Raw genomic sequence first — 57671 nt, forward strand, 5'->3', positions numbered from 1 at the left:
CCTTCCGCCCGGCGCGCGCGTCGTCTCCTCGGCCCTGGGCGAGGGCCGCTTCGCCCTGACGCTGGAGCAGGACGGCCAGCTCACCATCATCCTCTTCGATGTCGCCACGCTGAAGGAAGTGGGTCGCACCACCCTGTCGCCGCCCCCGCCCGGGCCGCCGAGGCCCTGACGGCCATGGCCCCCGCCGCCCTGCCCGCGCTGGCCGAAATCCTGGCCCTCGAGCTTCGCCTGCAGGACCCGGCCGTGCGCGCGGACGCCGCCGCGGTCGGCGCGCTGCTGATGCCCGATTTCTTCGAGATCGGCAGTTCGGGCACGCTCGAGGACCGCGCCGCGATCGTCGGCCGCCTCCAGGACGAGGCCCGCGCCGGCGGCTTCGTCCCGCCCACGGTCACCGACGCGACGCTGCGCCCCCTGCCCGGCGGCCTCGTCGCCCTGACCTACACCACCTCCCGCCCCACGCCCGACGGCCCCCCGCGCCGCGTGCTGCGCACCTCGGTTTGGGCCAACGACGGCGGCAAATGGCGCATGGCCTTCCACCAGGGCACCGTCGCCGCCACCGGCTGACGCCCTCCCGCACCGCGACCGTAAATTGTCGCCGGCAAGGGCTGGACGAGCCCGCCCGACGCCGCTATACGAACGCCAGCGCCCGCCCAGCGGGCCTCCGCTCCCATCGTCTAGCGGTCCAGGACGTCGCCCTCTCACGGCGAAAACTGGGGTTCGATTCCCCATGGGAGCGCCAACGATTTCAAGGACTTAGTCCGGCGGTCGTTGCGCCTTTCAAATATCAGTCAAATATACACCGCTGTACAAGGCCGGGCGGGATTGCTCATCCCGCCTCTGTGCGGCGACTTCCGAGCTTGCGCTTCTGGTTGGTGTCCCCGCCGGTCGTGCCGGCGGGGCGAGGTTCTCAGCGCGGGCGGCGAAAGCCCACCTGGAAGAGCGCGTGCTGCGCCTTTACGTGCCGCTCGGCAATGACGGCCTTCTTCCCGGAGTAGCCCGGGAACACCGGGTACTCGTTGACCGTCAGGATCTCATCGATCTTGCGGTTGAGCTGCGCCATCGTCATCGGACGGTTCCGGTGCTGCATCGCCTCGACGTAGAGCACGAACTGCTCACACAGGATGTTGAGCAACCTGAGCTCGTCGGCGCTCAGGTAGTTCTTGGCGACGCTCGCTTCCGCGAGCGTGGGCACCCTCCCCTCGAACGTGACCACGCCCATGTTGGGCTTCTTGTAGTCGGCCCGGACCAGCTTGATTTCCGCCGCCGGCATCATGGTGATCGCGTACTCGAACTTGTCCTGCAGGAGGGTGAAGAACCGCCTGGCTTCGGAGCTCTTCGGGTCGTAGTCGATCGCCGTCGCGAAGGCGTCCCGGATCACCCGGAACTTGTTCTTCTCGGTGTGCCGCAGCTCTCGCAGCCGCTCGGCGACGGCGGCGGCCGCGGCCGCGTCGTTGCCGAGCCTGTCGGTATTGAGGGCGGCGCCCTTGACGAGGTATTCGGTCAGGACGCGTGTGGCCCATTTCCGGAACTGTGTCGCGCGAGGTGACTTCACCCGGTAACCCACGGCGAGGATCGCATCGAGGTTGAAATGCGCGACCTCGTAGCTCTTGCCGTCGGAACCAGTATGCCGGAATTTCCGGCATACTGCGTCGTGGTCCAGTTCTCCCTCGTCGACGGCGTTCTTGAAGTGCTCGGCAATTGTGCGCCGGTCCTTGCCGTAGAGGTCGGCCATCTGCTGCTGGGTCGCCCAGACTGTCTCGGCCGTGACGTCGATGTTGAAGTCCAGGGACGTGTCGCCTGACGTGAACTGGACGACGGCCGTCTCAAGATGATTGGCGGCGGCGTGGGTGGCAGCGGCGCTGCCCTTCTTCGTATTGCGCTTCACGGACTCTACCTCGTCGGTATGAGGATGAGAGGGCCGGCGAAGCGGTAGACACGTTCGCCCATTTGTGTTTTTTGGGCGTTGCACAACGGGTGTCCGCTTCGACGGATGCTCCGACTTCCGGGGGCGGCGCAGGTCATGCGCTCGCCCTCGTTTCGTATGCACCCTTCGAGACATGACCGAAATGGGACACTTCCGCAAGCGCGGCGCGGCATCTGTTCACCTTTCGTTAACGGCGCTTCGCGGGAAACGACGGGATTCAAGCCCCTTCGGAGGGATTATCCCCGATATTCACAGGAATAGACGGGGCTGGACACGGGCTTAGGACGGCAGCGATCCCGCCGGCAGCGATGGAATCAGCCCAACACTGGACGACGAGATTTGTGTGCGATCTCGTGGCCAGCGGAAACCCGCACAACCGCGCCATAGCCACCGTCCTTTCTGACTACTGGTTCTGGTAGGCCGGGAAGGCGGCCGCGGCGCGCCGGGTGCGCCGCATGACCGTGTCCATCTGGTTGCGGAGGTCGGCCACCTGCTTCTCGCGGTCGGCGATCGTCACGGTCCGGTTGCGCCGGATCTCGTTGATCCGCTCGCGGATCGCCTTCACTTCCTTGTCCGCCGCGTCATAGGCCCCGAGGAGGCTATGCTTGCGGTCGAACCTGCCGTTGGAGAACCGCAGGCCGAGGTCGCGGGCACCTTCCTGGAAGTCGCGCTTCACGATCTCGTCCGTGGAGCCCGCCTGCAGGGCGTTCTTGGCCGCGTTCACGCGGTTGAAGCGCTCGGCCGCCTCCGTGCGGTTCTTGTAGTAGAGGTCCTGCTCGGCGGCCGTGTCCACCGCGCCGGTGAACTGCCGGAGGATCGGCATGCGCTCCATGGGCGTCGGGACGCCTGCCAGCGCGTTCTGGGCAGCATCCCACGTGCCCTTGTAGAAGCGCCCCGCGCCGCCGGTGAGCCACCCGACCATGTACTGGATGTGGCCCGGGTAGAGGTCCACGTTGCCGCCGCTCTTGTCGCGCAGCCACTTCGCGGTGTCGATCGCCGCGGCGCTGTTGGTCGAGAACGACTGCTCGGCGTGCGGCATGCCCCGGTTCCACGGCTCCGTCGGCGGCACGATGGGCCGGCCCGTCCAGTCGCGGTTGAGGGTCATGTCGATGCCCGGCGTCATGAGCGTGGGCGCGATCTGGTTGAGCCAGAAGCCCGCCTCGAGCGGGTTCTGGGAGCCCAGCGGGTTCATGACGCCCAAGATCGAGCGCATCGTGGCGCCGGCAGCGCCGCCGATCGTCTGCTGGCCCTGCGACAGCAGCACCATCTGCTCGCCCAGCGTGATCGGGACGCCGAGGCCGAAGGCCTTCGGGATCTTCACGTAGAGCGGCAGCCGCTTCCCGTTCACGACGTGGGTGCCGTAGATCAGGACGATGTTCTGGTCGCGGACATAGTCCGGAATCGACATGTAGAGGCTGCGCCTCTTGCCGGGCCGCTTCTCATCCTCGTCGTCGCCGCCGGCAGCGAGGTTCCACATCGCGATCATCGAGCCCAGCGGGACCAGGGAGCCGTAGAGGATCCGGGCCCGGCGGGTGCGCGCCTTCTGCTCGTCCGTGGCATTGCGCTCGCCGGCCAGCATCTGCAGCGTCTTCACGTTCCCCTGCACGTTGGGGTTGAAGAACATCTTGAAGGCCGAGATCGTGGTGGTCCACTGCCCGCGGCGGGTGAAGTTGACCGTGGCCTCGCGCGACAGGCGCGCGGCCCGCGCCGGCGAGTAGCCGTTCTTGCGCGCCGCCATGTAGACGGCCAGGCGCGTCGAGTTCTCGAAGCCCTCGTTGATGGCCGCGACCCAGCGCAAGAACAGGTTGTAGAGGGTGCGCCCCACGGCGCGCGCCGCGAGCCCGGGCAGGCGCGCGAGCGTCACGCTGTCGGTGTCGCCGAGCTCGCGCCGCATCTCCTCGGAGATCGTATTCACGTCGCGATAGGCCGTGAAGGTGATCTGGCCGCCGTTGCGGCGCCACTCGTCGAAGATTGCCCGGTCGCCGGCAGGCATCCGGCTCCCGAGCCACTTCGATTCCTGCCCCAGCGCGACCCGGATGGCCTTGGGGAAGGAGGTCACGAAGGACGGCACCAGCCGCGGGTTCTCATGGAAGAGGGTGTAGACGGCTTCCTGCAGGTCGCGCGGGACGTTGCGGACGAAGAAGTCGAGGTTCTTGCCCGTCTGCAGCTGTGCGTACCCGCGGGTCAGCTGGCCGATCCCGCGGACCACCGCGTTGCGGGAGGCGTCGTTGGGCAGCTGGCGGAAGGCCTCGGCCAGCTGCATGTCCTTCAAGGTGATGTAGGTCACCTTGCCGCCCACCTTCACGCCGAGCACGTTGGGCTCGGAGCGCAGCGAATGGTCCTGGACGACGACGGTCTTGCCCTGGTCGTTGAGCGCCTTCTTGTAGCGGCGCTCGTTCACCCGCCACAGGTCTGGGTTCGGGTTCGCCTGCACCAGCTTGAGGAGCGCGCGATCGACGCGGTTCTTCTCCGCCCGGATGATGCCGGCCTGCGCCTGCGCGATGACGTTGTCGAGCGGGTTGTTCGGGATCGTGTAGCGGCCGAAGGCGATCTGCGACTCCCGGCCGCGCACGTCGAAGCCCCAGCCCGTCTTGAAGCCGTCGGCCTCCGCCTCGTCCTCGGCGTTGGTGCCCTGCAGGGGGACGTAGCTCTGGAAGCGGTTCTTCCAGTCCTGGTAGGTGTTCTGGTCGATCAGGCCGGCCGCCAGGCGGACGCGACGGTCCGCCTCGATCATGGCGTCCACCTGCGCGAACAGGGGCTGCAGCCGCGCCCAGAGCCCTGACGCCTGCATGTCGGCGATGATGGCGCGCGCCGCGTCATCGGCCAGGCCGGAGCCCGCGGTGATCGACGGGTCGCGGGCCTTGATGAAGGCGTTGCGCTCGACGGCGTGGCGGGCCAGCAGCCCGGTACCAAGCTCCTCGCGGCCGACGTCGGCGGCCACCATGGCCTTGATGAGCGGCTCGACGTGGTCGGTCTTGAAGTCCTCGAGTCGGGCCGGGACGCGGCCAGCGAACAGCGTGGCCGCGTTGTAGGCGTCCTGCCCCTCGGGGATCGGGCCGATCTGGGACGTGATGTCCTGCTGGTACCGGCGCAGGTCGACGAAGTCGTCCTGCACCTTGCGCAGCCCCTTCTCGATCGCGGAGGCCTTCGATTCCTGGAAGGACTTCGGGCGGGCCGCTGCCGGCGCCGGCGGCGTGTAGCCGGCGTTCCGGTTGTAGGCTTCGAGGTCGCGCTGCGTGGCTTCCTTGAAGGTGGAGTAGGCCACGCCGCGCATCGGGCTGGCTGCGCGGCGCTCCACCTGCGCGTCCGTGCCGATCCGCGCGCCGGTCTCGCCGGTGAAGGCCGCGGCGAAGACGTCGTCGGCGCTCCGGTAGCCCAGCCCCCGGAGCTTGTTGCCGATGCGGGCGATGATGTCGAGGAGCTTCTCGAAGATCCGCCGGACACCGATGTGCAGGCCGGGAGGCGTCGGGAGGTTCGCGCGGCGCGCGCTGGCGTAGAGCTCGAAGGCGTAGGCCTCCACCTCGGAGCCGGTCATGGTGGTCGTGCTGCGCCCGGTCCGCTGGATGGCAATCAGCATGCGGTCATGCTCGCGCCGGAGGATCTCGCGCTCCTCGTTCGTGATCGCCTGGTAGCCCTGCAGGACGTGGAACGCCTCATGGAAGGCGGTATCGACGGCGGCGTCGCGGCCCTGCGCCAGCGCGACGGTGAGAACCGGCTTGGCCGAGATGAAGTGCTGGACGCTGCCGGAGATCTCCATGCCGACGCCGCCCGAGCCGCCGGAGCGGGCCGTGGCCTCGGCGTCCTCCGAGAACGCGCGCTCGGGCGTCTGCAGGCGCACGTTCTGGGTGCCGACCACCTGCGCGACGATGTCCCGCACGATCTGCTGCACCTGCTCGCCGGCGGCCGTCAGCGGCGCCGGCGCGGGCTCGATGACGCGCTGGGACGTGCCGGCCGGCTTCGGCTTCTTCGCTGGCGGCGCCTCGAAGCGGGCGCCAGCCTTGATGAGGGCGTCGATGACGGCGGGGGCGCGCACCGCGGCGACCTCCACCTTCATGTAGGGCCCGGCCTTCACGAAGTCGCGGCCGGTGGCCTGCAGGACGTCGGGGTTCAGGTAGAACTTACCGCCCTTGCCCTTCGCGCCCTGTGCCTTGAACGAGAAGCCCCACTGGTCGCCGCTGATCTCGAGGTTGCGGCCGGCGTCGAAGATCGGGCCGCCGCCCTTGCTGGCGAGGAACTCCAAGACCTCCGGCGCCGTCGTCAGCGGGCGGCCGATCGTGTCGGTGATGTCGGTCAGCTTCTTGAGCTTCGCCGGCATCATGATGCCCGGCTGCTTGCGGCCCTGGTTGTCCGTGAAGCTGATGATCTGGCCCTTGCCCTTCAACGCGGAGAAGGCGGCCAGGATGTTGCCGGTGGCGATGATGCGCTTCTCGCGCGCGCCGCCGGCGGCCAGCTGGTCGAACAGGTCGAGGGTCGTCTCGAGCGGCTCGAAGGTGGCGTCCTCGAGCTTGATCTTCCCGTCCTCGTCGCCGCTCTGCAGGCTGGCGAGGCTGATCGGCACCATGGGGTTATTCAGCGGGACCGCGACGGTCGCGCGCCAGGTGCCGAGCGCCAGCGGGTTCTTGGCCTTCCCGCCGTGATCCACCTTCATGACGATGCCGGTGTAGACCTCGCCGTCGGGCAGCGTCAGGCGCACCTTGTGGCCGGGGTCCAGCTGGCGCATCAGCAGGTCGAAGCGGTTCAGGTTCTCGGTGAGCTTCTGGCGCACCGCCTCCTTCTTCTCGTCCGTCTCCTCGGCGTTCACCATCTCGGTGATGTAGGCCCGGCCAGCCTTGAGGGCGTCTTCCATCTGGGCGATGGAGGCCTTGCGGATCCGATTGTTGATGGCGTCGATCGCCTGCGCCACCTTGCGCCGGTCGGTGCCGGCGCTGAGCACCAGCGAACCGTAGTAGTCAGCGTTGGCCTTGTCGGCCGACGAGGCGGCGCGCGCCAGCGCGGCCAGCACCTCGGCGCCGGTGACGGGCTTGCCCTGCCTCTTGATGTCGTAGATCCCGAGGGTGGCCGGGCCGTCGAACGGGCTGTCGCCATGCCCCTCGCGGAGCGTGACCGCCTCCTGCTGCTTCGCGTCCAGGTCGAGTGCCTTGGCCTCGAGCGCGTTCAGGCCGGTGGCCTCGAGCTGCTCGATGAGGTCGGCGTAGCGCTGCTCGAGATCCTCGTAGACGGCCTCCTGCAACGCGAGATCCAGGAGGGGGATGCGGCCGGTGAGCTTGCGCATCGCCCCGTCTTCGGTCGGGTCGGCCTCCTTCTTCTGCTCGCCCAGATCGAGGTCGCCCAGCAGGCGCGAGATGTCCGAATTCTCGTCGAGCCACTGCTTGGCGATGATATCGCCGTACTGGTTGATGAAGTCGGGGACGTCCTTGCCGGTGAGCGCGCCCTCGCGCGACGCCGTCGTGGAGGCGTTCAGCGAGGCCATCTTCTTCTGCAGGACCGCCGCCGGTCGCTTCTCGGCCGGCACGTTGGCGATCAGCTGCTCATAGCGGGGCAAGACCACCTGCCCGGTGCGATGCACGCGGCCGAGCATCTGCATGTGCGTGTCGATGTTCGCCTCGGCCTGGACGATAATCATCACGCGCTTCTGGCGGTTCTGATAGTCGCTCTTGGCGTGCAGCGAGAGGCCGGTGGAGCCAGCCTGGTTCAGGATGATCGAGGAGACGCCGCGGCGCGCTTCGCGTTCCACGCCGTCGGCGACGATCTCGACGTCCACCTTCTCGTTGTTGAAGCGCTCGATGTTGACCTTGCGCCCGCTGGCCTTCACTTCGCTCGCGGGCCGCGCCTTGAGCACGCCGCGGCCAGTGGCGTTGTACTGGATGGTCATGCCGCGGCCGGTGATCTCGGCCGTGGTGTATCCGGCCTTGCGAAGCCGGTGGTGGATCCAGTCGATCGGAGACACGGGCAGGTCGCCGAAATCCAGATCGGCGATGAACTGCTTGGCGTTGTGGTAGGCGTCGAGGCCCGCCGGGCCGAGCTCCTCGTCGGTGAGGTAGTGCTTGGTCTTGTTCCCGTAGGCGTCCTTGATCGTGATCTGGCGGGTGCGCTCAAGGTAACGCTGCAGCAATTGCGCAAAGTCGATCGCGATGGGGGATCCGGCCTTGAGGTCGTTGTCGGCAGCGAACTCGGACAGGAAGGACTCGAGGGTGCTCGCCACCGTCAGCACCGGCTTCTCGCCGTTCTTGAGAGCGGCTATCGCCCGGTCGGCCGCAATGTCGGCCTTGGCCGCCAGCAGGTACTGGCCGATCAGGTTGTGCATGACCGAGGTGAAGTTCAGAGACTCGGCGCCAGCCTCGCCCGTCGAGTCGTCGCCCACGACGCTTTCAGCCTCGGCCTTGATCGTCTCCGCGATCTCCGCGGTTGCGCCGCGGACGTAGTTCGAGAAGCCCAGGATCTCCTGCAGCGCGCCGGCGAACTCGTCGTACTTCTCCCGGTCGACGTCCACGACGGGCGTGTCGTAGACCACGCCGTCGAAGGACCGCTCGCGGCGGATGTACTGGCCGGCCTCGGCGAGCATGGTGGAGACCACCTGCTGCATCGGCACGCCGCCGTCCTTGATAGCCTGCGCCAGCTTCTCGATGTCGTCCACCGCCAGACGCATGTCCGTCTTGGAGTAGAGGTCCATGACCGACGGGCGCTTGGCGAAGGTGGCCGAGGAGTAGAAGACGGCACGGGCCGCGTTGACGAGGTCGCGCGCCGTCTGCGCGCGCGGGATCGGCGGGGGCTGGCCCTTTTTCACGCGCGGCTTGCCCTCCTGGCCGCCGGCGTTGTGGCTCTCGTCGAAGATGAGGACCGCGTTCGGCGCGATCGCCTTGAGGAACTTCGTGCGCTCCGTCTCGGCGCCCTTCACCGTCTGCATCTGGTTGTAGGTGGTGAACACGACGTCGTGGTCGCCCGGCTTGCCGGCGGCCGTGAACTGCTCGAGGAGCTTCTCCTTGGCCTTGCTGGTGCCGCCCTCGAGGAAGTTGCCGGTCTTCGGCAGCAGGGGCTGGCCCAACTGGCGGGCCGTGTCGCGGTCGGCGAGGTTGTCGAGCGCCTCCTTGTCCAGGGGCACGCTCTCGTTCACGTTGGTCATGAACAGGCGCGGCTCGCGGCCAAGGAAGTTCTGGATCTTGATGTCCGAGAGGTCCCGGTACATGTCGCCGTAGAGGTTCGGCTTCTCGGTGACGAAGATCGGGGTGAGGCCGTTCTTGATCGCCCAGCGGATGACGCCGGCGTTGACGCGGCCCTTCCCGATGCCGGTCTGGTCGCCGATAATGAAGCCCGCGCCCTTCTTGAAGTTCGCCAGCGCCAACGCCAGCGCGTCGATCTGCTCGGCGGCGAACGAGTCGAGGAATTCCTTGCTGCCGGGCTGGTAGCCGAGCTCGTCGGCCACAAACTTGTCGATGTCGCCGTGCTCCGCCTCGACCTTGTCGAGGGCGGTCTGCATGGCGGTCTGCATGTTGATCGGCATGAGCGTGCCGAGCGCCGGGTGCTTCGACCGGGCGGTGTAGGTGACCTGCTTGTCGGTCTCCTTCTCCGCTGGGGCAGACTTGCGCTCCTTGGGGGCCTCCTCCTGCTCCTGCGGCGCCTGGGGCTTTTCCTGCTGCTGCGGCCGGGCGGTGAGGTCGATCTTGCCGTCCTTCACGTCCCCGACGAAGCGGACGATGTAGGGGCGCATCCGCTGGACGGTGTCGCGCGCCGCGTCGCCGAACTTGTCCACCATGGCCTGCATGATGGCCTTGGCCAGCGCGACGAGATCCTTGGCCGCGTTCTTGAGATGCTGGGCCGCGGCGACGAAGAACGGCTTCGCCTTCGCGTAGGTCTCCTCGTCGAAGACCGGGCCGGAGCCGACCGTCTTGCCGCCGCCGAACAGCTGGTAGAGGCCGGACAGGGCGTCATCGAGGCCCATGGCCGTCTCGGTGGCCGCCGACTTGACGATCTGGCCGGGGGTGCGCGTGTCAGCGCGCGGGCCTGCCGGCGCCGCCGGCGCGGCGGCCTGAGGGGCCGCGGCCGGCTTCTCGCCGAACAGCTGGTCGAACGCTGCGTCGAACGCCTCGTCGGCGTTCTCTACGCGAGATGGCCGTCGCTTGGCAGGAGCCCGAGCATCAGGTCCATTGGATCCGCCGGGCCTATCCTGTCCGGGTCCATTCTGTTCGCCAGCCGCGCCACCTTCGGGTTGCGATCCCTGCTGAACAGCTGGCTCGCGAACTCCCTCGGCGTTCGCCGGCTCGGATAGCTGTCCAGAAGCTCCTCCCGATCCAGCAGGTCCAGAATCGACTGGTACTGGTACTGCTGTTCCTGCGGGTCCAGCGGCTGCAACGTCTGCCGGAGCCTTTCCGCTGCCTTCTCGTACTGATCCATCCAGCTTCTCCTTCACCTGATCCCACGACGTGAGGACCGGGGGCGGGGTCACCGCGGGCAGCGGGCGCTCGGTTTTGCCGCGCCCGTCGATCACGATGACGTCCACCGGCCACGACGTGCCCTGGCGGCTGTAGAGGTTGCCGCCCACGGTGAAGTGGTCGGCGACATTGTAATAGTCCCAGAGGAATTTGAAAAACGCTCGCTTGCGCTCGCCGTGATAGGAGTCGGCGGCATTGGCCGTCTTGGCCGGGGCGCCGATGATGAACACGGCGCGGCCGTTGGTTTTCAGCAGGCCCAGCGTGCGCACGACGATGGCGTGGTCGATCTGGGTGGTCTGGTAGCCGGCGCGCGAGGCGTTGAGATCGAACACCTTCGGGTGCCCATTTTCCTGGACAGTTCCGAACGGCGGATTGCCGATCACGACGTCGAAGGGGCCGCCGTTCAGCGCGTCGATCTTCGTGCGGGTCGTCTCCGCGGACGCGTCATAGTCGGTGACGGCGTAGCCCTGCGCCTCGAGGTTGTCCCCGCGGCTCTTGTTGAGCTCGTTCGCCACCACGCGGTCGGGATCGGCCGTGAACAGCAGCGCGCCGTTGCCGGCGGTCGGCTCGTAGACGAAGTCCGCCTTGCCGATGCGGGCTAGCTTCTGGGCCACGTAGGCCAGCGGGATCGGGGTGGAGTAGGCCTGGTCGCGGACGCTGGTCGAGGTCCGGGTGTTCAGGTTCGGCTGGCGGCCGTAGAGGTCCACCAGCGCGTCGAAGGCCTGCGCCTCGCTCTTGCCGTAGGTGACGACCTTGGCGGCCGAGACGACGGCGAGCTCCATCGCCTCCTCGACCTTCTTCACGTCCTCCTCGGCCTGCTCCTTGGCCATCTTGCGGGCCTGCAGGATGTTGGGGAACGATCCGCCGTCGACGAGGTGGTCGAAGAACGCGCCTGAGACCTTGTCCTTGGGGCGGAACTGGTCGTGCAGCTTGCGCACGTTCTCGTCGCGCTGAGTTTCCCGGGCATCGACGACCGGCAGTTTGCCTTCGCGGATGGCGGCCTGCCCCTTGGGCGGCTCGGCGGCTGGGGTAGGAGCGCGCGCCGCGGGATTGTTTTTCCCCGCCGCCTTGGCCCGGCCCTCCGGCGTGAACGGCTTGCCGGTGCGGCCTGGCGCATCCAACCAGCTGCGCAGGTAACCGGTGGAGACCTCACGGATGCCGCCATTGCGCGCTGGGCCGCTACCGTCGGAGAAGCCACCCTCGTAGATCGCGCGAGCGCCAGCCTCGTTGGCCACGCCCATGACGACCTTAACTTCGTCGAACTTGCCCGTGTTCGGGTCGAACTGGTCGATCACCCATGCGCGGCCGTTCGGAGGATGGTCGCCGATGTAGACGTCCACCTGGTCGCCGTCGGCGCCCTTGGTGCCCTTGATCCGCCCGTAGTGGGCCGGCATCTGGGTTTCCCATGCGGCGCCGTCCGCGTCCGTGCCGCGGCGCGTCGAGCCCTTGGCGTTCTCGATCGCGATGTCGAAGCCGTCGAACTTGAGGTGGCCGTGGGCATAGTTCCCAGCCTCGGCCTGCGCGGGCGTCGGCTCGGGATTCGCGACGGCCGCTGCGGCGGCCACATCCTCAGGCTTCTCGGCGACGACCGGCGCGGAGCGGGTGCCGGGCACAGGCAGGACGTCGCGCTTGCCGGAATGGCTGGCCGGGCCGACGACGCCCTCCTTCTCCATGCGGTCCATGAGCGCCGCAGCATCCTCGTACCGCAGCTGCAGCTTGCGCTGGATGTAGGAGGTGGAGGCCTTGCCATCGCCCCGGACGATGTCGACGGCCTGCTGGTAGGTGTCGGCCGTGACCGGCTTGGCGAGCGCCGCGTCCGGGTCCGCAGCCTTTGGGGGCGGTGCGCTGGGGGCCTCGGGAACCGCGACCGGGGACGGACTGGGAGAAAGTGCAGCGTCAGGCTGCAACTCGGGCGGCAGCGTCTCGGCCGGCTTGGTACCGGCCTCGCGCTCATCGGCCGTGGCCTGCTCGATCTCCTCGCGGTTCATCTCCGCGATCTGCTCCGGCGTGTAGCCGGCGCCGAGCAGCAGCTTCGCCTCGTCGGGGGCGGCCTGCGACTTCGGCGCGGGCTGAGCCAGGGGCTCCTCGGCGGGAGACGATGGGGCGGCCGGAGAGGGGACGGCTCCCTCCCTTGCCACGGGCGCCGCTTCTGCCGGGAGACGGACGGCAGGCGCGGCGTTGTCCGCCGGAGCAGCGGGGACGCTGTCGGCGGGCAGGGGGGCAGCAGTCGCCGCCGGCTGCTGGCCGGCGGGCGCAAGCTCAGGGGGAAGCTCTGGCGGGGGCTCGGGGGCCGGAGCGAGGTTCGGCACGGGGCGGTTGTCCGCGCCCCGCTGCAGGCTCTTGGCGATCGCCGCGCCGCCGCCGCCCATGAGCGCGCCAGACGCGGCGGCCGTGAGGAACGAGTTCGCCACGTCCTCGGTGATCGGCGTCCGAGGGTCGAGAAGGCCACGCGACGTGGCGTTCTGGATAACCTGCTGCAGCGCCTCCTGCAGGCCTTCCTCGCCGCCCTGGGCGGCGGCAACGCCGAGGATCCGCGTGAGGCCGCCGTTGCCAAGCCTCTCGAGCCTCTGGAAGAGGTGCCCGATTGGAAGTGCTTCGGTTGTGCCGGACACAAATCCTGTTGCGAAGGCCGCCCAGCGCTTCCAGTCCTGGGCCTGCTCGGGGTGGATCTTGTAGTAGTCGTCCACCATGCGCCAGTGCTGCTCGGCCTGCGGCAAGGCGCCGGCCAGCGCCGTAGCGAGCGTGGGGCTGACCTTGAAGACCTTCCCCGCCACGCCGCCGGTGAGCATGAAGCCCGCGGTCGAGGCGATGCCATCCACGACCTGCTGGCCGAAGTTGCTGGCGAGCGCGGGGTCCGTGTTGAAGGCGCCATCGACGGCGCGCCGGCGGCGCTCCCAGTAGGCCTCGCGCTTCTTGTCGTTCGCCGCGGTGTCCACGCCGAGGAGCCGGTCCACCGGCTCGAACACCTTGTCGACGACTCGAGTCGCCGCGGAGCCGGTGTCCGCCAGCTGGTTCCCGATCGTGCGCGGCACCGACTCGACGGCGTTGCGCAGCGGGTTGACGATGGCCGGCGAGCGCTGGTCCTCCTTCAACTTCGCGTCGCGGGCCTTGTCCAGCGCGTACTGGGCATCCTCGGTGACGGTAGGCTGCGCGCCCTTGTGGCTGCGCAGCACGGCCAGCTGGTCCTGGGCGAAGGTGTTGCCCTCGGCGGCGGCGCGCTCGAGCCGCCGGATCTTCTCATCTTCCAGCCTGGATTCGCGCTCGAGATCCGACTGCGCGCCCTCATAGGCCTGCGCCGCTTCCTCGCGCTTCTGCACCTGCTTGTCGTAGGCCGCGTCCGTGTTCATCGTCGAACGCGGGTCCACGCCGAGGCGGCGGTAGATGTCGTTCAGGACGTTGTTCTTGCCGCCGGGCGCCTGCGGGATCGCCTGCGGGTCGAGGGAGGTCGCGATCGGGATGCCGTTCGCGTCCACGTCCTCCGGGCGCAGGTTGCCCTCGATGTCGCGCGGCGTGACGGCCGGAGCCTCGCCGGCGAGAGGCTGCACAGGCGGGAACTCCTGGGCGCCGATGCCGAGATCCTTGGGCCGCGCCGGCGGCAGCGGGACGTCGGCCGGCCGCGGCGGCATCGGCGGACCTTGCTCCTCGTCGAACTGGGCGAAGAAGTTCGCGCGAGGCGGCGGCAGCGGCACGTTCGCGGGCTGAGGAGCCTCGTCTGAGGCCTCGTCGAATTGTGCGAAGAAATTCGAGCGCGACGGGGGAGCTACTGCGACTCGATCCGGCATCAGCGAACCTCCAGGGGCAGATGTTGCCCTCCGAATGTTCTATTCTCTTGCCCACCTCTATTCGATCCAAAATCTGTTCTATACGCAAAAATACGCAGTTTTACTATGGTTGTTTACTCAGTTAAACTGTGTCTTGCGGTCGCTTTTGGTGTCCTGTACATTCTACCGGACTTCTTTTTCGTCTGGCGTTGATCTGGTTTGTCTTTTTGCTATGTACGGCGCCCCGCCGCGATGGAGCTCAGAGATGGGTCGACCCGCAGAACTGCTAGCACCCGGCCCTATGCGCGGTGACGGTTTCGGCCCGATCGAAACCGGGAGCGGTGCTGAGATCTTCCCTGAAGAACACCTTACGACTTGGCTGGAGTGCCGTCGGCGTCGATGGTCTGAACTCAAGACGGTTCTACGCTCAATTGACTGGGACGCTATCGGCAAGGCTGCTGGCGTGCCCATCAGGGGTCGTTTCAAGATTGCTGTCAGCAGGGCAATCGCCCGCTTTGCAGATCAACGGTTGTATGAGGCCCATCAAATTGAAGTGGCAAAAGTCCGCGATTTTGAAACGGAAATAACAGCTGCTGCACGTAGGATCGTCGAAGCCCTGAAAAAAATCGCACCTGTCGAATTTGATCCCAAACGAGGGGCCCTACTACACCATACAGCTGAGCGGATACTCAAGTCGAGTAGCGGATACAACTTTCCATCGCCTGCGTTGAAGCTCGGGACTTTCGTCAGAACTGCGACAGAGATAACGCAATCTACAGCAGAACCGGTTGTGCACATCGACCGGCAGAGGGCTTGGTCGAACTTTATCGCGGACTTGGCAAAAGCCTGGAGAACACGGCTCGGACTGGTTCCGACGGCACGGAAAGATACGGCGCTCTGCCAGTCCAGCCCTTTCGTCGAGGCCGTGAAAATCATCAACCGCGGCTTGCCTGCCCAATGGCGCGAACGCCTGCCAAGCGATGGAGGGCTGGCAACACAAATTGCTGCGGTCCTGCGATCAACGACAGGCCCAGCCAAAGGAGCGTCAGGTGGTGCGCCACCACGGAGTGCCCTTAACACGCTGGGCCAGACGCAGAGCAACGAGCCGCTACCTTGGTATCGCACCGGGCGAGTTTCGGGAAAATCGTAGGCCTAATTTGTCCGAGATCCGAGTGTCTCGGCTCGCTTATTTCGTCGAGCCAACACCAACAAGCCTTTGCGCTTAGCTGATTCGTTCTTCAGCGAAGTGCAGGCTCGATCTCGGAGCTACCGCAATGGATAACGTCTTCAACAAGCAGTTTTTTTCGATTGCAGAAACGTTCGGTCAGCCGGGCAAGCCGGGCCTGATTCCAGTCAGCCGAGCGACCGGGCACGCGGGCATCAAGTCCGGCGTATTCCCCAGCCCCGTCAAGATTGGCGGCCGCCGGTTCTTCACCGCCACGCAGCTGCGAGAGATCGTTGCCAAGATCGAACGCGGCGAGCTCGCCCAGCCGCTGCAGCCCCGCCGCAAGCACGCCGCCTGAGCAAAAACCCCGCGCGGTGGCGCGGGGTTCGTTGTGTGACTGTGTGCTGTGGCAAGCATCTAGCTAGCACAACCGAATTCACGTCGCCACCGCGGCCCCACTTGGGAGCCGCAAATGCCAATCACGAAGTCTTCAGGCCACCGGCCATTGCGCGCGCAGGACGCCGGCCTGGCGCCCCACCCTGCCCCTGACGATCCCACCGACAAGTTGACTGCGCACTTGATGCGACGCGGCTTCGCCGCTCCCCTGGCTCGCGCCCTCGCCGAGCTCGCGCGACCGCTGGAGTCGTGGCGTTGAACGCGCGCCAGGTCCTAGGGGCTGCTCACGATGAGGATTTGGGTTCTCTATCCCGGGACCAGTTGCGCGACTGGCTCGAAGGCCTCGGTCGCACCTTCTCGACCATCTATCGCGATGTACCGACCCTACTGTCGGCAGCCGAAATCGAGCAGCGGGCAGCCTTTGACGAATTGGTCGCGGAAGTTGCCCGGCGGCCCCGGCAGTATCGTGTGGTGCAGCCCGGTGTTGTGCCTGAAGGCGTGCTCGATCTGCGCGACCCGGCTACCCGAACGGAACGCCTGGTCGCCTGGCGGACTGCCGTCTTCACAAAGCTGGGTGGGGGCTCACGCGTCGTCCGTATCGCCTGGATCGTCCACGACCTGAACCGCTATGGGCGACCGGCCTACATCAGCGATCGCGCCCTGCAGCTGCAAAGCGGAATGAGCCGCGATGCTGTTGAGCGTGCGCTGCAGTTATTGGCTCTGGCTGGCGCCATCATCCGAGCACACGTCCCAACCAACCGAGGCGGCTTCCGGAGAAACATCTGGCTAGCGGCTCGCATCGCCGAAAGTGACCAACCCGTGGATTTCACGGGTGATGTCGACGCACCGGTACCCGCGAAATCGACGGGTACCCCAACCCGTGGATTCCACCGCGGAGAACCCGCGAAATCGACGGGAGCGGAATACTACAAGAAGGGGCGTGTCTTTGGGGCCGGCACCTCCAAGGTCGCAAATGCTGCTGCTCTCGACGCCAAGCGGCGAGAGCAGTCAAAGCCCGGTCATGCGTTTGATCGAACGTGGCTGGGCATTGCGGGGGACGACGAATGATCCCGGCGACTTCCGTCGCCCCCGCGCGTGTCGGGGCGGGGCCCCCCGAAGGGCCCCGCCCTACCCGATACATCGCCGTTTGGGACAGGCCGATCAGAGCGTACCTCGATGAGGCTGCAGCGCGCGTCGTCGCGAAGTCGACGGCGGGCCGGGACGCAGACCCCAAGCAAGTGACGGTGCGCGATGCGCTGCTCGGTCGCCCGAAGGACTTTCGAGTGGTTCAGTCCGCACTCGAGCACAGCGCGGAGGTCGCGCTCCGCGTCGAGAATGTGCGGGTCAGCCAGGTGCCCGGGCTCTTTGGACCCGGTTCTGTCGACGCCTTGATGGAGGCAATCGGGCCCGCAGGCAGGCCTGTGATAGCAAGGTTTCTGAAGACGCCGGTGTCCGCCATCCGGCCTTCCGGTTCAGGCAATGGCATCTGGCTGTCCGGAGCGCTGGATTGCAGTGGCGACGTTCTGCGTATCCGTCGGCCGGTGATCTGGCCTTTCCCGCCGCCGGCCGTGGTTCCTCTCTACAACCGCGTGAAGGCATCGGACACGCCGCTGATGCATGCAGCGATGGTCACTTTGTTGGCCGCGGTCACGAACGAGGCGGACGACCTCCCCCCCGAGCTCCGGCACGGTTTCCTGCCCCGGATCGAGGCGCTGCGCCGCCTGCACCGGCCACGGTCCCTCGCGGAGGTGGCGGACCCAGCCGCGGTTGAGCGACTGGCGCTGGACGAGCTCGCGGCCCGAATCGTGGCGGCGGGCCCGCGGGTCGTAGCCCGCGGGCGCTCCACCGTCGGCGACGAGCGGGCCGTCATCGCCATCGTACGGACGCTAGGCTTTGAGTTAACAGACCATCAGGTGAATGCGTTCGCTGAAATCCGCGCTGACCTCGCCTCCCCCAACCGCATGAAGCGCCTACTGATCGGCGACGTCGGATCCGGCAAGACGGTGGTCGCCTTGCTCGCCATGGCGACGGTGGCGGAGGCCGGGCGCCAGGCGGCACTGATGGCGCCGACCGAGATTCTGGCCCGCCAGCACTACGAACGCCTCAAGCCGTTCGCGGCGGCTGCGGGCCTTCGTGTCGCCCTGCTCACAGGGCGCGAGAAGGGCGAGGCGCGCGAGAGGTTGCTTTCGGCCCTGGCCGACGGCGCCGTCGACATCGCCATCGGCACGCACACGCTCCTACAAGCCGACGTGACCTTCACCAACCTCGCGCTCGCCGTCGTAGATGAGCAGCACCGCTTCGGCGTGCAAGAGCGCCAAGCTTTGTCGCAGAAGGGCGATGCTGTCGACCTGCTCGGGATGACAGCGACGCCGATTCCGCGCACGCTCGTCATGGCCACGTTCGGAGATGTGGACGTTTCGGCTCTGCGTGGGAAACCGCCCAGCCGGCAACCCGTCGACACGTGCGCCATACCTCTCGACCGCATCGACGAGGTCGTCACCGCCTTGGGCCGGGCCGTTGCCGGCGGCGCCAGGGTGTTCTGGGTGTGCCCGCTGGTGAACGCATCCGGGACGCAGGACGTGGCAGCTGTATCGGACCGGTACGAGGCACTCCGGAAGGTCTTCGGTGAGAAGGTCGGCCTGCTGCACGGCAAGATGTCGGGCCGCGACAAGGACACCGCCATGGCCGCCTTCGCCCGCGGCGACACCGACATACTGGTCACCACCACCGTGATCGAGGTGGGTGTGGACGTGCCCCAGGCGACCGTCATGGTCATCGAGCACGCCGAGCGCTTCGGGCTCGCCCAGCTGCACCAGCTGCGCGGCCGGGTCGGCCGCGGCAGCGGCAAGTCGACGTGCCTGCTGCTGTTCAAGGCAGGGCTCGGCGAGGTGGCCCGCGCCCGCATCGACACCATGCGGCGCACCGAGGACGGTTTCGAGATCGCCGAGGAGGACTTGCGGCTGCGCGGAGAGGGTGACGTGCTGGGCAGCAGCCAGTCTGGCGTCGCTCCCTACGCGTTCTTCGACATCCGGGCGCACGCTTACCTGCTTGAGCCGGCGCGGCTGCTCTCACGCGTCCGCAAACCGTAGGTAACGGACCGCCCGGTTGTAACCCTCGTCAGCGGCTTAGCCCAACAACATGAGCGGTACGCTTGCCGAACCATGAGTGGGTTGAGCGACCGTTGGTTCTGCCTGGTAGGCCATCTCGGTTTCTGCGAGATGCTCGACCTCGTGTCGGTCCTTCGAGCGCACTGACGGCGATCAGAGATCGAGTTCCCGCTCGAGTCCGGGCGGGCGGGCGCCTTCCAGCATCATGTTGATGGCGATCACCGCGGCCGGTGGTGGCGACCTCTTTCCATGCTCCCATCGAGAGGTGGCCGCCTGCGCCCTGGTTGGCGCGTAGCCGAGCACCCGTGAGAACTCCGTGTGCTTCAATGCGCGACCCATACCCCACAGCTTACCCAGGGCGAAGCGGGCCGCCCTCACGTCCTCAGGCGTCATGGTGACCTGGATGTGGGCGGGCTCGGGAGGCGGTGGCTTCACCATCCTGACCATAGCCTACCACCGCTTGCAGAAATGGGACCCAGCGCGCCAGCTGGGGCCCCTGCCAGGCCCGCGCGACTTCGTGTGCACAGCCTGAAAGTGGGCCCCGACTTGCAGATGGGACCCAACGCACGGCCGGATGGGACCCGAGGGAGGGGGTATGTTGATTTATTTCCCGAGGAACGGGACTCCGGCCCGACTTGGATCGGGACCCAAGGGACACAGTACCGCTCGCTGGAGGGTGGTCGGCGCGAGGGGGCCCCGCGCCGCCGCTGCCGCGAGGGTGTGCTCACGGCTTGCGCGTCCGTCGGCTGAGAGCAGCTTCGACGAGTGCTCGGATCGCTTCGGGGCGTGACGGGCGGGGTTCGGGATGTTCGGCGATCCACGCGTCGAGGTCGGCGAGTTGGGGCGGATGGAGGCGGACGAGGACGCCCTCACCTCGGCCCGTTGTTGGGGGACGACCGCGCCCGCGCTTTTTTGGGATATCCTGAATTGACGTGTCCATGAATTCGGGATATCACATAATTGTCGGGCCGCAAAGGCGCTGTCACGCCCTGCGGCCCTGGACGCAACCGAACGGAAGGAGTTCGATCATGTCGTACGCAGAGATTACCACCGCCTCCGCTCCCGCGCAGCTCTCCGACGCCGCCCGGACCGTGCTCACCCAGCTGAGCCCGTTGCCTAGTGAAGTCGAGGCGGAGCTGTCGATGACAGTCCTGCGCGTCTCGCACTCGTCCGGCATAGCCGAGGAGAGCATCGCGCGGCTGATGATCGCCATGGCCCGCAACATCGCGCCCGCCAAGAACTGACCCATCGTCCTCACGCCAACCAAGGATTTCCACCGCGATCGCCGGCAGGGCCGCCCGAGGGTGGCCCTGTTCGTTTGGCCCGCGGTCGCTGCAACAGTTCGGCAACCGTCTCGCGCTACGGTCTCGGATGGATTGAGGCGCTGCGATCATTCCTCGAGCACTTTTCGCTCGAGCCGCAGCGTGATTGGCCTAGCGCCCGCCTGATGTGTTCAGGCGGGCGCTTGTCGTTCCAATCAGCAATTTGCCGTCGCACATCCGATCGAGGCTAGAGGCATGTCGCTTGGGTGCTCTCAACTGCCCCCGCCCAGTCTGGCCCCAACTCGGCGCGCGCAGATAGTGCGTTCGCCCCTGACGGATCGCCGTCCTTGAACATTCGCACCATCAACCCCTGGTTGTGCGAGCCCATGACAATTGGGTCGCCTCCCTGAAAGACCGTCCGCGACTGACCTGTCGCGTAAACCTGGTTGCCAAACGAGGTGGCTGTCGCCGACCCCGTGGACGACGCAACCACAGGGGTCGTTCCCACCACTGACCGGCTCGTTGAGGAGGCTGCGTCGATGATCAGGAACCTGTCGTAGCCCCGCCTGATGGTCTCGACTGCTGCCTGCCGGAAAGCGACCTTCTGTGCGCCTTCGGGACCGCAGGCCAGCGCGGCTCGAGAACGGATTTGGACCGTGTCGGCTGCGATGGGCATGACCGACGTTCGAGCGCATGCGCCAATACCGATTGCGGAGACAAGCGCCGCCGTGAGCTTCAAGTGCAGCATTTTCAGATCCTGTGGGTTTGCCGTCGGGTCCTTGCACGGTGAGCCGGGTGTGCACATCCCGTCGGATTCAGGGTTGGCGGCCAAGGGGCAACCGCGACCTACCTCAAGTCTTCTTGCGCGGCCTGCTGATCGCGGTGACGGAAGCTGGCGACGTTGTGAGGGGGACAACGGCCATCGCGGCGAGCTCGCCGAGAGCGTCTACGATGTACGCCGCGTAGTGCGCCTCGATCATCGCGGATGACGTGTCGTGGAGCGCGGCGACCAGGCGGACCGGAAGGCCGGCGCGCAAGCCGCGTACAATTGACGAGTGGCGTAGCGCATAGGGAACGGTGTCAGTTGGCAGGCCCGCTTTCTTGATGATCTCGGCCCACGGTCTTGTCAGCTCACTCGCGTTGACCCAAGGGCCACGTCGATCGCGCTCCCACGTTGCCCCTTTGACCTGGATGCTCCGCCAACGCTCCAGCAGCGGCGCCGGCCCCTTTCGGCCGGCCGTGGCAGGCCGCAAAGCCTCAATGACATCCTCGCCTACGCGCACCGCGATTGTGCCCGTGCGCTTGGTGCCACGCCCCTTCTTCGATGTGGGCACCATCAACCTTTTCTCGGCCGCCTGCACATCGCTCACGAACATTCCAGCGACCTGCGAGAACCGGGCACCAGTGGCGGCGAGCACGAGCACCAGACGGGCGAGGTCGCCTTCGAAGCCGCGCGCCTCATCGATCTCCCACGCGGCCGTGATGATCCGTCGAACATCGGCGTCCGGCAGGATCTGCTTCCGAGCCTCTGAGCGCGCCGGCGCGTCGGTGGAGAGACCATGTCGGATGACGCCGGCAAGCTCAGGCGGCATCCGTGACCGGTGCGTCCTGGCCGCGGTGTTCAGGGCTGCCTTGAAGTCATTCACCAGACGGCGAACCGACGAGGCCGCCAGCGAGGCAGGGAGCGCATTGCGCCACGCCTGCAGCGCTTCTTCGTCCAGCCTATGCAGGGGAACGTCTGCCAGCACCGTCGAGAGCACGTAGAGGGCAAGCCGCGACCGGGCGTCACGCTTCAATCCCTTCTCGCCTCGCTGCGCCCGTTCTCTGGCCTCCCTGACATCGCAGTAAGCCTCGATGGCCGAACGCACGCTTACGGGCGGTCCTGCCGTTTCCGCACGCACATCTGCACGGACCTGAGATACGTGAGTTCGAGCGGCCGCAGATGCTTGGGCGAAGTCCAATGTCTCGACACCATCGGCGTCGAAGACGTCATCCGCCTTGGCCAGGGTAGCCTGGCGATAGGCTTGGGCACCGACATACCAGCGGACCAACCAGCGCCCGCCACGCGGGGCTTTGCGATAGCCGAGATGGGTGTCAGGGTCGATGGATCGCCAGTGCGTCCCTTCGGACAGCTTGGCGCGAGCGGACCTGGTGGTCAGAGGCGCTTCCTTGAGGACGTTGGCCATGAGCGCCATCCAGCTCGTCAAATATCTATCAAATATACCTCGCTGTACGCCGATGGACAAGGCTAGCTGTGAAACGCTGTAAACCATTGATATTTCGACACTCCGCAGGATGGAATAAGACCGCCTATACCCATATTTTCCGCCCTCTCACGGCGAAAACTGGGGTTCGATTCCCCATGGGAGCGCCATTCCTTGCCCCCGCCTCTCGGCAAGGATCGGTAAACCGCTAGAGTCTTTGATTCTTTCACGAATTCCGGCCCAGAATCCTTACTCCGGTGTGAGACCGGTGTGAGACATCGCGTGAGACCGGGACTCTAAAACTCATGTCTGTCGCCAACCATCTCATCCTTCGCGGTGGGGTATATCATTACCACCGGCGCGTGCCTCTGGATCTCGTAAAGGCGTTCGGGAAGAAACTCGTCCGCCAATCCTTGCAGACCTCCGACAAGCGGACGGCGCGCGAGCTCGCGGTCGCGCTGGACAGGCAGGTCGATTCCGAATTCGAGCGGCTGCGATTGCGGGGAGGTCGGGCGAGCGAGAACGGCAGCGTCGCCTCGGTGCTCACCATCCATTGGACCTGGTCCGATTGGAAAGCGGTCGTCGAGTGGTTCGAACGAACCTTGGCCGAGGAAGATTGGCAGGAGCGCCTCAAGAACCTTCCTGGCTCCGCACTCGGCCCCGAAAGGGATCCTGCACACATTCCTTGGCGCGAAGATGCGGCTGTTCGGAGACACCTCGATCGGGCACGCTTGCTGAACTCCATCACGGTCGAGGGCTACATAGCCACCGAGAGGAACTACGTGCAGGCCTATGTTGGTCGGCTCGGAGTTCAACTGACGAGCGCCACCCCGTCTTTCACACGTTTCATGGCTGAATGCCTCGCCGCAGAGCTCCGGTACCTCAAGCTGTTCAAGGATCGCGAAGGACGGAAGGGCGGTTTCGGAAATCACCACCCGGATGACGTGGACGGTCCTTGGCGGATCGACAGGCCTGCCGCGGCCAGTTCGCCGAGCCTGCCGGCGCCGGTGGGCAGTCCGCTGAACCTCACCTGGGACGATGCAATGCAGGCCTGGACCCAGGAGCGCACGAAGACGAAGCGCGCAATCCATAAGAACTACCTGACGGAGATGCGGGCCGCGATCGCACAGTTCAAGGACCACTCCGGAATTTTAGATCTGGGGCATGTGACGCGCGAGGCGGTCATCGCCTTTCGTGCGCACCTCGATGCGGGTCATCTGCAGCGACCTTCCATCAATAAGAAAATTTTGATCCTCAGCAGTCTGCTCGGGGCGGCGAGCCTCATCAACGCGCGCGTGCCCAACATCGGAGACGGACTTCTCCTGACCGTAGCCACGGCAGAGAGCACGCGACACCCCTACACGCACGAGCACCTCGATCGCATCTTCGCCCACCCGATCTTCACCGAGCGAAAGTTCATCACCTCCGCGAAGGCAGGACAGGAAATCCAGTTCTGGTTTCCTCTCATTGCGTGCTGCCACGGCATGATCCCGACGGAGATCGCGCAGCTTGGACCCGACACGGTGATCCCGCATCCGGAGGACGCCGACATCCTCTGCTTCGAGGTCACGAACGCCAACGGGCGAACGATGAAGACGCTGGCACGCAAGCGTTGGATGCCAATCAGGAAGGACTTGATTGGCCTGGGGCTTCTCGATCTCGTCAGTAAAGCCAAGGCAAAAAGCCGACGGTTCCTTTGGTCCGCCATGGAAAGTGACGCCGATCTGGACCGCGTTTGCGGGAACTTCTCCTCGTTCTGGTCGAGCTTCCAATCGGACGAAATCGGCCTTGAGGACGAAGTGACGTTCTACTCCTTCCGGCACTTCTTCCAGGATCAGATCGGCAGGCTCACGGCATCGCAGGATCTCAAGAAGATGCTCATGGGACACGCTGAGTCCGGAATGACGGGTGTCTACGGAGAGAAGCGCCGTGCACGTGTCGTTCCGATCCGTGAGCTCGACGACATGATCCAGAGGATGGAGTGGCCGTTCCTGTCGCGCTTGGTTTCACGTCCGTGAGGTTCTCAAATGCGCCATGAGCGGACTCCAACCCCTCACCGGAAAGCTGACGTTCGACGGGGTCTCGTCTGCTCCGAGGGTAGGTGGACTGAGGCCCGGCTTAATCTTCGCCACTCTGGTTTCGCCACCTCACAGGGGTCTGCCTTCCGTCTCATGGCAGCGTACCGATGAGCGACTTCGGCTCCAGGTACGCCTCAAGCCCGAACGTGCCGTATTCCCGGCCGAGACCGGATTGCTTGAAGCCGCCGAACGGCGCCTTCGGATCATGGGCAAGCGTGTTGACGAGGACGCGGCCTGCCTCCAGCCGCTCGGCGACACGTTCCCCCCGCGCTTGGTCGCCCGACAAGACATAGGCTTGGAGGCCATAGACCGTGTCGTTGGCGATACGGACGGCGTCGTCCTCGTTCTCGTAAGCGATGAGCGAGAGAACCGGGCCGAAGATCTCCTCCCGCGCGATCGTCATGTCGTTGGTCACTCCGCCGAAGAGCGTGGGACGCACGAACCATCCCGTCAGTCCTTCAGGACGACCCAACCCGCCGGCGAGGAGGCGGGCGCCCTCCTCGATCCCGAGACGGATATAGCGCTGCACGCGCTCCCACTGGCGCTCGCTGACCATCGGGCCGACCGTCGTCTTCGGGTGGCGGGGATCCCCGACCTGCACGGCCGACACGGCTTTGCTAGCCCGCTGCTCGATCTCGGCCAGGCGGCTGCGAGGCGTCAGGAGGCGCGTACCGGCGACGCAGGCCTGGCCGCTGTTCATGAAAGCGGCCTGGACGGCGAGCGGGATCGCCGTCTCCAGGTCGGCATCGTCGAGGATGATTGTCGGCGACTTGCCGCCGAGTTCCAGGGTGACGCGCTTCAGCGTCGCCGCACCGGCCTGCAGGATCGCCTTGCCGACGGCCGTCGATCCCGTGAAGGAGATCTTGGCGACGTCGGGATGCCGGCTAATCTCGGCTCCGACGGTCTCGCCGCGCCCCGTGACGATGTTGACGACGCCCGGGGGAAGTGCGGCGGCGTGGAACGCCTCCATGATCACCTGCGTCTGCGTGGCGCTCATCTCGCTCGGCTTGACCACGACGGTGCAGCTCGCCGCGAGCGCCGTCGCGACCTTGCCGCAGATGAAGCCGGCATTGCTGTTCCATGGCGTGATCAGCCCTGCGACTCCGGACGGGGTCATGACCACCTCGGACGCGCCGACGCGGCGGCGGAACGGGTAGGTCTCCAGGAGATCGATCGCCTCATCGAAGGCGGCGACGGAATGGTCGACCATGAACGCCGCGCGCGAAGCCGGCGCCCCGTATTCCTCGATCACGGCTTCCAGCAAGGCGTCCCGGCGGGCAGCGACCTTGTCCCGCAGGCGGCGGAGCCATGCGATACGCTCGGCCGGGGTAGTGGAGGCGAAGGCGGGTAAGGCGCGGCGAGCCGCGGCGATGGCCTGCCGGGCGTCCTCCTCGTCGGCAAGACGCACATGTCCGATGACCGCTCCCGTCGCGGGATTGTGGAGCGGGAACAGTTCGGTTCCGTGCGGAAGAACGAACTGGCCGTCGATGAAGATCCTTTCGATCGTGTTCACGGGTCGCTCCCTGATGAGTGGCATTGCTCCTCAGATAACCCGCCCCTATAAGTTCGATTAGTCGGACAATCTGGCATGCTCTGGTGAGTGAAACGGGACAATGCAGACCACAGGGCTGACGGAACTCGAAGCCGTGCAGGCGGTGGCGCGACACCGCAACTTCCGCTCCGCGGCGACGCAGATCGGAATCTCCCGGTCCGCTCTCAGCCACATGGTCGCGGTGCTGGAGAGCCGCCTGGGCGCTCGTCTGTTCCACCGCACCACGCGCAGCGTGGCGCTGACTGAGGCCGGCGAGCGGTTCGTCGCCGAGACGGGGCCCGCGCTGCGCGACATCCGCGAAGCCATGGAGCGCCTGGGCGACCACCAGGCCGAGCCGTCGGGGACGCTGAGGATCAATGCCTCGTCGGGCGCGGCGCGGCAGATCATGGCGCCGGTCGTCCTCGAGTATGTCCGGCGCTTTCCCCGGGTGACCATCGACATCGTTACCGAGGGCAAGCTGGTCGATATCGTGCTCGAAGGCTTTGACCTTGGGGTTCGGCTGGCCGAGGCCGTGCCTCGGGACATGATCGCCGTCCCGCTCGGGCCGCAGCAACGCTTCGCTGTCGTCGGCTCGCCAGCCTATTTCGAGCGGCACCCCAGGCCGCTCGCCCCGGGTGACCTCGCCGCCCACGCCTGCATCCGCAGCCGCATGCCTGGGGGCGGGATCTATCGATGGGAGTTCGAGCACCACGGCGAGCAAGTAGAGATCGACGGCACGGGGCCGCTCATCCTCGACGACCCCCTGCTGATGATCGAGGCGGCCCGAGCTGGGATCGGACTCGCCTACCTGACGGAGTGGAACGTCGCGGACGACTTCGCGTCGGGACGGCTCGTGCGTGTGCTCGAAGACTGGACGCCGCCCTTCCCTGGCCTGTGCCTCTACTACCCGGGACGCCGGCACCTCGCCGCCCATCACCGCGCGTTCGTCGACCTCGCCCGTGATGTTGCGCGGAACGCAAATCCGTCGTCGCCCGAAGGCAAGACCTGGCGCGCGCCAGACGCCTAGCCAGCGTCTGCCCGCAGGGCAGCAAGGCTCGATGCCGCTCGACGTTCCCAGCTGCCCGCCCCCTGCCGGCGGGCAAGAGCCAGCGACCGTTGCAACAGGGCCAGCGCCCTGTCCGGAGAAGCCTCGTCGTCTTGCAGCGCGAGCAGGGCACCGACCCGCAAGAGCTCCGGCATTGAGCAGAGATCACCACTCGTCTCGGCGTCCTCCACCGTTCGGTCGAGGAGGTCGCGTGCCTCAGGGCTTCGCTCCGAATGCATCAGCCCCTCAATCAGCGCGAGTGTCAGCGGCGTCGAGAGCAGCTCATAGGGCATCGCGTGCAGCTTCGCGAGGCTCTCCTCGAGGATGGCGACGCCTACGATCGGATTGCCCCGGCGGATGGCCAGGACGCCCCGCCAGCCCCGCCCCACTTCCAGGTAGGGTGCGAAGGCATTTGGGGCCGAGCGCGAGATGAACCGGTCGAGATGCTCTTCGAGCGCGTGGAGGTCACCGACCCAGTCGAAGACGGAAATGCCCCAGCTCAGCGCGATGCAAAGGCTGAGGGCATGGTCCATCGTCGCGGCTTCCGCGATGGTGCGGCGGGCGCGATCGACGGCCTGGTCGGGATGGCCTTGCAGCCATAGCGTCCTCGCCAGGATGGCTCCGGCCAGAACGTGGCCGTCGAGACCGAGGTAGAGCGTTGTCGTCCTCTCCGAGCGCGGGCCGGCGGCCAGCGCCGCCTCCAGCTCCGTCCGGGCGCGGCCGTGTTCGCCGGCGAAGTGGAACGACATTCCCAGGATAGAGCGGGCCATGGCGGCTGCCACGGAATCGGATTGAGAATCAGCCAAGGCGACGCAGCGTTCGGCGTAGCTGAACGCAGACCGGAACTCGCCCGTCCGCAAGTGGAACAACTGCAGCGAGCCGAGGACCTGGACTTGGTCCAGGGGTTCTCCCACCTCGTCGGCGAGGTCGAGACTTCTGACGAGAGCCTCGAGCGCGGCTTGCGTCCCGCCGCGCGTGAACATCAGGGAGACGCCGAGGGCCGATTGCAGGTGCATTTCCTCGTGCGTTCCACGCGACGCCGGCTCGAGGGTGGCGAGCGCCCGCTCCGTCCAGCGGTGACACTCCGACAAGAGCGACATGGCGAGGAAGACGGGGCCGGCCTTGGCCGCGAGCCGTCGGCCGAGGGCGGGGTCGCCATGCTCGCCGAAGCACCAATCGAGCGCCGCGCGCAAGTTGGCGAGCCCCGCAAGGTGACGCGCTCTCTCCGCCACGTTCGACAGGCGCGACCACTCGGCGCCGGTTTCCTCCAGCCAGGCCAGGGAATGCCGGGCGTGCCTTGTCGCCAGAGCGGACCTGTCGGCGTCGGGCGCAGGCGTCTCGTCCATGTAGGCGCGCGTCGTGTCGAGGAGCCGGTAGCGCACCATGGCGCCGACGGGCCGGGCCGCCACCATCGACTTCGCCACGAGGCTGTCGAGCGACTGAAAGAGAGCCTCCGCGTCCAGCTCTTCGTCTGTACACACGGCCAGCGCGGCGTCGATGGTGAAGCTGCCGACAAAGACGGCGAGGCGGCGCAGCACGGTCCTGTCCTGCTCCGAGAGCAGCCCGAAGCTCCAGTCGAGCGTGGCATGCAGGGTGCGCTGGCGTGCCGGCGCATCGCGGGCGCCAGTCCAGGTGAGAGCCAGTCGTTCCCGAAGCAGGGCCGCCGTCGTCTCCAGGCCGAAGGCCTCAACCCGTCTCGCCGCGAGCTCGATCGCGAGCGGCATTCCGTCGAGCCTGCGGCAGATGTCGGCGATCAGGGCCGCCCCAGCGTCGTCTGCTTCGAGCCTGACACCCGATGAGACCGCTCGCTCCGCGAAGAGCCGTGTCGCCGGGGAGCGACAGATGTCATCGCCCGTGAGGGGCGTGTCATCGTCCGGACAGGCGAGCGGCGCCAGCCGATATACCTGCTCACCCTCGACCTGCAGGGCTTCCCGGCTCGTCGCCAGAATGAGCACCTCCGGAACCTCGGTGAACAGCCGCCCGGCCAGCGCGGCGACGGTGTCGATGACGTGCTCGCAGGTATCCAGGATCAGGAGAGACGGCCCGCTCCGGAGCGCCTCGATGACAGCGCCGGCTCTGTCCTCCGCATCGCCTTGCACGCCGAGCATGGACGCCACCGTCACCGTGACCAGATCGGGCGTCCCAAGCATGCTGAGGTCCACGAAGAGGATGGCTCCGTCGAAGGTCGACGCGAGATCGTGGGCCACGTCCAGCGCGAGCGTCGACTTGCCGACACCCCCCGGTCCGACCACGGTCACGAAGCGTCGCGTCGTCAGCATGTGCCGGACGACCCGGCTGTCGTCCTCACGCCCGAGGACCAGCATGGGCCGGTTGGGCATGTTGGTCTGCTGGCGCACAGGTGTGATCGCGTGCCGTGGGGCCTCGGTCTCGCGGACGACACTCGCGACGAAGCAGTAGCCGCGGCCCGGCAACGTCGTGATGTAGCGCGCCCCGTCTCTCCCGTCGCCGAGCGCCTTGCGCAGGTTGGCCATGTGAAAGCGCAGGCTGCCTTCGCCCACCGTCATGTCCGGCCAGACGCGCGCCAGGAGCTCGTTCTTCCCGACGGCTTCGTTCGGGCTGGCCGCCAGAGTGGCGAGGATATCGAAGGCGCGCGCTCCCACGTCGACCGTCTCGGCGCCGCGCAGCAGCAGCCGTTCCCTCGGCTTGAGGGTGAACGGCCCAAAGGAGAGCACATCGGCCTCGGGGGAAGGCAGCTCCGGCATGACCTCGTTCGCTTGTCAGATCCAAGACTATCCATTTGGCGCCGTGCTCGCCACGCGCCACGTGCGGGTTCGCATCGGCTGGTGAGCGCTGACAGCGGCTCACGAACGCTAACGGGCTTGCAGGCATCGCCGCCGGTACGACGACGGGACGTCAGCTTTCGCCCTTCGCTGACCATCGACCAGGAGACACACCCATGACTTCGGACGCCAAGGTGCTCTACACCGGCCAGGTCCACACGACGGGCGGCCGCGACAAGGGATCAGCCCGCAGCTCGGATGGCAGGCTTGACATCGCGCTGTCCGTGCCGGGCGGACCCGGGTTGGGCACTAATCCCGAACAGCTCTTCGCAGCAGGGTGGTCCGCCTGCTTCGAGGGCGCTATCGCCATCGCGGCCCGCCGCATGAAGATCACATCCCCGGCCGATCTCGCCATCGACGCCGAGGTCAGCCTGAACCAGGGCGGCGAGGGGTACTTCCTGTCGGCCCGCCTGACCGTTTCGCTGCCCGGCCTCGATCCCGCAACGGCCCAGGCGCTCGTCGACGCCGCGCACGAGACCTGCCCGTACTCCAAGGCGACCCGCGGCAACATTGATGTCGCAATCGTTCTCGCCGACCGCCGCGCGGTCGGGCGTTGAGACCGTGCAGAGGCCCCTGCCATGAACCGATCCAATGTCCTCTATGCCCTCCTCGCCCTCGCGGCGTCGGCGACGCCTTCCGCGGCCTGGGCCGACCCCGTCCGCAACGTCGTGATTGTCCACGGCGCGTTCGCCGACGGATCGGGCTGGCGCAAGGTCTCCGACCTCCTGACGGCCAAAGGCCTGCATGTCAGTATCGTGCAGCAGCCGCTGACCTCGCTCGACGACGACGTCGCCGCGACACGCAGGATCCTCGCCCTGCAGGACGGCCCCACCATCCTCGTCGGGCACAGCTACGGCGGCATGGTGGTCACCGCCGCGGGCGACGATCCGAAGGTGACGGGCCTCGTCTACGTCGCGGCGTTCCAGCCCGACCGGGGCGAGAGCCTTGCGAATCTTGCCAACAGCAAGCCCGTGACTGGAGCGAAGCCCGATGCGATCGAGGCGACGAACGATGGTTTCCTTTCCCTCGCCCTGGCCGAGTTCCCCGCCGCCTTCGCCGCCGACCTGCCCAAGGCCGAGGCGGCCTTCATGGCGCGCTCGCAGGTGTTCGCCGCGAAGGTCGCCTTCACGCAGGAGGCCGGCGAGCCGGCATGGAAGTCGAAGCCGAGCTGGGCCCTCGTGGCGACCCAGGACCGGTCGATCAATCCGGATTTGGAGCGCGAGATGGCCAAACGCGCCGGCAGCACCGTCCGCGAGGTGAAGGCCAGCCACGCCGTCTACCTGTCCCGCCCGGCCGCCGTGGCGGCTCTGATCATTGAAGCGGCGGCCAAGGTGCCTTCGCGATGACCGCCGGATCCTTTCTCGCCGTCTGCTTCCTTGCCGGCGTGCTCACCATCGCGAGCCCCTGCATCTTGCCGATCGTACCGTTCGTCTTCGCCCGTCCGGGCCAGAGTGTCCTGCGTGGGACGTTGCCGCTCCTCGCCGGACTTGTGGCCGCCTTCGCGTCGGTCGTGGCGCTCGCGGCTGCGGGCGCCGCCTGGGCGGCGCAGGCGCACGACATCGGCCGCGCCGTCGGGCTCGCCGTGCTGGCCATCGTCGCCGCCACGCTCCTGTCGGACCGCCTCGCGGGCCTCGCCGCGCGCCCCTTCACGGACCTGGGCGGCCGGCTCTCGGGACGAGCGGGAACCGGGATCGCGGCGTCCCTGGTGACGGGCGTGGCGGTCGGCCTGCTCTGGGCGCCCTGTGCCGGCCCGGTGCTGGCGCTCGTCCTCACCGGCGGCGCCGCATCGGGTTCGCCTCTGGCGACGGGTCTGGCGGCCGGAGCCTATGCCGCGGGCGCGGCCACGTCGCTGGCCGTTGTCGTGTCGGTCGGCCGACGACTGGCCGCCGCGCTCCGCGCGTCTTCCGCCGTGGCGCACCGACTGAGGCAGGTGGCCGGCGTGGCCGCCTTGGCAGCAGTCCTCGCCATCGCATCCGGCTTCGATGCCACCGTCCTCGCGCAGCTCCCGGCGCCGGCTTCCTCAGGGATCGAGAACGCTCTGCTGCAGAGGCTCCCAGCCAAAGCCAGGGAGGTCGCCATGCCTGCGTCAAGCCAGGTCTTTCGCAGCTCGCTGCCCGTCCTCGGCGACCTGCCCTCGTTCGCCGGCGCCGCCGACTGGCTGAACGGCCCTCCCCTGACGGCCGAGGCGCTGCGCGGCAAGGTGGTTCTCGTCCAGTTCTGGACCTACTCCTGCATCAATTGCATCCGCACGCTGCCCTTCGTCAGGGCCTGGGCGCAGTCCTACGCCGCCGAGGGCCTGGTCGTGATCGGGGTGCACACGCCCGAGTTCGCCTTCGAGCACGATGAGAACAACGTCCGGCGTGCACTCGCCCGCTTCGGGCTGACCTATCCCGTCGCCATCGACAATGGCTTCAAAGTCTGGCGCGCCTTCGGCAACGAGTCCTGGCCGGGCTTTGCCCTGGTCGACGCGCAGGGACGGATCCGCTACCGCACGGCCGGAGAGGGACAGGAGTCCCGCACGGAGCAGGCGATCCGGGACTTGCTGACCGAGGCGGGCGCGGCCCGCGAACCGGTCGCCACGCCGGCTGCGCCGCCGGCGCCGGGCGAACAGGCCGCCGCGGATTGGGATCACCTGCGCTCGGACGAAACCTATCTCGGCTACGCCCAGGCGACCCGCTTCGCCTCGCGGGAGACGGTCGCCGCCGACCGCCCGCAGGTCTATTCGTTCGCAGACCTGCCCGCCAACCGGTGGGGCCTGTCCGGCACCTGGACCATTGCCTCGGACCGGGCCATCGCGGCAGCAGCAGACGGCCGCGTCGCCTATCGCTTCAACGCTCGCGATCTCCATCTCGTCCTCGGCGCCGGACAGTCCGGACATCCGATCCGCTTCCAGGTGACAGTGGACGGCCATGCGCCGGGACCGGACCACGGCTCCGATATCGACGCCGAGGGCTTCGGAACCGTGACGGAGACACGGCTCTACCAGCTCGTGCGGCAGGCCGACGGACCCCGGGCCCGTACGGTCGAGATCCGCTTCCTCAATCCCGGCGTGGAGGCCTACGCCTTCACCTTCGGCTGAGGAGATCGCGCCATGCCGTTCCTCCCTGTCCTGCGCCTGCTTGTGCTTCTGGCGGCCGGCTTCGCGGTCGGCGCTGCTCCCTGTGCCTGGGACACGCCTGCCGCACCTGCGCAAACGTCCGGTCCGACGCTTACTTCCGACCCACCCGTGCCGCTCTCACCCCCGGAGACCCGCCATGACATTCGACCCCATTGATCCCTCACGCCGCACCCTCATCGCCGGCGCCGCCTTGGCGCTCGCCACGGCTCCATTCGTTACGCGCAAGGCTCACGCCCAGGCCGCCGACCCAAAAACGTTCGGCCCGATCCGGCAAGTGCAGGCCGGCGTGCTCGACGTCGGCTATGTCGAGCTCGGACCGGTCGACGGCCCGCCCGTGCTGCTACTGCACGGCTGGCCCTACGACATTCACAGCTACGCCGAGGTGGCCCCCATCCTTGCCGCCGCAGGTCACCGCGTGCTCGTGCCGCACCTGCGCGGCTACGGCACGACGCGCTTCCTGTCGCCCGAGACGATGCGCAATGGCCAGCAGGCAGCGCTCGCCCTCGACATCCTGGCCTTCATGGACGCGCTGAGGATCCCAACGGCCGTCGTCGCCGGCTACGACTGGGGTGCCCGCACCGCCGATATCCTCGCCGCCCTCTGGCCCGAGCGCTGCAAGGGGCTCGTGTCGGTGAGCGGCTACCTCATCGGGAGCCAAGAGGCGAACCGTGCGCCCCTGCCGCCCAAGGCCGAGTTGCAGTGGTGGTACCAGTACTACTTCGCGACGGACCGTGGCGAAGCCGGCTACGCCAAGTACACCAAGGACTTCGCCCGCCTGATCTGGGAGCTCGCCTCGCCACAGTGGCGGTTTGACGACGCAACCTTCGCCCGCTCGGCGGCATCGCTGGAGAATCCGGACCACGTCGCGGTCTCCATCCACAATTACCGCTGGCGGCTCGGTCTGGCGCAGGGAGAGACGCGCTACGACGATGTCGAGCGCAGGCTCGCGAGCTTCCCCGGCATTGGCGTGCCGACGATCACCATGGAAGGCGACGCGAACGGGGCACCGCACCCCGACCCGTCAGCCTACGCCCGGTGCTTCACCGGACGCTACGAGCACCGTCTCGTGAGTGGCGGCATCGGCCACAACCTGCCGCAGGAGGCGCCCCACGAATTCACCCGCGCCGTCCTCGACGTGGCCAAGGCCTGACTCGCCAGCCCGCCCCCTCCCGTTCATTCCCAATCCACGCCGGACGCTCCGGCGAACGGAGACCTGCGACCATGACCTACACCTCAAGCGACGAGCGTCCCGTGGCCCTCATCTTCGGCGGCTCCCGCGGCATTGGCGCCGCCATCGCCATGCGCCTGGCCAAGGATGGCTACCGGGTCGCTCTCACCTTCGTCTCCAGCCCCAGACAAGCCGAGAAGGTCGCGGCAGCCATCCGCGAGCAAGGCGGGACCGCGATGACACTCCAGGCCGATAGTTCCGATCCCATGGCGATCCAGGCCGCCGTGACGGCGGTCACCGAAGCCTTCGGCCCGCTCGACGTCGCGGTCGTCAACGCGGGCGTCCTGCGCCTCGCCGCCTTGAAGGATCTCGCGCTGGCGGACCTCGATATCATGCTGTCCGTCAACATCCGCGGCGTGGTCCTCGCCCTGCAGGCCTCTGCCGCCGCGATGCGCGATGGCGGCCGGCTGATCACCATCGGAAGCAACTCGGCCATCCGGACGGGAACGGCCACCGGGGCCATCTACGCCATGACGAAAGCCGCGGTCGCCGCGCTCGTTCGGGGCGTCGCGCTCGACCTGGCCCCGCGACGCATCACCGTCAACAACGTCCAGCCCGGTCCGACGGAGACCGACATGACGTCCGACATGATCTCCCAACTGCGGGACATGGTTCCGCTGCGCCGCCTCAATCAGCCGTCGGAGGTCGCCGGACTGGTGTCATACCTGGCCGGGCCCGAGGCCGGCACGATCACTGGAGCCAGTCTGACGATGGATGGCGGCTTCGTGCTCTGACGATCGCTGCCGCGACATGACCGCGAACGCCAGAAGACGGTGGGCGGGTCAAATGCCGCGCGTCCACCCCGTCGACCCGACGATACGGCCGGAGACGCCGCCTCGCCGATACGGTGCGCGGTCGAGCCAAACGAGCATCCTTTCGTCTCATTGCGTGCCTAGGTCTCGGAGATGAGTTCCATTGCCTTGGCCGATCTCGGCTGGTCGACGCCGGACGGCAGAGTTCTGTTCTCCGGCCTTACGCTGGCCTTCGGTCCCGAACGTGCGGGCCTGGTCGGGCGCAATGGCGTGGGCAAGTCCACGCTCCTGAAGATCATCCGGGGCGAGATCAAGCCGACATCCGGTTGGGTCTCTATCCAGGGCAAGGTGAGCTCACTGGAACAGGCCGTCCAGATCAGGCCGGAGGACACGATCGCCGACCTGTTCGGCGTCGGGTCGAGCCTCGCCCTGCTGCGCAGGGCCGAGTCCGGGGAGGCGAGCGCCGATGAACTCGCAGACGCTGACTGGACGCTCGAGGCTCGGCTCGCGGCCAGCCTGGAGCGGATTGGCCTGTATGCCGGACCCGAGACACGCCTGTCCGCCCTGTCCGGCGGACAGCGGACCCGCGTGGCGCTGGCAGCGGCGACATTCGATGATCCAGACATCCTGCTCCTCGACGAGCCAACCAACAATCTCGACAGGGCCGGTCGGAACGCGGTGCTCGCGCTTCTACAGGACTGGCGAGGAGGGGCGGTCGTGGTGAGCCATGACCGCGAATTGCTGGAGGGCATGGATGCCATCGTCGAGCTGACATCGCTCGGGGCGTCGCGCTATAGCGGAGGCTGGTCGGATTACCGCGCCCGGAAGGACATCGAACTGGCTGCGGCCGCGCACGAGCTGGAGAGTGCGCAGAGAGCCGCAGCGACCGCCCGGCGACGGGACCAGGAGAAAACGGAGAGGCGGGACCGGCGGGACTCGGCCGGGGCGAGACAGGCGAAAGGCGGCGGCATGCCCCGCATCCTGCTCGGCGCCCGCAAGAATCAGGCCGAGGTGTCGGGCGGAGCACAGGCTAAGAGTGCCGAAAGGCGGCAGGCGGAACTAGACGCTACCGCCGCCCGGGCGCGGAAGCAGGTCGAAATCCTCCAGCCTTTCGTGGTGAGCCTTCCACCGACCGGACTGGCGTCCGGCCGGACGGTGTTGCGGCTCGACGACGTGGCTGTAGGCTACGATCCCGAGCGGCCCCTGATCGACGGCCTGTCGTTTGCGATGACAGGGCCGGAACGGATGGCCATCCTCGGCCCCAACGGTTCCGGCAAGTCGACGCTGCTCAAAGTCATCGTCGGGGATCTCGCTCCTCTCCGCGGCAAGGTGATGCTGTCGGTTCCGGCTGCCACTCTGGACCAGCGCGTGGACCTTTTGGATCCGGCGACAACCATTCGGGAGAACTTCCTGCGCTTGAACCCGGGTGCGACGGAGAATGCCTGCCGTGCCGCGCTCGCGACGTTCCAGTTCCGCGCAGATGCAGCCCTGATGAACGTCGGCACGCTGAGCGGAGGGCAAATGCTTCGCGCAGGCCTCGCCTGTGTTCTCGGCGGACCCGAACCGCCTCAACTCCTCGTGCTGGACGAGCCGACCAACCATCTAGACCTCGAAGCGATCCAGGCCGTCGAGGCGGGCCTGGCCGCGTACGACGGCGCGCTCCTGGTCGTCAGCCATGACCAGACTTTTCTTGCAGCGCTGGGCATACAGCAGACCATCTCTTTGGGTCCTATCTGTCGATAGGACCTTCCGACGGGCGCTGCTGGCTGTCGTACTTCTCGCCGGAGAGCGGACTCTGCGAACGTCCGCTCCGGGTCAAGACGAGCCTTCGAGCGCCAACGGCGCCCGCAATCAATGCAATCAGTTTTCCCTTCGGTGCCGAGAAGTACTCCCTCTCAGCAAGGGCGTTCGCTAGTATTTCCAATCATCACTGCAAGACTACACACAATCTTCTGTCAGGGCTAAACTTTTTGCACCGATTCCCCCGCGACCAAGTGGCAGTTCGGTAAGCGGGCATCACAGTGCTGGAACGCGCAGCCGGCGAAAGCCGCTTGTGCCGGGGTCCGGCTCCTGTCACCGGGTCAGCGCTGGTCTTTCGAAGGGGAAGGACGCACGACGGTAAAGACCTGCCAGGCACCCGTCCGGTAATCGGCCATGCGGCGCCCCACAGCGGTCACTCGCCAGGCGAAGGTCGTGCCTGTCGGCGGGAGCACTACTAAGACAGCCGTAGTATCGGCCGTCCACGCGAACACCTCCTCGCTTCCAAGCTCGGTGACGGAGCGCAGCTCGATGTTGTACCTGCAGGGTTCGGGCTGCAGCGGGATCGTCCACACGAGTTCCGCATCGACGCGACCATCGGGCAGCACCTCGCCTGAGAGTGGGGCGATGGCTTGCGGCGACATCAGGTCATCGGGGCGCGGCGCCCCCGGCGCAAGGTCCTGAATGCGCTCGCGCGCAGCAGGAAGGCCAGAAACTTCGTACCACGTGCGGGCGACGTCGGAGTTGGCCGGAACTCCCTCTCCTTTTTCGTACAGTTGGCCAAGGTTGTACGCGGCCCTTCGATCACCACGGGCCGCGGCACGGCCGTACCATGCCGCGGCGTCTACGATGTCACGGCGAACGCCGCGTCCGCTGTCGAGCATCACCGCGACATTGAACGCTGCCTGACCATGCCCCGCCTTGGCCGCGCGCAGAAAATGGTCGAACGCCGCGCTGGCGTCGGGCGCGCTGTTCGTCCCAAGGTCTGCTTCGAGTCCCAACTCGAACCAGACATCGGCGGGGCCGGCAATTGCCGGTCCCGCTGTAGCCAAGAACGCCAGGAGAAGCTGAGCCGTTCTCACGACTGGGTCAACGCCATGTGATCTCGACTCGGCGGTTCTGCAGTTCCGCCACGCCCTCTTCGGTCGAGACCACGGGCTCCGTCTCGCCCTTGGCCAGAACCTGGAAGCGGTCGGCCGGAATGCCCCGCGCGATAAGCCCGTTAAGAACGGCCGTCGCCCTGCGCTGGGACAGCGTCAGATTGCCGGCGGGCGCGCCGACGCGATCCGCTGTGCCAGTGACGATCATGACGATCGGCTTGCCCTGGCTATAGGCACGCGAGGCCTGGTCCAGGACAGCCTTGTCCTGGTCACGGATCTGGGCGCTCCCCGTGTCGAAATACAGGACGAGGGGCGCTGGCGCGGCGGGGGGCGGTGCCTGCGCCGGCTCCTGCGCGAACGCGCTGCCGGCCAACGTTGCGAGCGGCAGGGCCAGTGAGATTGAGGCGATACGGATCATCGTGTGTCTCCTGTCGGGGGTTTCGATGAGGATGGTGCCGGCCTGCTAGCGGTTGCCGACCGACACCTCGATGCTGCCGGGCCGCGGCAGCAGGCCGCTGTCCACGACGGCCCGGCGGACGGGCGCAGCGGATGAGACGAGAGCGGCCATCCGCACCGCTTCATCCTTATCGGCGGCATAGAAATAGACGACGCGCGGGACCGGTTCGCCGCTGCTCTCGCGTGCATCGACGACCACGGCCCCGGTCCTGCGGAGAACCTCGACGAGGCGAGTGGCCCGCTGTCGGGCCACGTCGCTGTTGCGCGCGAACCGAACCTGCACGCGGGGCTGGGCTCCGTCGGGCAGCACGCGCAATCCGCCGGCGACGCGATCGGCCGCCGACGGCGCGGCCTCGCGGGTCGCGACAGTGGAAGGGTCGGCCTGCCGAACGGGAGCCGCACCCTGGACAGGCGCTGCATCGTGGACAGGCGCCGCCTCTTGGACAGGAGGCGAGTCTGGGGCAGGAACGGCCTGTTGGGGAGCCGCAGGCTGGGCAGACGCGGCGACCGGGGGAGCAGCCGCCACCTGAGGCGGTGCCGCCACCGGGGGCGCAACCGGGACCTGAAGAGGCGCTGTGTCGACCGGGGGCGACGCGACGACAGAGGGAGCCTCGGGCGGCGGCGCCGGCGTTGAATTTTGCGCTTCGGCCCGCCGTCTGGCCGCCTCTCCGCGCAACTGCTCGATGTCGGCGCGCAGGGACTGCAGCTGGGCGAGAATGGCGCCGTCCTCCTGTGGCTGAGGAGCCGCCCAGGCGAGAGGAACGACGGGCTGCGCCGCCGTCGAGTCGCGGGAGCCGGTCCGGTTCTCCGACATCGGTCCGACCGGGGCCGCCGGCGGTTGTCCAGGCGCCACCATGACGATGCTCTTGTCGTCCCGCTGCGGCATCAGCGAGGCCAGCATCGTGCTGTCGAGGCGCGGGGCCAGCAGCCACGCCGCCGCAAGTGCCGGGACGCAGGCCACCAGGGCCAGGCCCAGAATCACCCGTACGCTCCTGCCTTCCGGAGCAACGGGATCGGGCTGGCGCTCGACGACGGCGGGGGGCTGCACCGCGCGGGGGGATAGAGGCGGCACCTGGACCGGAGGGCCCGGCCGCACCGGCGATCGCCGGCGGGCGGAGGCCCCGAAGCTGAGCGCTGCGTCGTCGGTGTCCAGCGCGCTGCGGTTGCCGTGAGTGGCCATCGTCACTCCTCCCTCATGGCCCTGCGGATCTGGTCGGTCAGAGGACCCACCAGATACTGCAGCGCGCTCCTGCTGCCCGTTCCGATAATGACTTGCGCCGGCATGCCCGGCCCGAGCACCACCGCGGTCTGGACCGCCGCGCCCGGACCCGGCCGAACATCGTCGACGGCCACGCGCGCCTCGTAGTAAGCGGCGCCCGAGCGGGGATCCGTGAGGCGATCGGCTGAGATCCGCATCAGGTGCCCGGTCACGATGGGGCGCCGAGCTGCCGGGATGCCCGTGAGCTGGACGTCGACGGTCTGGCCCGCGCGCAGGCGCTCGGCCTCGGCCGGGTCTACCCTCACGGCGATGGTCGGTTGGCCATCCGCAGGCACGATCTCGAGCACTTTCTGCCCCGCGGCGATGACGCCGCCGACGGTAAAAACATTCAGGCCCAACACGGTTCCCGCGGCCGGCGCGCGCATGACGGTGCGGGTCAATGTTTCGCGCGCGGACATCAGCCGAGGCTCCAGTTCCGCCGCCTGCTGCTCGATCTGACGGAGCTGATCGGCGACCTCGGTCTGCCGGTCGCGACGAAGCTGCGACCGCCGCAGCCCCGTCGCGGCGAGGGCGCCGCCCAAGGCCGCCGCCTGCGCGGCCAGCCGTCCCTGTTCGGCGACGACGGAGGCCTCGTTGCGTTCGAGGCCGGACAGGCGAACCTTCGTCGCGTAGCCGGCGGCGAAGAGCTTTCGGACGCCGTCGGCCTCCTGGCGCAGGAGGGCCGCCTGCGCGTCGATCCCGACGATCTGGGCCTGCAGCCCGCGCAGCTGGTCGCCCTGCTGGCTGGCGACCCCCGCCAGGATGGCAAGCTCTCCCTCGAGCTGGCGGCGCCGCTCGTCGAACTGGTGCCGCTGCGCGGCCAGGATGCGGGCCACCGCCGGTTCGCCGCTGCGCGCGAGCAGGTCGGGCTCGAAGACGGGCTCCGGTGCCTCGTCCCGTTCCGCCACCAGGCGGCTGCGCAGCACGGAGAGGGACGTGGCTTGGGCCGACAGGGACGCCACAAGGGCCTTCGGGGCGCTGTCGTCGAGGACCATCAGCACCTGGCCGGCCTCGACGGTGTCGCCGTCGCGCGCGAGCACGCTGGCGACGATACCCCCGTCGCGGTGCTGCAGCGCCTTTCGATTGCCCGCCGCCTCGAAGGCGCCGTCAGCCACCACGGCACTGTCGAGCGGCGCCAGCGCCGCCCAGCTGCCGATCGCGCCGAAGAACAGCACCAGCACCCCGAGGCCCAGTCCCACCAGGCGACCGACACTGCCGTTCGCCCGGTCGCGCGTGAGGCGCCCGGCGCGGGCCTCGTCGTAGCGGCCGCGCGGGGGACGGGTGAGGTTTTCGGCCCAATCGCTCATTTCGTGGTCCTCATGGTCGTGCCGAGGCGTTGGGGCGGGCCGTGTCGACCGCCCGCACGAATTGCTTGCGCACCGCTTCCAGCACCTCGACACGCGGTCCGAACATCAGGACGGCGCCGTCCTGCAGCACCAGGATTCGGTCGCAGACCTCCACGATGCCCGGTCGATGGGCGACGATGACGATCGTGGTGTCCTCGCCTTTGAGGTCGAGAAGCGCCTTCTTCAGGGCGGCTTCGCCGTCCCCGTCGAGATTTGCGTTGGGTTCGTCGAGGACGAGCAGCCGGGGCGACCCCAGCAGCGCCCGCGCCAGGCCGAGCCTCTGGCGCTGCCCGCCCGACAGCTGGACGCCGCCGTCGCCAATCAGCGTGTCGTAGCCCTGGGGCAGGTCCAGGATCATGTCGTGCACGTCACCCCGCCGGGCGGCGCGGATGATCTCCGCGTCCGGCACGTCGCCGAAACGGGCGATGTTGTCCCGCACGGTGCCGGCGAACAGCCCCACTTCCTGCGGCAGGTAGCCGATGCTGCGGCCTAGTTGTTCGCGGTCCCAGTGGCGGATGTCGGCGCCGTTAATCCGGACCCGGCCCGAGGCGGGAGCCAGGGCCCCCGTCATGAGCCGGACCAGGGTCGACTTTCCGGCCGCGCTCGGTCCCACGATCCCGATGGCTTCGCCACGCGAGAGCTCGAGCGACACCCCGCGGATGATGGTCTCCCCTCCCGTCGCGCGGAACGTCACCTTGTCGATCGACACGGAGCCGTCCGCCTCGGGCAGTCGCGTGTGCGTGCGAGGCTCGGGCGCCGCGGCCAGCAGGTCGGCGATGCGGCGCCACGCGGCGCGGGCGGCCGCGATGCTGCGCCCGGCCCCCACCATCTGCTCGACCGGCGCGACGGCGCGGCCCATCAGCACCATGGCGACGAAGATGGACGCCGGATTGATGGCCTGCTCGATCACCAGCCAGGCGCCGGCGCCCAGCATCCCCGACTGAAGCAGCAGCCTCAGGAAGCGGATGACCGCCGCGTAGGACGCGTTGGTCTCCGCCGCACGCTCGCTGTTGGCCAGCATGCGCGCGCGATTGTCGAACCAGCGGTCGCCGAGGCCCGCCTGCATGCCCATGGCGATAACGGGCTCCGCGTTACGGAGCATCTCGTCGGCGAACCGGTAGCTCCGCGACTGTGCCTCGCCGGCGGCGATGATCCGGCTGCGCGACGCCCAGTCCGACAGCAGGGCGAGCGACAGGAGCAGCAGCGCCGCGGCCAGCGCCATCGCACCGAGCGTCGGATGAAGCGCGAACAACAGGGCGAGGTAGACCGGGGTCCACGGCGCGTCGAAAACGGTCTGAGCCGGGGAGCCACTGAGCGCCTGCCGGAGCTGGTCGAGGTCCCGCAGGGCTTCCGAGTGGCGCTGGCCGCCGTCCTCGCGGCGCTGGATCAGGAGGGCGAGGATCCGCGCTGACAGGGCCGTGTCGAAACGCGTGCCCGCCCTGACCAGGATCTTCGCCCGAATGGCGTCGAGGCCGGCCATCGCCGCGAGCGCGATCACCAGCCCGAGGCTCAGCAGGATCAACGTGGCGCCGCTGCGGCTCGGCAGGACGCGGTTGTAGACCTGGAGCAGGTAGAGCGGCGTGGCGAGATAGAGAAGATTGATGCCGCCGCTGAACACCGCCGCCGCGATCACATGCGGCAGGCAGCTGCGCAGTGCCATCGCTGGTAGGGATGGTCGGGCCATGGGATGTCCTGCGCATGGGCTGGGGTGCCCCCGCGGGCAGGGACCGCGGGGGCGAGCGACGTCAGCCGATCAGGCTGTGGGCGGACCCGTGGCCGATGCCGCTGTCCATCTGCCCGAAGATCCCGTCATCGAACATCGACGACGTGGAGCTCTCCTGCGAGGCCCAGTGCGTCGCCTTCGAGGTCTCGAAGCCGAGGCTCGTCGAGCCTGCCGCACCTTCGTGGTTGAAGTCGAAGGCCTTCATCATCTCGCTGTCGAAGCTGACGGCCTTGTCGTGGGTGGTGAACATGTTGTTCCCGCCGGACTGGTCGCCGGAGCCGGATCCCGAGCCCCAGGCGCCCTCGGATCCGCTGCCCTCGCTCTGGCTGCCGCCCCAGGCGCCCAGGTCGTCGAACATGGCGGACGTGGAGCTCTCCTGCATCTCGTGATGGGTCTGCTTCTCGACACCGTAGGACAGGTCCGTCGAACCGGCTGCGCCCTCGTGCGTGAAGTGGATCATCTTCTGGAAATGCTCGCTCGCCTCCGAGGCCTTGTCGTGCGTGGTGAAGGCGTTGTCGGAGCCGCTGCCCGACGAGGAGGTCGTGTCGTCATGGCCGGATCCGGCCGAGGATCCCTCGCCCCAGGCCCCGTCGCCGACCATGGCGGACGTGGAGCTCTTCTGCTCCTCGGACGCCGTCTGCTTCGCGACACCGAAGTGCAGGCCCGTCGAGCCCGCCGCCCCTTTGTGCTGGAACGCGACCATCTTCGAGGCCTGCTGCATGGCTTCCACGGCTTTGTCGTGCGTGGTGACAGTGTTGTCCGTCATGTTTTGTCGCTCCTGTCGATGACGATCATCGGTCTTGCCGGCCGTCAGTAGAGCTACGGACCCAGGGCGCCGCGAGATGCAGTACAAACTCGATTATTTTCGAAAAATACGATCATCTACTCTGCTTTCAGGCGCATACAGAGCCGTAATAAATCTTGAGTGAGAGGGATTTAACTGCCGACCCTCTGCCTTTTTTGAACCGCGATGATTTTTCGATTTATCCAATCAAGCTCAAGGGTAGGAGGATGCCGCTCGCACCGAGATCGCCGACGAGATGGGCCTGTGCAAACCCGACCTCGCCCGACGCCTCGCCGAGCAGCGACGCGATGGACGGGACGCCGGAGCCCGGGTGGCGATCCTCCGTCCACGGCAGGCCCGGCACTGCACTGTCCGGCAGGATGTCGACCCAGGCCGCGAGCGGCACCGACTGGGCCAGGACCATGGCCGCGCCGACATCCTCGCCATCGTGCCAGTGCGTCTCGGCTTGGAACGAGACCTCCGCCGCGAAACGGGCCGACCAGGCCTGCGAGTCCAGCACGGTGGCGCCGCCATCCCCATGCACAGTCTGCAGGACCCAGCTGCTGTCGAACACCGTGCTGACGCTTGCGAATCCGGAGACGGACATCGTCCAGAGCCCCGCCTCGGCGTCGTGGGTCAGCTGGCCGGAGAGCGACATGTGGCTGTCCAACGTCGTCGTGGACGTTCGGGCAATCTGCAGGAAGGCGCCCCCCGTCCCGCCGGCGTTGTCCGGGCCGTGGGTGCCGTCCGCCTGATGGTCCGTGGCCGCGGGTGGGGGCCGGAGCGACCCTGGCGGGTGCGCGGGCGCCTTGGCCGCCGCGGGCAATGGTGACACGAGACCACCCTGGCCGCCACCTGGGCCCGGTGCCACCGGGCCGTCATGACCGGTCGCCGGCCCCGCGGGCTGGCCGACCGGCCGCGCCTCGGCGATCACGTGCCAGGCCGGGGAGCCCGTCTCCCCGTCCGTCGGGTCGGGCCGGAGGACTGCAGACGGTTCGCCGAACGAAATGGCCTGTCCGGAAGGATTATGCCCGGTGTGAGCCCCCCCGTCACCCTGGAGAGCGAGCGTGGGACGATGTTCGCCGGGCGGCCCGGATGCGCCGGCCTGGTGGTCGGCCCCGTCGTCTTGGGCGCCTGGCAAGGGCGGCGCCGGTTGTCCGGCCGCCAGGAGCGCGCCGCCCGTCACGTCGCGGGCGACAAGGAGCCAGTCCGTCCGGTCGACGAACAGGTCCTGGAGATCCGGCTGCATCGACATGGATCGTCCCTTCCCCGCGTCCGGGGGCGGTCCTGCGCCCCGCCTGGAAGAGGAAGCTACGAACCTCGTCGCGGCGCGGATGAAGACACGCCAAAAAAGTTTTCTGGACCACCCACGTGCGGAAATCCGCCGCTGGACGCCGCACTTGGCAGACCGCCATCGGAGCTTTTTGGCCGCCCCGGACGTTAGCAGCCCCGAACATGGGCGGCCGGTCATCGGCAACAATGAGGCGGGGATGCCGCAGGCAGGGGGATCTCACGAGGCCGCGCGGCTCGCGCTGGCCCAGGCCATCGGCGACATCGCGCGGGGCGACGAGCGGGCGCTGGAGGCCGTGTATGCCCGGACGTCCAACAAGCTGTTCGGCATCATCCTCACCGTGCTGCCGGCCAGGCATGAGGCGGAGGACGTGCTGCAAGAGGTGTATCTCACTGTGTGGGAGAAGGCCGCGCAGTTCGACCAGCGGCGCGGCAGTCCGATCACCTGGCTCGCGACCATCGCCAGGAACAGGGCCATCGACCGGCGGCGATCGCTTCAGGCCGTCGGTGAACCGCTGCGCGACGACCTCGCCTTCGCCATCGAGGACACTACCCCCATCGCGTCCGACCAGATCGAATGGCGGCAGGAGCGCGAGCGGCTCGCCGGCTGCCTCGAAACGCTCGACGGGCGGATGCGGACCGCGGTCAGGGACGCATTCCTGAAGGGCCGTACCTACAGCGAACTCGCCGAGCGCCTGGACGTGCCTTTGGGCACGCTGAAAAGCCAGATCCGTCGCGCGCTCCAGAATCTGAGAAAGTGCCTCGAAGCATGAGCGGCATCGGAACCAGTTCGGATCCGGACGATCCCGACCTGGAGGCGGCGGAGCGTGCCCTGGGCCTTCGCGCCCGGAGCGCCGATGCCTTGCCCGACGCCGGGGAGCAGGCCTGGGCCGACCGATTTTCACCCCTCTGGCTCGACGTGCAGCCGCGCCGGCCCGGGGCTCATGTGTGGACCGGCATCGCCCGCCGCCTGGCGCACCTGCGCGATCCCTCGGGTGCGTCCCGTCGCCATCGGCGACTGCCGGCCTTTCTCACGGGACTCCTCTCCGGCCTGGCCACTGCGGCGGCCTTGGCGGCCGTAGCCGTCCTCGGGCCGATCGATTTGCGGTCGCTAGTGCTGGGCGACAAGTTCGTCGCCATTCTTGGACCGGACACGGCCTCCCCTCTGTTCACGGCCATCGTTGATACGCGCCGCGGCACGCTGACTTTTGCCTCGGTGACCGGTGCTCTTCAGGGACCGCGCGTCCCCCAGCTCTGGTATGTCCGACGCAACGGCCCCCCTTTGTCGCTCGGGCTTATCGATCCGCGCACCCGGACCGAGGTCACCGTCCCCGCCCCCGTCCTTCGAGCCTGGCAGCCGGGAGAGACGCTGGCCGTCTCGCTCGAGCCAGCGGGCGGGTCGCCGACGGGAGCCCCGACCGGCCCCGTCATCGCCACTGGCGCCGTGCGCAGCCTCGATTAGAGAAGCAAGGCCGCAGCGGGAGCGCTCGCAAAGCGCCAGGAGCGGAACGTCGGCATTGCGCCAAGAGGAGACATTGGGTTCGCCACCGCTAGCAGACCTTCGCCTCACTAAGGAGATCGTAGTCAGACGCGACTTCCGCGCTGCCCCAACAGATAGAGAAGCGATGTGGCTGCGAGCATGTTTCAAGACGGAAGACGCGGATATGATACAACCACAATCCGCCGCTGCCGCAGTCTTGCCGACCAAGCCGCTGGTCGAGCCTCGCGAAAGCGGGACTTTGTCGTGCGAAATGTCCGCCGCCGCCAGCCCGTGCGCCAGGGATCAATGCCCGGAGGTGAAGACCCACACCGGGGGGCTTCAGCGTAAGCCGCGAGCCCAGCCCGAAGGGCGACGCCGATCCGCGACGTCGTGGCCGAAATGGGGCTCGATCCACGCAGCCTTTCGCCCGCGATCCGTGTCGACGTCTCGACCGATCACTCGTCGGGTGTCGACGTGTTCGGGACACCTGATGCCTTCGTACGCAACCTGCAACGGGAATTCGCGCGCAATGCGGAGCGATATCGGCTGATGAAGTGGGCCGGGCAGGCAATGCCCGGCATCACCGTCCATCCGCCGGGCTCCGGCATCATGCACACCATCAACATGGAACGTCTCTCCCAGGTCGTGGTGAGGGAGTCGCGTGACGGGATCGCCTGGATTCATCCCGACCTGATGATCGGGACCGACAGCCACACGCCCATGATCAACGCCCTTGGCATCCTGGCGTGGGGGGTCGGCGGTCTGGAGGCGGAAGGCGCGCTTTTCGGCGTGCCGGTCACCTTGCGTATTCCTGAGGTGGTCGGCGTGCGGCTCACCGGGCGTCCAAGGCCCGGTGTGCTGGCGACGGATGTCGCACTGACAGTGACCGCGCTGCTGAGGGCTCAAGACGTCACCGGAGCCTTCGTCGAGTTCTTCGGCCCCGGAGTGTCCGCGCTCAGCGTCGGCGAGCGCGGCGCAATCGCCAACATGGCTCCCGAGTACGGGGCCTCCACGGGCTACTTCCCCATCGACGAGGCCACCCTCTCCTATCTGCGATTGGTCGGACGGTCGGCCGACCACGTTGCCGCCGTCGAGACCTACGCGAAGGAGAACGGCTTGTGGTTCGACCCACAGGCCGAGCCCGTCTACACGGCTGTCATCGATCTCGCGCTCGATACCATCGAGCCGAGCGCCGCGGGTCCACGCCGGCCACAGGATCGCTTTGCACTGGGGACGACGCGCGACTGTTTCGAGCCACCGCTCGACGGGGCCGTGGGTGCCGGACTGACCGACGGTGCCGTGGCGATCGCGGCCATCACGAGTTGCACCAATACGTCCGACCAGCGAATGCTGCTCGCTGCAGGACTGCTCGCGCGCAGGGCCCGGAAGTCCGGGCTGCGGCCACCTCCTTGGGTGAAGACATCGCTCGCGCCCGGTTCGCCCACCGCCGAGAACCTCCTGCGACGAGCCGGGCTGCTGGAGGATCTGGAGGCCGTCGGGTTCGCGATCGTGGGCTATGGCTGCACAACCTGCATCGGCAATTCCGGCCCGCTCACACCCGCCGTCGCCGAGATGATCGGCAAGCCCGGATTTCGACCCGTCGCGGTTCTCTCCGGCAACCGGAACTTTCCCGGCCGCGTGCATCCCGATCTCGAGTACGGTTTCCTCTGCTCGCCGCCCGCCGTGATCGCATTCGCGCTGGCCGGCACCGTGGCGATCGACATCACCGCGGATCCTCTCGGGACCGACGGCGACGGGGCCCCCATTCGGCTTGCCGACCTGTGGCCGAGCGAACAGGACATCGATGCCGCTCTCGCGGCGATGGCGACCGCCGACTTCGCGCAAGCCTATGGCAAGGCTGCCCTCAACCCACTCTGGGCTAGCCTCGAGGCCCCCGCTGGCGATCTGTTTCCTTGGGATCCAGCGTCCACCTACCTGCGCCGGCCTCCATTCGTGCAGGCGTCCATCGCCGCCCCGACGACGGCTCCATCCGAGCCGCTTCTGGTGCTCGGCGACGACATGACGACGGACCATATCTCGCCGGCGGGCCACATCCGCGCGGACAGCGAAGCCGGACACTGGCTGGTGGCGCGTGGAGCCAATCCGCGGGACCTCAACGTCTACGCCTCGCGGCGAGGCAATTTCGAAGTCATGGTCCGCGGTGCGTTCCAGAACCGGCTGGTGCGCAATCTGCTGGCGCCGGAAGCCCCGCCGGGCTGGACGATCCACGCGCCGACGGGAGAGATGGTGACACTGACCGAAGCCGCCGAGCGCCATGCCCGGAGCGGGACGCCCCTCGCCATCGTTGCCGGCGAGCGCTACGGCATGGGTTCCTCGCGCGACTGGGCCGCCAAGGCCGTCGCGCTCCTCGGCGTGCGTTCGATCCTCGCCGTGAGCTTCGAGCGGATCCACCGGACCAATCTTATCGGCATGGGCATTCTTCCCTTGCTGCTACCCCCGGGGACGACGCCGGAAACCCTGGCGCTTATCCCCGGCGACCGGATCGACGTGCCCCTGGGCCTCTCGGGATTGGCGCCACGAGTGGCGTGGCCGGTGCGGTTGTTGCGAGCAGACGGACGGGTCGAGGCTCTTGCCACCGTGGCGGCCGTCGAGACATCGCTGGAAGTGACCCTGCTGCGTCACGGCGGCCTGATCCCGCACGTCCTGGGGTCGTTCCGCTCGCATGAGGAAGCCGCATGAAGGCATGCATCCCGGCCGGAGCCTGCGACAGCCACGTCCACCTCTTCGGGCCGGCCGCGCACTATCCCTTCGCGCCAGACCGCGTCTACACACCCGGTGACGCTGACGAGGCCGCGCTGAATCAACTACATGCTGACCTCGGCATCGACCGCGTCGTCCTGGTGCAGCCCAGCGTCTACGGGACGGACAACACGCGCCTCTTGGCGGGGCTGGAAGCGCTTGGCTCGCGTGCCCGCGCCGTGGCGGTGATCGACCCTTGGAATGCCTCCGATGCCGAACTCGACCGCTTGCACGCGACCGGGGTTCGCGGCGTCCGCGTGAACATCGCGACCGTGGGCATGGACGATCCGCAGAACGCATGGCGCCTGATCGACGAGCAGGCCAGGCGCATCGCCGGGCGGGACTGGCATGTCCAGGTGCTGACGCGCCTGTCGGTGATCAAGGCCATGCGGAAGGAGATCGCCAGCCTTCCCGTCCCGCTCATCGTCGATCACTTCGGGCTTCTCGATCCCGCGAAGGGACCGGACCAACCGGGCTTCTCGACCCTGCTGCAGTTGCTGGCGGACGGGCACCTGCATGTGAAGCTCTCCGCCATGCGCCGCCTCACGGGTTCCGACGACCTGGCTCCCCTCGCGCCCTTCATTGACCGTCTCGCCGCGCATCCGTCGCGGCTGGTCTGGGGAACGGACTGGCCCCACACGGGTGGCGGCCGGACATGGGGCACGCGCAGCGACGCTATCGAGCCCTTCGTTCCAACGGACGACGGAGCCGCGCTCTCCTTCCTCGTCGAGCGTGTCGGCACCGGGGAAGAGCTTCGCCAGATCCTGGTTGACACGCCCACCCGCCTTTACGGTTTCGGGGAGAACGCGCCGCGATGATTGCCATGGAGGACCAAGACCCGGCGCTCGGCGACGTGGACATCATGATCTGCGGCTTTCCCGGCAAGTCCGTATGTCACGGCGGGCTGGGCTGGAGCACGGTGGCGATGATCCGGGCCGAGGGCCGGACGGCGCTGGTCGACGCCGGCAACTTCGGCATGCGCAAGCTGATCCTCGAACAGCTGAGCGGCCGCGGCCTCGCCCCCGCCGACGTGACCGACCTCCTGCTGACGCACTCGCACTACGACCACTCCGTGAACTGGACGCTATTCAGGCACGCCCGGATCGTCGTCGGCGCCGCGGAGATGGAGTGGGCGCTTCAGGTCCCCTGGGGCGAGACGCCGGTGCCTGAACTCTATGTCCGGGCCCTCGACGACTGGTCGACCTGCGAGAAGGTCGCCGACGGCGCCACCGTCTTTCCCGGCATGACGGCTCACGTTGCCCCCGGCCACACCCCGGGCTGCCTCGTCTTCCACTGGCGCACGCCGCAACGCGACTACATCTTCACAGGCGACGCAGCCAAGAACCGCGCCGAGCTGGTCTCGCGCGACACGGACATGACCTATGACGCGGCCGTCAGCCGGCGCTCCATCGAGATGATCTGGTCGCTCTGGCGCCAGCGCGCGGGCACGGTCGTGGTCCCGGGACACGACCTTCCGATGGTTCTCGACAATGGTCGGCCACGCTACCTCGGTAAAAGGCGTGCCGGCATCCGAGCGTGGTACGGCCGGGACATGCAAACGCTGATCGAGATCGACCTAGCGAGTTGATGACACATCGAGTGAACTTTGGACGTCACAGGACCGTCTCAACATGTTCAAATCATGGACGCGCAACCAGCGTTGTTTGCTCCCGCTCCGTTGCCGTGTTCCGCGGGTGCATCTCGCCTGACGAGTTCAATTCAAGGACGTGCAGCCAGCGCTGTCTGCACACCCAGTCTTGCAAAGTGCTCAGGACGGGCGGCGCCAACGGAAGGGCTTCAGCAGGAAAACAACCAGCGCGACGCTCGTGCACGTGTGGCGATTCAAATTTTGTCAGCAATCTCACCGGAAGCGCCCAGCAGGCCGCGCCGTCCGAGTTCCTCCTTCACCAGCTTCTTCGGCACCTTTCCGTAGCCGGATTTCGGCAAAGCCTCCCAGAAGAAGACTCGCTTGGGCAGCTTGTAACGCGCCACATGGGAGGCCAGCCATGACAGCAGGTCAGCCTCGTCGAGCTTGCTTTTGTCCCGCAGCACGCACACGGCAACGCCGACCTCGCCCCACTTCGGATCGGGCACGCCAACGATCGCAACCTCGCTGACAGCGTCGTGCGTGAGGATCTTCTCTTCAATTTCTCGCGGGTAGATGTTGGATCCGCCGGAAATGTACATGTCCGAGGAGCGCCCGGTCAGGTAGATGTATCCTGCGTCGTCGCGGTAGCCCAGGTCACCGGTGCGGAACCAGCCATTGCGGAAAGATTTCGCGTTGGCTTCGGGGTTCTCGAAGTAGCCGGCGAAGACCGCCGGTCCCTTCGCGCAGATCTCGCCCGTTTCGCCCTGGCCAAGTTCGTTCCCGTTCTCGTCCTGCACGGAGACCTGCATGCCCGTTCGCTCGAAGCCGCACGTTCCGGGGCGACGCTCCTCGGCGTCGGCATCGTGTTCTCTCGCGGGCAGGACCGTGATGTTGCCCGTCACTTCGGCCAGGCCGTAGTACTGCACCAGGACCTGCCCGAGCTTTTCGAGAGCGAGCTTCTGGTCCTTGCGATACATCGGCGCGCCCGCATAGACGACGTGGCGCAAGCTGGAATGATCGTAGCGATCGACACTGGCGTCCTCGACCAGCATCTTCAGGATCGTCGGCACGGTGAAGAGGTTCGTCAAGCGATGGCGTTCGATCAGGGCAAAGGCCGTGGCGGGGTCGAACTTGTCGGACGGCATCAGGACCGTCATCGCGCCGCGGGCCATGATGTCGAGGAGGTGGACGCCGGCGCCGTGCGACAGCGGCGCAAGAACGAGCGATCCGTCCTCCTCGGTGCTGCCGGGGAGCAGATCGCAAAGATGGTTCGTGATCACGAAGCCCATCTGGCCGTGGGTCAGGACAGCGGCTTTCGGGCGACCCGTCGTGCCTGACGTGAAGAACAGCCAGCAGGCACTATCCCACTCGACCGGCGCATTCGGGACAATATGTCCGAGGTGGGCATCGACGAGGGCGCCGACCGAGCTTTTCGTGGGCTCCGCACCTCCTCCCGTCAGCCAGACGCAGCGGTTGCCCGCAACGGCCTGGCGCACCCGGTCTGCGTGCTCCGGGAAGTCGGCCTGGCACAGCATCACGCGGGGCTGCGTGACCTCGGCCATGTACACCACTTCCTCGGGCGTCAACCGGAAATTGGTCGGAACCAGGACCGCTCCGATCCGGAACGTCGCCAGCATCGCCTCGAGCATCTCGTTGCTGTTCTTGCTGTGGACCAGAACGGCCTCGCCCGGCTGGACACCCAGTTCCAAGAGCCCGGCCGCCAGGGCCGAGACGCGGGCGTCCAGGTCCCGCCAGGTCCACGATGCGTCACGCCACACAAGCGCGGTCCGCTCTGGAAACCGCCGGGCATTCTGGGTGAGCATGTAGGCGAGGTTCACGGCGGAGCGTGAAACGGGCGCCTGATGGATCTGCTTCATCGCGCGCGCTCCAGGATCGACACATAGTTCGTGACGGCGGCCCCGCCCATGTTGAAGACGCCGGCCAGTTTGACATCCGGCAACTGCATCTCCCCGGCTTCGCCGACGAGCTGCATGGCCGCCATCACATGCTGCGAAACACCGGTCGCACCGAGCGGGTGCCCCTTGGCCTTCAGGCCGCCCGAGACGTTGACCGGCAACCTGCCGCCGCGCTCGGTCATTCCTTCGCGAATGGCGCGCCAGCCCTGGCCGCTCGGAACGAGGCCCATGGCCTCGTACTCGATCATCTCGGCGACCGTGAAGCAGTCGTGCGTCTCGACCAGGCTTAGGTCATCGATCGAAATGCCGGCTTCCGACTTGGCTTTTTCCCACGCGTAACGAGCTCCCTCGAACGCGATCGGGTCGCGCTTGGACAGGGGCAGATAGTCGTTGACGTGGGTCCGCGCACGAAACCGGATCGCCCGCCTGCCCAGGGCAGCCGCCGTGGCCTCATCGGCAATCACCACGGCAGCGGCGCCGTCCGACACCATCGAGCAGTCGGTGCGGCGCAGCGGACCGGCGACCAGGGGGTTGCGATCCGATATCTCGTTGCAGAACGCGAAACCGAGCGCTCGCTGGACGTGGGCGAGCGGGTTGTGCTGGGCATTAGCGTGGTTCTTGGCCGCGATCATGGCCATCTCTTCGCGCCGGTCGCCATGACGCTCGAAATAGGCCTCGGCGATGCGGCCGAAGATGCCCGCGAACCCCAACGGGTTTTCCTCTTCCTTTCGGTAGCATCCGCTGAGGAGGACGTTGGGAATGAGCTTCGACGGCAGGGCCGTCATCTTCTCGGCGCCGACGGCCAGAGCGATCCGGCCACGGCCGCTTTCGATGTAGTCGAGCGCGGCATGCAAGGCGGCGCTGCCGGTAGCGCAGGCATTCTCGACGTGCACCACCGGCGTGAAGCGCATGGCGGGCTCTCCGAGGGACAGCAATCCTCCTTCGAAGCCCTGCGGCGTCAGTCCATTGTTGAAGACGCCGACAGACGCGAACCCGACATCCTGAGGCGCGATGCCGGCATGGTCGAGCGCAGGTCCTGCGACGCTGGCAATCAGGCTTTCGACGTCAGGACGATCATCAAGTCTGCCAAAGGGAGAGTGAGACCACCCGACAATGCAGGCACGGTTTGACATTGAGGACCTCCGGTAATCGGACTGGGGGGCGTCGCGGGCGTGCCTGGCTGCGGGTCAGAGAAACCCGATCGAAAGCCAGGGAACTGCTGCAACAATGATGGTCCCGATCAGCAGGGCGAGCATGTAGCCGACCAGGGGGCGAATGCCTTTATCCGGATGCACGCGTCCGATGACACAGGCCGAGTAATAGCCGACGCCCAGTGGCGGTGCGAAAAGGCCGAGGCCCATCGCGAGGACGACAACCATGGCGTAGTGGACCTCGTGGACGCCAAGCTGTCGGGCGATCGGAAACAGAAGCGGACCAAACAGCACCACGGCCGGAATGCCTTCGAGCACCGAGCCCAGGATCACGAAGGCCACCAGCGACACGGCGAGGAACATCGGCTTGCCGCCCGGCAGCGTTGCCATCATCGCTGCCAGGGATCGCGAGAAGCCCGACTGCGTGAGCCCCCAGGCCATGGCCGTGGCCGTGCCAATTATCAGGAGGATGGCGCCGGAGAGTGATGCGGTCGCCACCAGCATCGGTCCGATCCGTCTCCAGTCGAACTGACGGTATACCAGCATGCCAACGATCACCGCGTAGGCAATGCCGAGCGTCGACACCTCGGTCGCCGTCGCCACGCCTTCGACAACGGCAGCGCGGATCACGAACGGCAGGGCGAGGGCCGGCAGGGCGACGACGGCCAGCCTGGACAGTTCGCGCCGGGACGTACGCCTCACATGGCTGAGGTCTTCGCCGCGATACCTCCACCACACCACGGCGCAGAGGCCGGCGCCGAGCAGCAGGGCAGGCAGCAGGCCGGCCGTGAAGAGAGCCGCGATGGAGACCCCGGTCACCGAACCGATCGTAATGAGCACGAGACTCGGCGGAACGGTCTCGGTTTGCGCGCCGGTGGCCGCCAGGAGGGCAACGAGTTCGCCCTCGTCCGCTCCGCGTTTCTTCATCTCCGGAAACAGCGCCGGCGCAATGGCGGCCATGTCGGCGGCCTTCGACCCCGAGATCCCCGAGACGAGATACATGGCGCCGATCAGGACATAGGACAGGCCACCCCTGACATGCCCCAGGAGCCCGGCCAGGAAGCCGATCAGCGCTCGAGCCATGCCGGTCATCTCGATCAGCAGCCCAAGGAATACGAACAGCGGCACGGAGAGCAGGATGAGGTGGGACATTCCCTCGTCCATCCGACCGACCATCACGGGCAGAGGCGTCGAGGTGGAGAGCGCGAGATAGCCGACGGCACCGAGGCCAAAGGCCACCGCGATGGGAATTCCGGCGAACACGCAGCCCGATACGACACCGACGAAGAAGATCAGGAGATTGAGCCTGCCCAGCCCCGGATAATATGACCGGCTGAGCCAGAAGAAGAGAACGACGAGCGAGACGGCTGCGACCGCCATGAGCCGCTGCCGGGCCGTCGCGTCCCGCAAGAGCCGCAGGCCGCAGAAGGCCGCCATCAGGGCAACCCCGACCGGAAGTGCGAAGGCTCGCCACGCGTTGGAGATGCCGAGCGCCGGCGTGGTGATCGCCGCTTCGTCGACCGCATACTCCCATGCAGGCCACGCGATCATGGCCAGAAACGCGAGGCAGGCTGCGATGGCGCCCGCCTCGAACACGCCGCTTGTGGCAGGAGAAAGCTTTCCGACGACAGCCGTCATTCGCATGTGCTCGCCTCGCCGAAACGCGACCACTGCCCCCAGCATGGCAAGCCAGAGGAACAGGATCGCAGCCAGTTCGTCCGACCACAGCAGTGGCGCGTGCAGGACGAAGCGGGCGATGACCCCGGCCAGCAGCACACCGATCTCCACGATGACGAGCAATCCAGCCGTGACCTCCACCATCGCGCCGAGGGTGGCCTCGGCCCGATCCAGCCAGGCGTCGCGATGGATGCGTCGGCCGGCAGGTTCCGCCCTGGACGCCTCGGCTGGATCGGACGTGATCATGATCGACGCTCAGCCAAGCTTGCCCGTATAGCGTTCGAGGGCAGCCCACGCCTCGTCGCCGAACTTGCCTTTCCACTCGCTGTAATAGCCGGCCTTCTGGAGCTTCTCCTTGAACGGTTCCGTCTTCGGAGAATTGAAGACCATGCCCTTGCCAACCAGCTCCTGCTGGAAGCCCGAGTTCAGGGCCGCCATGTCGGCACGTTCCTGGGCTGCCGCGGCGTCCAGATGCTTTGTCGCGATGTCGCGAACGGATGCAGGCAGCCGCTCCCAGGCGCGGCGGTTCGCCAGGAACCAGAAACCGTCCCAGCTATGGTTCGTCAGAGAGCAGTACTTCTGTACTTCGTAGAGCTTGAAGAGCGACACGACCGAGAGCGGGTTTTCATGCGCGTCGACGACCTTCGTCTGGAGCGCCGTGTACATCTCGGACGCGTTGATGGAGGCTGGCGCCGCGTCGAAGGCCTTGAACATCGACGTCAGCATCGGCGAGACCGGCACGCGGATCTTCAATCCCTTGAAGTCGTCGGGGGAGTTGATCGGCTTCACCGAGGTCGTGGTCTGGCGGAAACCGTTGTCCCAGATCTTGTCCATGGCGACGAGGTTGGCCTTGCCGATCTGGCCGCGGATGTAGGCGCCAAGATCGCCGTCCATGGCACGCCACACCGCGTCATAGTCGGGAAACGCGAAGCCGACGCCATAGAGGGACGCGTTGGGGACGAGCGTCGACAGGATGAGGCCGGACAGGGTGAAGAACTCGATCCCGCCCGACCGGAGCTGGCTGAGCATGTCGGTGTCCGAGCCGAGCTGTCCGCTCGGGAAGAGCTGGATGTCGAGCCGACCTCCCGTCTCCTCGCGGATCTTGTCAGCGGCTTGCTTGCCCCGGATGTTGACCGGGTGCGTCATGGGAAGGTTGGTTGCAAACTTGTACGTGAACTCGGCGGTCTGGGCACGGGCACCGAGGAAGGGCATCGCGGTCGCCGATGCGGAGAGTGCAGCAGTTTGGATCAGCCTGCGTCGCGTGATGGTCATGGGTGTTTCCTCTGCTTCATGATGAGTTGCGCCGGGTGTTCCGGCTGCACCGTTCGCGGGTGTCATGGGCAGCGGGACACCGCTGCCGGTTCGGCTACCTGTCAGACGAGGCGAGGTGCTGCTTCGCCGGCAGCGTCGCCTGGAGACGGGCGACGTAGTCCCGCACCGTCATGCCGAGCCTCGCTCCATGCGCGGCTGCCGTCGCATTGACGAAGGACAGGATCCCGCTCTCGAAGACCGATGTTCCATTGCCGATTCGCGCGCTCGTCACCGATGCGGCGGCTCCCGGCTTGTTGGCCTCGTCGAGCTTCTGAATACGCGTCACGGCGATGCCGTCTTTTCCGAACCCTGCGTCGCAGAAGACGATACCCAGGGCATCTCCGTTCAGCAGGAGGCGGCCGTCGAGCGGCAGAATGGCGCCGTGCGACCCGGCCACGGCGATGGAGCCGGCATCTTCCGGGGCCAGCAGCGCCAGCGAGTCGATGATGACGACCGGCAGCGGCCCGAGATCGGACCGGACGAGGCGGCTCTCCGCCTTCGGAGGGACCTCGTAGCCGAAGGCCGACGCCGTCAGCATCACGGTGGCGCAGTCTTGCGTTCTTTGCCCCGCCTTGCACCCGAGCTTCGCCGCTGCCCGGTTCACATGGGAGATGATCCCGCTCTCGAAATTGTCGCGCCCGTCTCCGATGCGGGCAGACAAGTGGGACGTCGCTGCCGCGGGCACCCCCAGTTCGTCGAAGTACCGGAGCGCGTGGATTCCTTCGTTGTCCATGCCGACACCGGCATCATTGAAGATGGCCGCACGGACCTGCGCGCGCGCGGCGCAAAATGCCGCGAATTCTCCGCCGTGCGAACCGGCGACGACGACCTTCCCGGCATATCCGAGATCGAGCTTCGTCACGGTATCCATCCAGACGATGTCGTGCTGCATCACGCGGCCTCCCCACCCAGCCGAGGTTCGAACGCGCCCGCGGCGAACATCCCGCCGTCGACGCAGAGCGTGTGCCCGGTGACGTAGCCGGACCTCCGCGCGTCGAGGAGGAATGCGACGCCTTCGGCGATCTCCTCCGGAGCCCCGTAGCGGCCCTGCGGGACGGCACGCAGAAGACGATTGCGTTCCGGCCCGACGTGCAGTGCGGCGGCCATCGCGGTCAGCGTCGGACCCGGTGCCACCGTGTTGACGCGGACCTTCAAGGGCGCGAGCTCCAGCGCCATGATCTTGCTGAGCATTTCGAGCGCCGCCTTCGACGACCCGTAGGTTGATCGCCCTGCGTTTGCGCGCAGGCCGGAGACGGACGAGATGTTGACGATGGC

At 67.3% G+C, this 57671-nt stretch carries 38 protein-coding genes and 1 tRNA gene (1 of these 39 running past the window's edge); 20 read left to right on the forward strand and 19 right to left on the reverse strand.

The features are described 5' to 3' along the window. Nucleotides 1–174 precede the first annotated feature (174 nt). Together Q0Q47_RS18955 and Q0Q47_RS18960 are read left to right on the forward strand one after the other, a co-directional pair. A complete protein-coding gene (locus Q0Q47_RS18955) occupies nt 175–564 on the forward strand; it encodes a nuclear transport factor 2 family protein (RefSeq protein ID WP_293863231.1) in 390 nt (129 codons plus the stop codon). Nucleotides 565–663: 99 nt separating this feature from the next. Then, nucleotides 664–739: transfer RNA gene (locus Q0Q47_RS18960), tRNA-Glu, on the forward strand. A 168-nt stretch (nt 740–907) separates the two neighbouring features. On the opposite strand, the gene rhuM is transcribed toward Q0Q47_RS18960, so the two are convergent. Together rhuM and Q0Q47_RS18970 are read right to left on the reverse strand one after the other, a co-directional pair. Then, on the reverse strand, nt 908–1885 hold the full coding sequence (gene rhuM, locus Q0Q47_RS18965) for a RhuM family protein (RefSeq protein ID WP_293863233.1): 978 nt from the start codon (nt 1883–1885) through the stop codon (nt 908–910). Nucleotides 1886–2327: 442 nt separating this feature from the next. Further along, nucleotides 2328–14132, reverse strand: coding sequence for an LPD38 domain-containing protein (locus tag Q0Q47_RS18970; RefSeq protein WP_293863235.1), 11805 nt, complete (start codon nt 14130–14132; stop codon nt 2328–2330). Nucleotides 14133–14166: 34 nt separating this feature from the next. Between Q0Q47_RS18970 and Q0Q47_RS18975 the strand changes: the two genes are divergently transcribed. The 4 genes from Q0Q47_RS18975 (at nt 14167) to Q0Q47_RS18990 (ending at nt 18761) form a co-directional block, all read left to right on the forward strand. After that, nucleotides 14167–15261 (forward strand): hypothetical protein, encoded by a 1095-nt coding sequence (locus tag Q0Q47_RS18975; protein WP_293863237.1) that lies wholly within the window; start codon nt 14167–14169, stop codon nt 15259–15261. A gap of 124 nt (nt 15262–15385) precedes the next feature. Continuing rightward, nucleotides 15386–15634 carry a hypothetical protein gene (locus Q0Q47_RS18980; protein WP_293863239.1) on the forward strand — a complete coding sequence of 83 codons (249 nt, stop codon included), beginning with the start codon at nt 15386–15388 and terminating at the stop codon, nt 15632–15634. Nucleotides 15635–15927: 293 nt separating this feature from the next. Beyond that, nucleotides 15928–16740, forward strand: coding sequence for a hypothetical protein (locus Q0Q47_RS18985; RefSeq protein WP_293863241.1), 813 nt, complete (start codon nt 15928–15930; stop codon nt 16738–16740). Between the two features lie 170 nt (nt 16741–16910). Then, a complete protein-coding gene (locus Q0Q47_RS18990; protein ID WP_293863243.1) occupies nt 16911–18761 on the forward strand; it encodes an ATP-dependent DNA helicase RecG in 1851 nt (616 codons plus the stop codon). Nucleotides 18762–18932: 171 nt separating this feature from the next. On the opposite strand, the gene Q0Q47_RS18995 is transcribed toward Q0Q47_RS18990, so the two are convergent. After that, complete coding sequence (locus Q0Q47_RS18995; protein WP_293863245.1) at nt 18933–19226, reverse strand: hypothetical protein; 294 nt, start codon at nt 19224–19226, stop codon at nt 18933–18935. 581 nt (nt 19227–19807) lie between these two features. Between Q0Q47_RS18995 and Q0Q47_RS19000 the strand changes: the two genes are divergently transcribed. Further along, nucleotides 19808–20023 (forward strand): hypothetical protein, encoded by a 216-nt coding sequence (locus tag Q0Q47_RS19000; RefSeq protein WP_293863247.1) that lies wholly within the window; start codon nt 19808–19810, stop codon nt 20021–20023. A gap of 869 nt (nt 20024–20892) precedes the next feature. Here the strand turns inward: Q0Q47_RS19000 and Q0Q47_RS19005 are convergent. Next, nucleotides 20893–22227: a site-specific integrase gene (locus tag Q0Q47_RS19005; protein ID WP_293863249.1), complete on the reverse strand. Its 1335-nt coding sequence runs from the start codon at nt 22225–22227 to the stop codon at nt 20893–20895. Between the two features lie 323 nt (nt 22228–22550). Between Q0Q47_RS19005 and Q0Q47_RS19010 the strand changes: the two genes are divergently transcribed. Continuing rightward, nucleotides 22551–24263, forward strand: a complete 1713-nt coding sequence (locus Q0Q47_RS19010) for a DUF6538 domain-containing protein (protein WP_293863251.1) — start codon at nt 22551–22553, stop codon at nt 24261–24263. A 151-nt stretch (nt 24264–24414) separates the two neighbouring features. Here Q0Q47_RS19010 and Q0Q47_RS19015 read toward each other — a convergent pair whose 3' ends face one another. Then, nucleotides 24415–25836, reverse strand: a complete 1422-nt coding sequence (locus Q0Q47_RS19015; RefSeq protein WP_293863253.1) for an aldehyde dehydrogenase family protein — start codon at nt 25834–25836, stop codon at nt 24415–24417. A 100-nt stretch (nt 25837–25936) separates the two neighbouring features. Between Q0Q47_RS19015 and Q0Q47_RS19020 the strand changes: the two genes are divergently transcribed. Further along, nucleotides 25937–26881, forward strand: coding sequence for a LysR family transcriptional regulator (locus Q0Q47_RS19020; RefSeq protein ID WP_293863255.1), 945 nt, complete (start codon nt 25937–25939; stop codon nt 26879–26881). Here the strand turns inward: Q0Q47_RS19020 and Q0Q47_RS19025 are convergent. After that, nucleotides 26878–29622, reverse strand: a complete 2745-nt coding sequence (locus Q0Q47_RS19025) for a winged helix-turn-helix domain-containing protein (RefSeq protein ID WP_293863257.1) — start codon at nt 29620–29622, stop codon at nt 26878–26880. The genes Q0Q47_RS19020 and Q0Q47_RS19025 overlap by 4 nt on opposite strands. Nucleotides 29623–29816: 194 nt before the next feature. On the opposite strand from Q0Q47_RS19025, the gene Q0Q47_RS19030 reads away from it, so the two are divergent. The 6 genes from Q0Q47_RS19030 to Q0Q47_RS19055 all read left to right on the forward strand — a co-directional run bounded on the left by Q0Q47_RS19030 (nt 29817) and on the right by Q0Q47_RS19055 (nt 36541). Beyond that, nucleotides 29817–30257: an organic hydroperoxide resistance protein gene (locus tag Q0Q47_RS19030; protein ID WP_293863259.1), complete on the forward strand. Its 441-nt coding sequence runs from the start codon at nt 29817–29819 to the stop codon at nt 30255–30257. A 21-nt stretch (nt 30258–30278) separates the two neighbouring features. Then, nucleotides 30279–31046 carry an alpha/beta hydrolase gene (locus Q0Q47_RS19035; RefSeq protein ID WP_293863261.1) on the forward strand — a complete coding sequence of 256 codons (768 nt, stop codon included), beginning with the start codon at nt 30279–30281 and terminating at the stop codon, nt 31044–31046. Continuing rightward, nucleotides 31043–32779 carry a cytochrome c biogenesis protein DipZ gene (locus Q0Q47_RS19040; RefSeq protein ID WP_293863263.1) on the forward strand — a complete coding sequence of 579 codons (1737 nt, stop codon included), beginning with the start codon at nt 31043–31045 and terminating at the stop codon, nt 32777–32779. The genes Q0Q47_RS19035 and Q0Q47_RS19040 overlap by 4 nt, the downstream gene beginning before the upstream one ends. Nucleotides 32780–32954: 175 nt before the next feature. Beyond that, complete coding sequence (locus tag Q0Q47_RS19045; protein WP_293863265.1) at nt 32955–33968, forward strand: alpha/beta hydrolase; 1014 nt, start codon at nt 32955–32957, stop codon at nt 33966–33968. Between the two features lie 71 nt (nt 33969–34039). Further along, nucleotides 34040–34780, forward strand: a complete 741-nt coding sequence (locus Q0Q47_RS19050) for an SDR family oxidoreductase (RefSeq protein ID WP_293863267.1) — start codon at nt 34040–34042, stop codon at nt 34778–34780. Between the two features lie 171 nt (nt 34781–34951). Next, the gene (locus Q0Q47_RS19055) at nt 34952–36541 is read left to right on the forward strand and encodes an ABC-F family ATP-binding cassette domain-containing protein (protein WP_293863269.1); all 1590 of its coding nucleotides are present in this window, start codon (nt 34952–34954) and stop codon (nt 36539–36541) included. A gap of 338 nt (nt 36542–36879) precedes the next feature. Here the strand turns inward: Q0Q47_RS19055 and Q0Q47_RS19060 are convergent, their stop codons facing one another. The 7 genes from Q0Q47_RS19060 to Q0Q47_RS19090 all read right to left on the reverse strand — a co-directional run bounded on the left by Q0Q47_RS19060 (nt 36880) and on the right by Q0Q47_RS19090 (nt 44478). Beyond that, complete coding sequence (locus Q0Q47_RS19060; protein WP_293863271.1) at nt 36880–37638, reverse strand: hypothetical protein; 759 nt, start codon at nt 37636–37638, stop codon at nt 36880–36882. Between the two features lie 7 nt (nt 37639–37645). Then, nucleotides 37646–38074: an OmpA family protein gene (locus Q0Q47_RS19065; protein WP_293863273.1), complete on the reverse strand. Its 429-nt coding sequence runs from the start codon at nt 38072–38074 to the stop codon at nt 37646–37648. Between the two features lie 45 nt (nt 38075–38119). Beyond that, nucleotides 38120–39292 carry a hypothetical protein gene (locus tag Q0Q47_RS19070; protein WP_293863275.1) on the reverse strand — a complete coding sequence of 391 codons (1173 nt, stop codon included), beginning with the start codon at nt 39290–39292 and terminating at the stop codon, nt 38120–38122. Nucleotides 39293–39294: 2 nt separating this feature from the next. After that, entirely contained in the window at nt 39295–40677 is a 1383-nt protein-coding gene (locus tag Q0Q47_RS19075) for an HlyD family type I secretion periplasmic adaptor subunit (RefSeq protein ID WP_293863276.1), read from the reverse strand. Nucleotides 40678–40687: 10 nt separating this feature from the next. Beyond that, nucleotides 40688–42400 (reverse strand): type I secretion system permease/ATPase, encoded by a 1713-nt coding sequence (locus Q0Q47_RS19080; RefSeq protein ID WP_293863277.1) that lies wholly within the window; start codon nt 42398–42400, stop codon nt 40688–40690. A gap of 61 nt (nt 42401–42461) precedes the next feature. Continuing rightward, complete coding sequence (locus tag Q0Q47_RS19085; RefSeq protein WP_293863278.1) at nt 42462–43205, reverse strand: hypothetical protein; 744 nt, start codon at nt 43203–43205, stop codon at nt 42462–42464. Between the two features lie 217 nt (nt 43206–43422). After that, nucleotides 43423–44478 carry a hypothetical protein gene (locus Q0Q47_RS19090; protein WP_293863280.1) on the reverse strand — a complete coding sequence of 352 codons (1056 nt, stop codon included), beginning with the start codon at nt 44476–44478 and terminating at the stop codon, nt 43423–43425. Between Q0Q47_RS19090 and Q0Q47_RS19095 the strand changes: the two genes are divergently transcribed. The 5 genes from Q0Q47_RS19095 to Q0Q47_RS19115 all read left to right on the forward strand — a co-directional run bounded on the left by Q0Q47_RS19095 (nt 44477) and on the right by Q0Q47_RS19115 (nt 50341). After that, the gene (locus Q0Q47_RS19095) at nt 44477–45286 is read left to right on the forward strand and encodes a sigma-70 family RNA polymerase sigma factor (protein ID WP_293863282.1); all 810 of its coding nucleotides are present in this window, start codon (nt 44477–44479) and stop codon (nt 45284–45286) included. The genes Q0Q47_RS19090 and Q0Q47_RS19095 overlap by 2 nt on opposite strands. Further along, nucleotides 45283–45975 (forward strand): anti-sigma factor, encoded by a 693-nt coding sequence (locus tag Q0Q47_RS19100; protein WP_293863284.1) that lies wholly within the window; start codon nt 45283–45285, stop codon nt 45973–45975. The genes Q0Q47_RS19095 and Q0Q47_RS19100 overlap by 4 nt, the downstream gene beginning before the upstream one ends. Nucleotides 45976–46383: 408 nt before the next feature. Continuing rightward, nucleotides 46384–48693, forward strand: coding sequence for an aconitate hydratase AcnA (gene acnA, locus Q0Q47_RS19105; protein ID WP_367278273.1), 2310 nt, complete (start codon nt 46384–46386; stop codon nt 48691–48693). Continuing rightward, on the forward strand, nt 48690–49571 hold the full coding sequence (locus tag Q0Q47_RS19110) for an amidohydrolase (RefSeq protein ID WP_293863286.1): 882 nt from the start codon (nt 48690–48692) through the stop codon (nt 49569–49571). Before acnA ends, Q0Q47_RS19110 begins: the two co-directional genes overlap by 4 nt. Nucleotides 49572–49576: 5 nt before the next feature. Continuing rightward, nucleotides 49577–50341 (forward strand): MBL fold metallo-hydrolase, encoded by a 765-nt coding sequence (locus Q0Q47_RS19115; protein ID WP_293863288.1) that lies wholly within the window; start codon nt 49577–49579, stop codon nt 50339–50341. Nucleotides 50342–50595: 254 nt separating this feature from the next. Here the strand turns inward: Q0Q47_RS19115 and Q0Q47_RS19120 are convergent, their stop codons facing one another. The 6 genes from Q0Q47_RS19120 to Q0Q47_RS19145 all read right to left on the reverse strand — a co-directional run. Then, nucleotides 50596–52218 (reverse strand): acyl-CoA synthetase, encoded by a 1623-nt coding sequence (locus Q0Q47_RS19120; protein WP_293863290.1) that lies wholly within the window; start codon nt 52216–52218, stop codon nt 50596–50598. After that, nucleotides 52215–53390: an acetyl-CoA acetyltransferase gene (locus tag Q0Q47_RS19125; RefSeq protein WP_293863292.1), complete on the reverse strand. Its 1176-nt coding sequence runs from the start codon at nt 53388–53390 to the stop codon at nt 52215–52217. Before Q0Q47_RS19125 ends, Q0Q47_RS19120 begins: the two co-directional genes overlap by 4 nt. Nucleotides 53391–53444: 54 nt before the next feature. After that, the gene (locus Q0Q47_RS19130) at nt 53445–55331 is read right to left on the reverse strand and encodes a TRAP transporter large permease subunit (RefSeq protein WP_293863294.1); all 1887 of its coding nucleotides are present in this window, start codon (nt 55329–55331) and stop codon (nt 53445–53447) included. Nucleotides 55332–55340: 9 nt separating this feature from the next. Beyond that, a complete protein-coding gene (locus Q0Q47_RS19135) occupies nt 55341–56357 on the reverse strand; it encodes a TRAP transporter substrate-binding protein (protein WP_293863365.1) in 1017 nt (338 codons plus the stop codon). Nucleotides 56358–56451: 94 nt separating this feature from the next. Continuing rightward, a complete protein-coding gene (locus Q0Q47_RS19140) occupies nt 56452–57288 on the reverse strand; it encodes a hypothetical protein (protein WP_293863296.1) in 837 nt (278 codons plus the stop codon). Further along, nucleotides 57288–57671, reverse strand: partial view of an SDR family NAD(P)-dependent oxidoreductase gene (locus tag Q0Q47_RS19145; protein ID WP_293863298.1) — the 3' end only. It continues 423 nt past the right edge of the window; the window shows 384 of its 807 coding nt (coding positions 424–807); its start codon lies off the right edge, out of view; it ends in the stop codon at nt 57288–57290. The genes Q0Q47_RS19140 and Q0Q47_RS19145 overlap by 1 nt, the downstream gene beginning before the upstream one ends.

The organism is uncultured Alsobacter sp. (genome assembly GCF_945952055.1).
GTDB lineage: Bacteria > Pseudomonadota > Alphaproteobacteria > Rhizobiales > Beijerinckiaceae > Alsobacter.

Excerpts from the sequence above, each read along its gene's own strand:
- Q0Q47_RS18955 (WP_293863231.1), top strand. The coding sequence starts at position 175 with ATGGCCCCCGCCGCCCTGCCCGCGCTGGCCGAAATCCTGGCCCTCGAG.
- Q0Q47_RS18970 (WP_293863235.1), bottom strand. The coding sequence starts at position 14,132 with ATGCCGGATCGAGTCGCAGTAGCTCCCCCGTCGCGCTCGAATTTCTTC.
- Q0Q47_RS18975 (WP_293863237.1), top strand. The coding sequence starts at position 14,167 with ATGTTCTATTCTCTTGCCCACCTCTATTCGATCCAAAATCTGTTCTAT.
- Q0Q47_RS18980 (WP_293863239.1), top strand. The coding sequence starts at position 15,386 with ATGGATAACGTCTTCAACAAGCAGTTTTTTTCGATTGCAGAAACGTTC.
- Q0Q47_RS18995 (WP_293863245.1), bottom strand. The coding sequence starts at position 19,226 with ATGGTCAGGATGGTGAAGCCACCGCCTCCCGAGCCCGCCCACATCCAG.
- Q0Q47_RS19000 (WP_293863247.1), top strand. The coding sequence starts at position 19,808 with ATGTCGTACGCAGAGATTACCACCGCCTCCGCTCCCGCGCAGCTCTCC.
- Q0Q47_RS19005 (WP_293863249.1), bottom strand. The coding sequence starts at position 22,227 with ATGGCCAACGTCCTCAAGGAAGCGCCTCTGACCACCAGGTCCGCTCGC.
- Q0Q47_RS19010 (WP_293863251.1), top strand. The coding sequence starts at position 22,551 with ATGTCTGTCGCCAACCATCTCATCCTTCGCGGTGGGGTATATCATTAC.
- Q0Q47_RS19020 (WP_293863255.1), top strand. The coding sequence starts at position 25,937 with ATGCAGACCACAGGGCTGACGGAACTCGAAGCCGTGCAGGCGGTGGCG.
- Q0Q47_RS19025 (WP_293863257.1), bottom strand. The coding sequence starts at position 29,622 with ATGCCGGAGCTGCCTTCCCCCGAGGCCGATGTGCTCTCCTTTGGGCCG.
- Q0Q47_RS19030 (WP_293863259.1), top strand. The coding sequence starts at position 29,817 with ATGACTTCGGACGCCAAGGTGCTCTACACCGGCCAGGTCCACACGACG.
- Q0Q47_RS19035 (WP_293863261.1), top strand. The coding sequence starts at position 30,279 with ATGAACCGATCCAATGTCCTCTATGCCCTCCTCGCCCTCGCGGCGTCG.
- Q0Q47_RS19040 (WP_293863263.1), top strand. The coding sequence starts at position 31,043 with ATGACCGCCGGATCCTTTCTCGCCGTCTGCTTCCTTGCCGGCGTGCTC.
- Q0Q47_RS19045 (WP_293863265.1), top strand. The coding sequence starts at position 32,955 with ATGACATTCGACCCCATTGATCCCTCACGCCGCACCCTCATCGCCGGC.
- Q0Q47_RS19050 (WP_293863267.1), top strand. The coding sequence starts at position 34,040 with ATGACCTACACCTCAAGCGACGAGCGTCCCGTGGCCCTCATCTTCGGC.
- Q0Q47_RS19055 (WP_293863269.1), top strand. The coding sequence starts at position 34,952 with ATGAGTTCCATTGCCTTGGCCGATCTCGGCTGGTCGACGCCGGACGGC.
- Q0Q47_RS19065 (WP_293863273.1), bottom strand. The coding sequence starts at position 38,074 with ATGATCCGTATCGCCTCAATCTCACTGGCCCTGCCGCTCGCAACGTTG.
- Q0Q47_RS19070 (WP_293863275.1), bottom strand. The coding sequence starts at position 39,292 with ATGGCCACTCACGGCAACCGCAGCGCGCTGGACACCGACGACGCAGCG.
- Q0Q47_RS19075 (WP_293863276.1), bottom strand. The coding sequence starts at position 40,677 with ATGAGCGATTGGGCCGAAAACCTCACCCGTCCCCCGCGCGGCCGCTAC.
- Q0Q47_RS19080 (WP_293863277.1), bottom strand. The coding sequence starts at position 42,400 with ATGGCCCGACCATCCCTACCAGCGATGGCACTGCGCAGCTGCCTGCCG.
- Q0Q47_RS19085 (WP_293863278.1), bottom strand. The coding sequence starts at position 43,205 with ATGACGGACAACACTGTCACCACGCACGACAAAGCCGTGGAAGCCATG.
- Q0Q47_RS19095 (WP_293863282.1), top strand. The coding sequence starts at position 44,477 with ATGGATCGTCCCTTCCCCGCGTCCGGGGGCGGTCCTGCGCCCCGCCTG.
- Q0Q47_RS19090 (WP_293863280.1), bottom strand. The coding sequence starts at position 44,478 with ATGTCGATGCAGCCGGATCTCCAGGACCTGTTCGTCGACCGGACGGAC.
- Q0Q47_RS19100 (WP_293863284.1), top strand. The coding sequence starts at position 45,283 with ATGAGCGGCATCGGAACCAGTTCGGATCCGGACGATCCCGACCTGGAG.
- Q0Q47_RS19110 (WP_293863286.1), top strand. The coding sequence starts at position 48,690 with ATGAAGGCATGCATCCCGGCCGGAGCCTGCGACAGCCACGTCCACCTC.
- Q0Q47_RS19115 (WP_293863288.1), top strand. The coding sequence starts at position 49,577 with ATGGAGGACCAAGACCCGGCGCTCGGCGACGTGGACATCATGATCTGC.
- Q0Q47_RS19120 (WP_293863290.1), bottom strand. The coding sequence starts at position 52,218 with ATGAAGCAGATCCATCAGGCGCCCGTTTCACGCTCCGCCGTGAACCTC.
- Q0Q47_RS19125 (WP_293863292.1), bottom strand. The coding sequence starts at position 53,390 with ATGTCAAACCGTGCCTGCATTGTCGGGTGGTCTCACTCTCCCTTTGGC.
- Q0Q47_RS19130 (WP_293863294.1), bottom strand. The coding sequence starts at position 55,331 with ATGATCACGTCCGATCCAGCCGAGGCGTCCAGGGCGGAACCTGCCGGC.
- Q0Q47_RS19135 (WP_293863365.1), bottom strand. The coding sequence starts at position 56,357 with ATGACCATCACGCGACGCAGGCTGATCCAAACTGCTGCACTCTCCGCA.
- Q0Q47_RS19140 (WP_293863296.1), bottom strand. The coding sequence starts at position 57,288 with ATGCAGCACGACATCGTCTGGATGGATACCGTGACGAAGCTCGATCTC.